The following is a 41,736-nucleotide window of genomic DNA, read 5'->3' as shown; positions in this document are numbered from 1 at the left end:
ATCATAATAAAATCTCCATAAACATAGTAAAATTAAGGTTTTTCCTAATATAATTATACCATAATTTATTACATTTATGGAGATTATTAACTCGAAAATTATTTACTCTTTATTACTGATGTTAAAAGTTTGTATAATTTTATTAATAAATGTTTATAATAAAAAAGTAGTGTAATTATTATTAGGATGCCTGATAATATTACTATAAGAGAAAGGGTAATGGTATAGATAAGAATGAATAAAATTGTAAATACTTGTGTTATAGATAGTATCTATGGTAATAAAACTATTAATTTAATAAAAGAAGATATTGTAGATAGTCATGAAGATATGATTATTTTTTCAATACATCAGAAAAATAAAAATGAGATAGAAGGTAGTGTGTTTAACTCTCTTAAGAAGAAGTTTAAGTTAAAAGCAAACAGCAAGAATAGTTGTGAAACTAATATAAATGGAATGAATGTTAAGTACTTCCAAGAGGAAATAAAAGATGAAAAATATAATTTCTTAATGGCAACTATGGAGTCTTATGAAGGAATAGATGATGTGCTTTCTTATCATGATAAGAATGTTCGAGCAATATTTGCTTTTATAAAGGCGCTTGAATTCAATGAAAAGAAATTTAGAACAATAGCTCTTCCTATGTTAGGTGGTAATAGGAATATAGATTATATGGAGAATATAAAAATATTACTTAATTATACTATAAAACTACTTAAACAAAGTAAAGAAGTTGAGATTGTTAATTTTTATATTTTAGATGATGAAGAAGAAGTGAAATGGAATCATGCATTTGAGAAAACATTAGGCAGAACTTATTATAAGCAAGGTAGTTTAGCACTTATAGAAACTCTTAAGAATAATTTAAAAGACACAATTGAAACAATATATAACAGTGGCAAGTATAGAGAAATAGAGTATGTTTTAAACCTTATATATAGAGAGCTAGAAGAAGTAGACTCTTTATCAATCAATAATATAGCTATAAACTCAAGAAAGATATCTGAGATAATTGCAAAGGAAATAGCATCAAGAAAACAAATAAATATTCACAAAATAAAATATGATTTAAGTGCAATAATAAATGTTATAGCTAGTAAGGATATAATAGCTCCATGGGCTATTCAATATCTTCATACAGCTAGAGTTTTTGGAAATAAATCAGCACATGTAGAAACAGTTATAAAATATCAACCTAATAGATTGTATACAGATGATTTTATATCAATTTTATCTACACTTTATAATATGTTATGGTTTTGGTATTATAATAAAGAAAAGATATGATAAAATGGTGATTTGATGAAGTATAGCGTTAAATATTCTAAAAGAAAAACTATCTCCATATCAATAGATGAAAAAGGTAATATTTTAGTTAAAGCACCTTATAACGTTACAATTGGAGAAATTGAGGAGGTAGTTTCAAAACATTCTAGATGGATAGATAATAAGATAAATCAAGTAAAGAATTATAAACAACTACCAAAAGATAAAATCTTATTTTTAGGAGAAGAGAAAAAAATTAATATAAATATACAACAAGATTTAAAGAAAGAATATGTTGTATTTACTAATGATGAGTTTAGTGTATACGTGACTAACAAAGAACATGTTAAGATAGTTTTAAAAAGATATTTAATTGAAGTAGCTAGAAATATAATAAAAAATAAAATAAATAAATATAGTTTGATGCTAGGGGTTTCACCTAATATGATAAGAATGAAAGATACAAAAACAAGATGGGGAAGCTGTAGCTATGTGAATAATTTGAATTTTAACTATAGGTTAGTAATGGCTAGAGAAGATGTTTTAGAGTATGTGGTTCTTCATGAAATGTGTCATATAATACATAAGAATCATTCGAAAGAATTTTATAATCTAGTAGGAAGTATAATGAAAGATTACAAAGAAAAAGAATTATATTTACGAGAAAATGGATACAAGATGAAGATATAAATACGTTAAGAGGAAATAAGGTGGTAGAGGTATGTATAAGCCATTGGCAGATAAAATAAGACCTGAAGAATTAAATGATGTATATGGGCAGAAACATATATTAGGAGAAAATAAGATATTAAATAGAATAGTTAAAAGTGGTGCTATAAGTAATATGATATTTTATGGACCACCTGGGGTAGGTAAAACTACAGTTGCAAATATTATTGCTAGAAAGGCTAATAAGAAGTTTTATAAGCTTAATGCAACTAATGCATCTCTTAAGGATATACAAAATATATGTGATGATTTAGATACGTTTATGGGAAGAGAAGGTATATTGTTATATTTAGATGAAATTCAGAATTTTAATAAAAAACAACAACAATCCTTATTAGAATATATAGAAGATGGAAGAATAACTCTTATAGCATCTACAACAGAAAATCCCTATCATTATGTATTTAAAGCATTACTAAGTCGAAGTACTATATTTGAATTTAAACCATTAGATAAAGAAGAAGTAAAAGAAGCACTATTAAGGGCTATACGTATTCAAAGCAGTGAATGTATAAATATTACATATAATGTAACAGAAAAAGCAATTGAGTATTTTGCGGCAGCAAGTAATGGTGATGTAAGAAAAGCAATTAATGGATTAGAGGTAGCTATGAATTCAACTAATCCTGATTCTAATTGTGTTATAAACATAGATGAAAATGTAGCTAAAGATAGTACTCAAGTAAAGGCTTTTAATTATGATAGAGATGGAGATGAGCACTATGATGTATTAAGTGCTTTTCAAAAGTCTATACGAGGTAGTGACCCTGATGCTGCAATTCATTATTTAGCAAGACTTATAAAGGGGGGAGATTTAATATCCATATGCAGAAGATTACAAGTTATATCAGCAGAAGATATAGGACTAGCTTACCCTCAAGCTGCGTCTATTGTTAAATCTCTTGTTGATTCTGCTAGAGAGTTAGGATTCCCAGAAGCTAGGATACCACTTGCAGAAGCAACAATATTATTAGCAACATCTCCTAAATCTAATTCAGCTATTGTTGCTATAGATTCAGCAATGCATGATATAGATACTATGGAAGTGGATGGTATACCAAGAGATATAAGAGATGCTCATTATAGTGGAGCAAAAAGTCTTAATAGAGGGGTTAATTATAAGTATCCTCATAATTATAAGAATCACTATGTCAAACAGCAGTATTTACCTGATAACATAAAAGATAAAGTTTATTATGAATTTGGAGATAATAAAATGGAAAGAACAAGCAAAGAGTATTGGGATAAGGTGAAAAAATGTTAATAAATAAGAGAAAAAATAGTGAAGAAAAGCAAAAAGCAATAAATAAAAAATTAATAGGAATAATAATATGTACAATTGCTATACATTTGATTTTTTTATGGGCTATTGCTAATAATGTGATTGTAGAAGAAGTGACATTAGCAAGTGTAAAAAGTAATCAAACAATTCAAATATGTAATGTATTAATGTCTATAGTAGCTGTTGCATTTTGTATACTCTACTATAATGAAAATAGGGAAGAAGATATGTTTTATATATTTCTTATATATTTAAACGTATCTTTAGAGATGATATTAAATATATATACTGTTTATAAGAGAGAATTCTTAAATGAAGAAATCCAATTTTATTTTCTATGTACATATACTTACAGAGTAGTATTGATGCTATGTTTAACAAGTTATAATAAAATTGCACAAAGTATTATAAATAATAAAAGAAAAAGTATAATATTTAATGTTGGACTTACAGTAATAGGATATATATTATCTGTACAATGTAATATTGTTTTTAGCAATAAGATAAAAGATATGATAGTAATAGTATCGATAATAATTGGGATAATGAGTTGTTTTGCTATTACTAGATTATTTATAAAGAGCTATAAAACTAAAAATATAATTTATGCGGTGATATCTTTAAGTATATCATTGCTTAATCTTAGATGTTTAGTAAAATGTATTTACTTCTTTAAATATAGCAAGTCAGTATTTGTATTTACGGCTATGCTTACATTTATTTGCTGTTTATTGCTTATTATTGGTTTTTTTGTGCTGTTTATGGATAAGATAGAAAGCATGAAAGAAACTAAAAAAGATTTATATATGTTTAAAGAAATAATTGAAAACAATGCTTACAATCAAACTCTAATATATGATAAAGATCATTATATAATATATGCAAATAAAACTATGAGAGAAAATGTATGCGGTAAAGGAAAAAATATAGAAGAAGAATATGAAATATTATCTAAATCACCTGTTTTTGAAAGATTAAAAGAAGATGAAACAGAGTATATTAGAAATATGGTTAATTCAGAAGGAAGATTTGTAGGCCAAGTAAAATCAGATAAGGGAGAAATATTTGAATTAAACCTTATAAAAGAAAATATATGTAATGATGAGTGTTACATAATGTTTGCTACAGAGATTACAGAAGAATTTTCAGCAAATGAAAAGCTTAGAATAAATAAAAAGAAGTTATCAGGAATTACGGATAATATAACAGAGCTTATTGCTACATTTGATTTAGATGGAAAAATTGAATATATAAATAGTGCAGGGCTTAAAATATTAAATACCACCCTTGATGATGTTAAGGGAGTTAGATATGAAGAGTTCATAGATAATAAGATAACTTTCCTTCGTGAATTCATAAAAGCAAAAAGTGAAGAAAGTGCCCTTATAGTACATAATGTTCATTATAAAGATAGCAAGCCTGTAGAAGTTGAATCAATAGTTAGAAAACTATTAGATGAAGATAAAAAAGTAAAAGGTTATATTATAGTATCAAGAAGTACTAAAATGAAGAAGGAATTTGAAAGAATAAGACTTAAGTATGAAGAGATAAAAGAATATGACAAGATAAGAACTGAATTTTTTGCTAATTTATCACATGAAGTAAGAACTCCTATTAATATAATATATTCTACAATACAGTTATTAAATAAAGAAAAAAATAATGGTATTGAGGCTGTAGCTAACTATTACATTAAATATGAGAAGACTATTTCTCAAAATTGTTTGAGAATTTTAAGATTAGTTAATAATATAATTGATTTATCAAGGTATGATGCAGGATTTTTTAAACCAAACTTTAAAAATTATGATATTGTAAGTGTAGTAGAAGATACTACTATGTCTACAATACCGTTTTGTAAAAATAAAGATATAAATTTAATGTTTGATACAGATGTTGAAGAATTATTTGTTAAATTAGATGCAACTCAGATGGAAAGAGTAGTACTTAACTTAGTTGCTAATGCTGTGAAGTTTACACCAAGAGGTGGAGATATTTTGGTGTTGCTATCTGTAAACAAGTATTTCGTAGATATTAGAATTAAAGATAGTGGTCCTGGAATAGAAAAAGATATGCAAGAATTTATATTTGAGAGATTTGTTCAAACAGATAAATCACTTAAAAGAAAACAAGAAGGTAGTGGAATAGGACTAGCAATTGTAAAATCTATTGTAAATCTTCATGAGGGTATAGTTAAAGTTGAAGAAAGTGATGAAAGAGGAACAACTATACTTGTAAGAATACCTAATATTACTATGGAAGGGGAATGTGAAGAAAATAATATGATAGAAGGAAGTAGTCTAAATGAAAAAGCAGAAATAGAATTCTCAGATATATATTAAAAAATAAGAGGCGTAGTGTTAATTTATGTTCGTTGACAAATTCATAGTATTTTGGTATGATATCTCCTAAAATAGTGAGTTATATAGAACGAAGGTGAAATATATGAAATTATCTACAAGAGGTAGATATGGCGTGAAAGCCATGGTTGAACTTGCTTTAGGATATGGGTCTAAACCATTGTCTATAAAAACAATAGCAGCAAGACAAAATTTATCAGAATATTATTTAGAACAATTATTTTCACCTCTTAGGAATGCTGGACTTATAAAAAGTATCAGAGGTGCACAAGGAGGATATGTACTTAATAAAGAGCCTAAAGATATTACAGTTGCTGATGTAATAAAGGTTTTAGAAGGACCTATAGAAATTGCAGACTGTATAGAAGGAGAAAATTGTGATAATGAGAGATATTGCGCAACTAGACTTCTATGGGAAAAGATTAGAGATAGTATTGAAAATGTTATGAATGGAATAACTCTTCAGGATATAGTAGACGATTATAATAAGATGAACAGTGTTAGATTAAAGTAATAAAAATTATTGAAGGTTTATTATAAATGACATATACTAGATTTGATAAAAGAGAATTAAGTTTGTTAATATATGGAGAATGATGAATTATGAAGAAAAAAGTTGTAGTTGGAATGAGTGGTGGAGTAGATAGTTCTGTAGCAGCATATTTACTAAAAGAACAAGGATATGATGTTATAGGTATAACAATGAGAATGGCTCCAAATGATCCAGATGAAATAGAGAATGAAGGCGGTTGCTGTGGGTTATCAGCAGTTGAAGATGCTAGAAGGGTTTGTGCTAGATTAGATATTCCTTTCTATGTTTTAAATTTTAAACAAAGCTTTAAGGAAAAGGTCATAGATAATTTTATAGATGAATACATGCAAGGTAGAACTCCTAATCCATGTGTTCAGTGTAATAAATATCTTAAATTTGATGAATTGCTTAATAAGGCAAGAGGAATAGGGGCTGAATATATAGCTACAGGGCATTATGCTAAAATTGAGCAAAATGCTAATGGTAGATACGAGTTAATAAGATCTGATGATGATAAGAAGGATCAAACATATATGTTATATAATTTTACTCAAGATCAATTGAGTCATACATTAATGCCATGTGGAAGTTATACTAAGGATAAGATAAGAGAAATAGCAAAAGAAATAGGGCTTGCAGTTCATAATAAAAAAGACAGTGAAGAAATATGTTTTGTACCAGATAATAATCATGGTGGTTTTATAGAAAAAAATTCAACAAGAAAAGTAAAACCAGGAAATTTTGTAGATGCAAATGGTAATGTATTAGGAAGACATAAAGGAATTGTTTATTATACAATAGGACAAAGAAAGGGCTTAGGTTTAGCATTAGGAAGACCTGTATTTGTTACTAAAATTGATGCAAAGAAAAATGAAGTTGTAATAGGTAGTGAAGAAGAAATATTCCAAGATGAACTAATAGCAAAAGATGTTAATTTTATTCCGTTTGATAAGCTAGAAGATAAGATTGAATGTACTGCAAAGGTTAGATATTCTGGAAAACCTGCAGAAGCAACTATTTATCCAATGGAATATGGAAAAGTTAGAGTGAAATTTAAAGAAAAACAAAGAGCCATTACAAAAGGCCAATCTGTTGTATTCTATGATGGAAATAGAGTGCTTGGTGGCGGTATTATACAAGCAATTTTATAAAAAAGTATTGAAAATTTATTGTTAGATAACTTATATTTTACAATAATTAATATCAAAATTATATGTTTAAGTAAATAATATAATATGTAAAAAATCCAATGTTATTTAGTTTAATTAATATTATGTTTGCTATTAGTATCAATATTATATGTTTTCATAAATAGCATAATTTCATTAAGTATTTCTAACTATAAAAAAATTAAGGTAGCTAAATGTTGTAAACTCACTAAAGTTCAAACAGTACAACATTTTAAACGCTATCTTAATTTTTTTATAATAAGAAATCCTAAATTCATTATGAAGATTTATTCAAAGCAATAATATTGATACTAATAAAGAAAATCATAATATTAACATTGTCAAATAACATTGGATTTTTCATTTACAGAAATCAATAATTTGACATTAAGTAAATGAAAAATAAGTAATCCTCCAAATATAGTTAATAATTTTTTAAAGTAAGAATTACTGAATACTTAAGATACTTGAAATAATACAGATATATTAAAAATCACCATAACGCTTAAATAATTAAAATATAATAAGCTTAGTGGAAGTAACCATTATTGTTAAGGTTAGAATTATAGGCAGATATAGAATGATATAACCATGAAGAATTACAGATTAGTATGAATAATATGGAACAATCGGTTACTGAAACTAATGCTATTATATTTTAATTATAATCATTCATTATGAAGATTTATTCAAAGCAATAATATTGATACTAATAAAGAAAATCATAATATTAACATTATCAAATAACATTGGATTTTTCATTATAATAATATTATTTTAATTAAATCAATAATTTGATATTAATTAACTTAAAAGATAAGTAATCAAAAAAATATATTCAATAATTTTTTAAAGTAAGAATTACTGAAGACTTAAGATACTTGCAATAATCCAGATACACTAAAAATCACCATAACGCTTAAATAATTAAAATATAATAAGCTTAGTGGAAGTAACCATTATTGTTAAGGTTAGAATTATTAGGTAGATATAGAATAATATAACCATGAAGAATTAGGGATTAGTATAAATAATATGGAACAATAGGTTACTGAAACTAATGCTATTATATTTTAATTATTAATTACGCTTGTCCTTCACAAAATATTACTTATATGTTTACATAATGTTTTGAACTAAAAAAATAAAAAATATTATAATTAAATTAAAGGAAAAGTGGGGTGAAAATTTATGAGAAAAAAAATTAATATAATTTCTTTAGTGATGTGTTTTTGTATTATTTTAAGTGTTTTTCCAAGTGGAGTAAGGTTTGCTGGTGAAAAGGTTGTATATGCAGCAGATGAGAGACCTAAGGTGTCAGATTTACAAACACCAGATATAGCAGATAGGGCGTATTATTCAAATGGAAAATCTAGTTATGAAGAAATTGCATCTTATGCTGTGAACAATATGAAAAATGGTAATGGAGTAATTGATTTATCAAGTTATGATATAAAGGTAGGTGAATTAGAAGATTTAGTAGAAGCTATATATAATAAAGATTTATGTCTTTATAATAGTATAAGTATACAAGGATATAGATATAGCTATTCAGAAAATAAAGTATATAGAATATTTTTCTATTTTAATGAGACAAAAAGTCAAATACAAGATAAGTATAATAAAATTCAAGCTGAAGTAAAGAATGTAAAAAAAGAATTAAATATTAATGCAGGATCTATGTCACAAATGGAAATTGCTTTAAAAATACATGACTATTTAGTATTAAATGCAGAATATGATTATGATACATTAAATACATATGGAAAAGTTTCTGATGAATCTCATAAAGCATATGGAATATTAGTAAATAAAATAGGCGTATGTGATGGATATGCTAATGCTTACAAATTACTTTTGCATGAGTATGGAATTGATTCTGTTGTTGTAATCAGTACAAGTATGAGTCATGCGTGGAATATGGTTAATATTGATGGAAAATATTATCAAGTAGATGTTACATGGGATGATCCAATTATTAATGGTAAAGATTTAAATGGATATGTAAGTCATACATATTTTATGAAAAATGATTCTGAATTTACAGCTTTAGAGCATTATGGTTGGGACTCTCTTGGACTATCAGCAACATCTACAAAATATTCTAATTGGTATGTATCAAAATTAGATAATGCACTATATTATAAGGATGGTTATTGGTATTATCCAAATGATAATAAAATAATGAAAGCTGATATTAATGGAAACAAAAGTAGTGTAGTTAAAAGTTTAAATGGCAATATTAGATTGGGTTATTATAATAACCGATTATATTATTCATTAAATAATTATTTATATTCTTGTGACACTAATGGTAGTAGTGAAAAATGTGAATATATTATAAGTAAAAAGTATAGTGGAATTACTGGAAATAAGATTTATTCTTTTTATATAGCTTCAAAAGCCAATTTTAAATTCGCATTAATATGGCAATCAACTATAAAAAATGATTCTACTTATTTAAGTTCTAATACAGGAATAACTACTCCGGATACTAGTGAAGAAGAAGATAATACAAATACAGATGGAGTAGACATAAAGTATAGAAGTTATATACAAAGTATTGGTTGGTTAAATTACGTAAAAAACGGAAATACAAGTGGAACAGTAGGACAAGGCAAGAGATTAGAAGCTATACAAATAAATGTTGATGGAGATGAAAATTTACAAGTGAGTTATAGTACTCATGTACAAGGCAAAGGTTGGACAAATTACGTTAATCAAGGAGAAGTAAGTGGATTTGCTGGTGAAAATAAAAGGTTAGAAGCAATCAAGATAAAATTAACAGGTAGTGACAAAGATAAATATGACGTATATTATAGAGTACATGCAGAAAGTTATGGATGGTTAGGTTGGGCAAAGAATGACGAACCAGCAGGAACATCTGGGTATGGTAAGAGATTAGAAGCTATAGAAATAGTTTTAATAGAAAAATCAAAGGAATTTAATGGCTCTACAGACAAGGCATATGTGGAAAAAGGTACAGGGGTTCAGTATAGGACTCATGTGCAGAATATAGGTTGGATGAATTATGTAAGTGACGGAGCTTTAAGTGGAACAACTGGAGAAGGAAAAAGATTAGAAGCAATAAACATTAACATTACTAATAATAACAATCTTGGAATAAGTTATAGGACTCATGTACAGGATATAGGTTGGATGAATTATGTAAATGATGGAGCTTTAAGTGGCACAAGTGGACAAGGCAAGAGACTAGAAGCTATCAAAATAAAGCTAACAGGTAGTGATAAAGATAAATATGATGTATATTATAGAGTACATGCAGAAAGTTATGGATGGTTAGGTTGGGCAAAAAATGATGAACCAGCAGGAACAGCCGGATATGGCAAGAGATTAGAAGCTATAGAGATTGTTATTGTAGATAAAAACAGTAATTTTACAGGAAGTACTTCAAGACATTTTATAGAAAAATAAATTTATAATTTCAAGATAAAAAATTAATGTGAAAACTCGGTTAATATTTGTACAAAACTCCAAAGGTTAGATTTTCTAATTTGACTTTTGAAGATGGTACATTGCATTAGCCGAGTTTTTATTTTAAATCATGTATAAAAGTTTTATTTGAGGGAAATAATAAATATAAATTTATAAAGGTGGTGGAAGAATGCTTACGACTAAAGAATTATGCGATGAAAGTTATTGGATTAAGGATGATAAGTTAGGTAAAATTGAAGACTTTATAGTAGACTTTTGCAAGGGTAGAATAAAAGGTGTTGTTATAAGAGATTGCTATGATAATTATATATACATAAATACTTTGGATATTTTAGATAACAATAGAGAGAATATTGGTGGTGGTATTGTAAAATATGTGGATGGAATGCATTTTTCAGATATATTGAATATGCAAGTGGTAGATAGGAAGGGGGATTTATTAGGAGTTGTAGAAGAAGCAATATTAGATGAATTTTATAATATAAAAGCAATAGTTATTAGTAATAAAGATAAAGAAAAAGAAATTATTTTATTTAAGGATTTAGTTTTAGGTGATAGCTTTATTATGCTATATTCTGATCATAACAAGTTAAAGGTTATAGAAGAGAGAAGAGAATTAACTAATGAAAACATTACTACATCATATTAACAAGAAAATAATATGTTTTACTATAATAACTATTATAATTATTATAACCTATATTTTTGCAGATAATGTTAGAGATATTATTAATGTGTTAGTGATTTCATTTATTATAGCTAATATACTTAATCCTATAAAAAATTTTTTTAATAAGAGATATAAGAATAAGAAAGTTATTTCTGCTAGTATAATAATTATTTTGATAATAATAATGATTTTGTGTGCATATCTTGTTATACCTGCAATGTATAGAGAACTTAGTAATATAAATGATATAGTGGAAATTCTAAAAAAATATCAGGATAAAATAGAAAATAGCAAGATATTAAAAGATAGTCCGATAGGAATATATATATATAACAAATTAAAAGAGAAGTTAAAAGCTTTTGCTTTGATTATAGGAGAAAAAACAATAAAATATTTAATGGTTTTTGGTGACAAAATTTTATCTTATGCTATAGTTCCTATTTTAGTGTATTATTTCTTAAGTGATAGGGATAATATAGCTAATTGGATACGAAAAATAATACCTAAAGATAATGAAGAAGTTTTTGTTAATATATATTGTGAGTGTAATAGAATGTTAGGAAGATACTTATTAGGTCAAATTATTTTGTCAGGAATTATTTTTTTATTAACGTTATTTCCATTATTTATTTTTAAAGTTAAATTACCTATTTTGCTGGCAGTGATAAATGGAATATTAAATATAATTCCTTATTTTGGACCAATAGTTGGAATTATAATTATTGTATTAGTTTCACTTATTAGTACAGGAAGCAATACATTGTTAGTTGGGGTAATACTTTTTCTAATTCAACAACTAGAAGGAAACTTGTTGTCACCTAAGGTTATTGGTGACAGTACAGAGATGCATCCTCTTTTAATAATTATTTTATTACTAATAGGCGAAAAGGTAGGAGGATTTGTAGGAATGATAGTAGTGGTTCCTATAGGAGTCATTATAAAGGTAATAATAAGGAATACTAGTGATTATAGAATGACTAAGAATGTAAGCTAAAAGTAAGATGATGTTGACTTTTATTTAAAACTAAAATATAATTTTATTTGATATGAATACTGAAGGTAATGATGAGGATGAGTAGAGTTAATAGTCTATTTCAGAGAAAAAGTGGTAGGTGTGAACTTTTATAGATCTAACTTGAAGCTACCTTTGAACCTTATTTTTAACTAAGAGATGCTAATAAGCATAATTAGGGTGGTACCGCGGAAACTATAACTTTCGTCCCTATTTTTTATAGGGGGGAAAGTTTTTTAACGTTTAAGAGGATATATAATTTCATGAGTATTAAGTATTAATTTTTTGAAAATTTAAGTTATATTAGCTTAGTAATGACGTTAAAAAATAATTATACTTTATTCCGTTTAGGGAGAGCAGATAATTTTTAGGAGGAATATTTATGAAAAGTATAGGAACTAATGAACTTAGAGAGATGTATCTAAGCTTTTTTGAAAAGAAGGGACATTTAAGACTTAACAGTTTTTCACTTGTACCTAAAAATGATAAGAGTTTATTATTAATAAATGCTGGTATGGCTCCATTAAAGCCATATTTTACAGGTGTTGAAGAACCACCTAGACATAGAATAACTACATGTCAAAAATGTATAAGAACAGGGGACATTGAGAATGTAGGAAAAACATCTAGACATGGTACTTTTTTTGAAATGTTAGGAAACTTTTCGTTTGGTGATTATTTTAAGAAAGAAGTAATTCCATGGGCTTGGGAATTCGTAACTGAAGTGTTAGAAATACCTAAAGACAGATTATATGTAACTATTTATTTAGATGATGATGAAGCTTATGATATATGGACTAGTAAGACTGATATAGATCCAAAAAGAATATTTAGATTAGGTAAAGAAGATAATTTCTGGGAACATGGTGCAGGACCTTGTGGACCATGTACAGAGATACATTATGATAGAGGAGAAGGTTTAGAACCAGTTAAAACAGCAGAGGAATTTGTAGAAGCAGGAGATGCAGATAGAGTAATAGAATTCTGGAATCTAGTGTTTACTCAATTTGATGGTGATGGAAAAGGTAATTATGAAAAACTAGAAAAAACTAATATAGATACTGGAATGGGCTTAGAGAGAATAGCAACTATCATGCAAGGTGTAGATAATATATTCGAAATAGATACAGTTAGAAATATTCTTAAGAAAGCTACCTCTTTATGTGGAGTGCATTATGGTGAAGATAAGGTTAAAGATATTTCACTTAGAATAATAACTGACCATGTTAAGAGTGTTACTATGATGCTTGCAGATGGAATAGCTCCAAGTAATGAAGGAAGAGGATATGTATTAAGAAGATTATTAAGAAGAGCTGCTAGACATGGTAGAAATCTTGGAATAAAGGGATTATTCTTAACAGAAATTGTTGATTCAGTAGTTGAAAACTATGGAAAAGCTTATCCTGAAATAGTTGAAAAACAAGATTACATTAAGAAAATGATAACAATTGAAGAGGAAAGCTTTAATAAAACTATAGATGCAGGTATGAGCATATTAAAAGAATATACAGATGAATTAGTTTCGAATAAACAAGATACATTAAGTGGAGAAAAAGCATTTAAATTATATGATACTTATGGTTTCCCATATGAATTAACAGAAGAAATATGTGAAGAACAAAACTTAAAAGTAGATAGAGCTGGATTCGATGAGAAGATGGAAGAACAGAGAGTTAAAGCAAGAACTTCTAGAAAGACAACATCTTATATGGGTAGTGAAGATACTCCAATAAATAAAATCGAAGGAACAATAGAAACAGAGTTCGTTGGATATGACACATTAGAAACAGCTTCTAAGGTTTTAGTATTAGCAACAGATACTGAATTTAAAGATGAACTATCAGCTGGAGAAAAAGGATATATAGTAACTGATAAGACACCTTTCTATGCAGAAATGGGTGGTCAAGTTGGAGATAAAGGTATAATAGAATCAAATGGACTTAAAATTTCTGTATTCGATACTAAGAAAAATGTAGGTGGAAAAGTTATTCATTATGTAAAAGTTCTAGAAGGAACAGTAAAGGTTAATGATGATATAACAATGAAGGTTGATGAATTAAGAAGAAAGGCTATATGTAAAAACCATACAGCAACACATATGCTACAAGAAGCATTGATTGAAGTTCTAGGAGAACATGTTCATCAAGCAGGTTCTTATGTTGACAATGAAAGATTGAGATTTGACTTTACTCATTTCCAAGGCTTAGAAGCTAGTGAAATAGAAAAAATAGAAAAGATAGTTAATGAAAAAATAATGGAAGTATACAATGTACAAACTAATCTTATGACTTTAGATGAAGCAAAAGAATCAGGTGCAAAAGCATTATTTGATGATAAGTATGGAGATAAGGTAAGAGTTGTATGCATAGGAGATTATTCAAAAGAATTATGTGGTGGTACACATGTTAAAAATTCTGGTGAAGTTGGGTTATTTAAGATAGTATCAGAACAAGGTGTAGCAGCTGGAGTTAGAAGAATGGAAGCAGTGACAGGTTTTGCAGCTATCGAGTATGTAGAAGAAAAACAAAAATTATTAAAAGATGCATGTAGTGCATTAAAATGTTCAGAAAAGGACATAATAAATAAGATAGAAGTTCAAGCTAATGATATTAAAGAAAAAGAAAAAGAAATAGCTGATTTAAAGGGTAAATTAGCAGGAAGTTCAATAGATGATATTATGAATTCAGCAAAAGTAATAGAAGGAGTAAATGTTATCTCTTACTCAGTTTCTGATGTTGATGCTAGTTCATTAAGAGATTTATGTGATAAGGTTAGAGATAAGATTGGAAGCGGTATTGTTGTCCTTGTTAGTGATTGCGCAGGCAAGGTTAATTTAGTTTCTATGGCAACAAAAGATGTTGTATCAAAGGGTATTCATTGTGGTAAAATTATAAAAGAAGTAGCTAGTATTCTAGGCGGTGGCGGTGGTGGAAGACCGGACATGGCTCAAGCTGGTGGAAAAGATGCCACAAAGATAAACGAAGCTGTAGAAAAAGTATATGAAATAGCTAAATCTTTAGTAATTTAGTGTACTTTTTTATCAAAGTAGGTTATAATTAAGGTATGATAGAATATAACCAATAGATAATATAGATTATCTAATCCTTATAAAAACAGTAAGGGGGTGAGCTGCTTATAGGTAGCAGCAGATTTATGAGTAACAATAATAACAACAATTTAGAACAAACAATGCAATTTGATTTGCTAAAGAATAAAGAGGTTTTAACCAAAGCTATTTTAACAGAGGTTTATGATTCTTTAGAGAAGAAAGGATATAATCCAATTAATCAATTAGTAGGGTATTTAATATCAGGAGATCCTACATACATTACTAATTACAACGGAGCTAGGGCTTTAGTTAGAAAACTAGAAAGAGATGAGATTCTAGAAGAAGTATTAAAATCTTATTTAGATATTAAGTAAGAGGTGCCCGTTTATAAGCGGGCACCTTTAATATATTTTATATATAGGTGAAGTTATGAGAATATTAGGATTAGACCTAGGACAGAAGACAATAGGAGTAGCTATATCAGATCCATTAGGATATACAGCACAGGGAATAACAACAATTCGTAGAAAAAACATAGATACAGATGTTGAAGAATTAAAAAAGATATGTAAAGAATATAATGTGGAAAAGATAGTTATTGGATTACCTAAAAATATGGATAATTCAATAGGTTTTGCTGGGGAAAAAGCATTAGCATTTGCAGAAATAGTTAAGCAAGAAGTATGTGAAGAGGTAGACATGTGGGATGAAAGATTAACAACAGTAGCAGCTCACAGAGCCATGTTAGAAGCAGATATGTCTAGAAGTAAAAGAAAAAAAATCGTAGATAAAATAGCAGCTACATATATATTGCAAGGTTATTTAGATAGATTGGCTAATTTGAGATAAATTATATAATACAAAAAAGGAGCGGTAGAATTTGAAGGATATAGAATTCATATATTTATTAAATGAAGAAGGAAAAGAAGAAAAAATGAAAGTTATTACTTTCTTTAAAATAGAAGATTTAAATCAAGAGTATTTGGTAGTAACACCTGCTGGTGTGGAAACAGATGAAGCATATGTGTTAAAATATATAAAAGATGAAGATGGTAATGAAACATACGCTACAATAGAAGATGAAAAAGAATTTGATCTTGTAGCAGAAACATATGAATTATTAATGCAAGAATATGATGAATAATTAAATTAAGTATATAATAAAAGTTTTATATAAATATATAGCGAAAGGAGGTATATTTTAAATGGCAAAGGCAATAGATATAGATTATGATGTATTAAAAGAAGAGCTAAAAAAGAGAGGGTGTAAATTGACACCTCAAAGAAGATCTATTGTAGATACAATAGTTGATAGCGAAGGTAAACATTTAACGGCAGAAGAAATATACGATGAAGTAAAGAAAAGATGTCCGGAGATAGGTTTGGCAACGGTATATAGAACTATTACGTTATTAGAAGAGATTGGGATAGTTAGTAGATTACAACTAAATGATGGATGTAGTAGATATGAAATTGTTCATAGAGATGAAAAACATCGACATCATCATTTGATATGCAATAACTGTAATGAAGTTTTTGAAGTTGAAGACGATTTGTTAGATGATTTAGAAGAGGATATTAAGACTAAATATGGATTCTTAATACTAGATCATTCTGTAAAATTCTATGGATATTGTAAGGCATGTCAAGAAAAAATGAAAGATATAAAAAAATAAAAGGTTTAATATAAAAATATAACCTTTGTTAATAAAGAAGGAGGCTTTTAATGAAGACGGAAAGAGCAAAGGTTAAGATAGTACCTCTTGGAGGCTTAAATGAGATCGGTAAAAATATTACTGCGATAGAATACAAAGACGATATAGTAGTAATAGATTGTGGACTTAAGTTTCCAGATGAGGATATGTTCGGTATAGATGTTGTTATACCAGATATTACTTATCTACTTAAAAATAAAGAAAAGATAAGAGGTATATTTTTAACTCATGGACATGAAGATCATATAGGTGCATTACCATATGTGTTAAAGCAACTTAATGTCCCTATATATGGTACAAAATTAACACTAGGAATAGTAGAAACAAAACTAAGAGAACATAATTTATTATCTAGTACACAATTGATTAGAGTGAAACCTAGAGATATCATAAAACTTAATACAGTATCTGTAGAATTTATAAAGACAAATCACTCTATAGCAGATTCGGTTGCAATAGCAATTCATACTCCACTAGGAGTTGTACTTCATACTGGAGATTTTAAGTTTGATTACACTCCAATTGATGGTGAACTAACTGATTTTGCAAGATTTGCTGAATTGGGTAAAAAAGGTGTTCTTGTAATGATGGCAGATTCAACTAATGTTGAACGTCCTGGATACACAATGTCAGAAAGAGTTGTTGGAGAAAGCTTTAGAAAAGTATTTAGTAAAGCAGAGGGAAGAATAATAGTTGCAACATTTGCATCAAATGTTCATAGAATCCAACAAATAGTTGAAGCAGCAGAATTAAATGGAAGAAAAGTATCTGTATCTGGAAGAAGTATGGAGAATGTAGTTCAAGTTGCTTTGGAACTTGGATATTTAGATGTTAAGGAAGATACGTTAATATCTATAGATCAGATTAATAAGTATCCTAATAATCAAGTGGTTTTAATAACTACAGGAAGTCAAGGAGAACCTATGTCAGCACTAGCAAGAATGGCGGCGTCGGAACATAGAAAGATTAACATAATGGAAGGAGATACAGTTATAATATCTGCTACTCCTATTCCAGGAAATGAAAAATTTGTTTCAAGAGTAATCAATCAATTGTTCCAAAAGGGAGCAGAGGTAGTTTATAGTGCGTTAGCACCAGTGCATGTTTCAGGACACGCATGTCAAGAAGAATTAAAACTTATGCAAACATTAGTAAGACCAAGATTCTTTATACCAGTACATGGAGAATATAGACATCTTAAACATCATGCAGAACTTGCATGTCAAGTAGGATTGCCAGCTAGAAACTTTATTATTCCTGAAAATGGAGATTGTATAGAAGTTACTAGAAATTACATTAAGAAGACTGGCTCAGTTACATCAGGTCAAATATTCGTTGATGGTTTAGGTGTCGGTGATGTTGGACATATTGTATTAAGAGATAGAAAACATTTATCACAAGATGGTATTCTTACAGTAGTTGTTACTATAGATAAGAGTATAGGTAGAGTAGTTGCAGGACCAGATATAATATCTAGAGGATTTGTCTATGTTAGAGAATCTGAAGGATTAATGGAAGGTGCAAAACAAATAGTTAGAGAAGTTTTAAGTGAATGTGAAGAAAATAATATTACAGAATGGTCATCACTTAAGACTAATATAAGAGATGAATTAAGAGAATTTTTATATGAAAAGACTAAGAGAAAGCCTATGATATTACCAATAATAATGGAAATATAATATTGTTATAAGTATAATAATATATTGACTTTTTTATTTAGTCATTATAAAATAAAAAGGACGTAAAATTGGGTACTGATGTATCCAATTTTATTTTGGAAAAAAATATTTATAGGTTTACATTTAATTTTTTTGTTATTAATACTTAAAAGTTATATTTAATAAAACTTTTTAAGATGAACAAAATATAGATAATAAGAGATAGGAAGTTGGAGGATAAAATGGAATTAACTAAAAGAGAAGATATAAGAAATATTGCCATTATAGCACACGTTGACCACGGTAAGACAACTTTAGTTGATGCACTACTTAGACAAAGTAATGTATTTAGATCAAATGAAAAAGTAGAAGAAAGAGTAATGGACTCTAATGATCTAGAAAAAGAAAGAGGAATAACTATTCTTTCTAAAAACACAGCAGTTATGTACAATGGTATAAAAATAAATATTGTTGATACTCCAGGACATGCTGATTTCGGTGGAGAAGTTGAACGTGTACTTAAGATGGTTGACTCGGTATTATTAGTAGTTGACTCTTATGAAGGTCCAATGCCACAAACAAAATTCGTTTTAAAGAAAGCATTAGAATTAGGATTAAAGCCAATAGTTGTAATTAATAAAATAGATAAGCCAGATGCAAGACCTGAAGAAGTAATTGATGAAGTATTTGAATTATTCATTGAATTAGGTGCAAATGATGAACAGTTAGATTTTCCTATTATATATGCATCAGCAAGATCTGGATATGCAAGATATAATGTAGAAGATACTAACGAAGATATGGAACCATTATTTAAGACAATAATAGAACATGTTGCTCCACCAGAAGGATATCTTGATGCACCATTCCAAATGCTTGTAACAACACTAGATTCAAATGCATTCGTAGGAAAAATTGCTATAGGTAAGATTCATAGAGGTAAGGTTAAGAAGAATCAAAATGTTGCATTAGTTAGTATGGATGGAAGTACTAAGAATTATAAAGTAACTAACTTATTTGTATATAATGGGCTTAAGAGAGAAGAAACAAATGAAGCAAGCTTTGGAGATATAGTTGCAATTAGTGGTGTTACAGATGCTAACATAGGAGAAACAATTGCTGATTCAGAAGCACCAGAAGCATTACCATTTGTTCATATAGACGAACCAACATTAAGCATGAATTTTATGGTTAATAATTCACCATTTGCAGGTCAAGAAGGAGAATTTATAACATCTAGACATTTAAGAGATAGATTATTCCAAGAACTAGAAACTAATGTTAGTTTAAGAGTTAGAGAAATTACTCCAGAATGTTTTGAAGTATCAGGAAGAGGAGAACTTCATTTATCAATCTTAATTGAAACAATGAGAAGAGAAGGATATGAATTCCAGGTATCTAAAGCAAATGTTATATTTAAAGAAGAAAATGGTAAGAAATTAGAACCAATGGAATATTTAACTATAGATGTTCCTGAAGAATTTATGGGACCTGTTATGGAGAAACTTGGACCTAGAAAAGGTGAAATGGTTAATATGACATCAGCTGTTAACGGATATTCAAGATTGGAATTTAGAATACCAGCTAGAGGTCTTATAGGATTTAGAAATGAATTCATGACTGACACAAAAGGTAATGGTATAATGAACCATGTATTTGATAGTTATGGACCATATAAGGGAGATATTCCAACAAGAAGTAGAGGATCTATTGTATCGTTTGAAACAGGCGAAGCAATTGCTTATGGTTTATTTAATGCCCAAGAAAGAGGATCACTATTTATTGGACCTGGTACTCCAGTATATCAAGGAATGATAGTTGGTGTATGTGGTAGAGCAGAAGATATAGATATAAATGTATGTAAAGGTAAGAAATTAACTAATACAAGAGCATCTGGTTCTGATGATGCTGTTAAGTTAGTTCCACCAGTTATTATGTCACTAGAAAATGCTCTAGAATTCATTGCTAATGATGAATTAGTGGAAGTTACTCCACAAAACATTAGAATGAGAAAGACTATTTTAGATAGTGGAGAAAGAAAGAAGATAATAAGTAGAAATAAGAAATAATTATTTATACTATTAAGAGTTTTGAGTAAATAGCCTTATATTTAGGCTATTTACTTTGCTATTATGGAGGATTTATGAAGAATAAAAAAATAAAGATAATATGTGCAAGTGTTATATTATGTATTGCTATTGTATGTATAATTTTTTTATGTTATTTCAAAAGTGTTGTAAATAAGCCCCTAAAGGATGATAAAAATGTAACTATAACTGTTAATGAGGGTGATGGTTTTAGTAACATAATAGAACAATTAGATAAAAAAAATAAACTTAGAAATAAGTATATAGTAAAACTAAAGATAAGAATGGATTACAAAAAGATAAGTCTTGTTCCGGGAAGTTATGAAATAAAAAGTAATGTGTCGTTAAGACAACTTATTAAAATATTAGAAACAGAGGATATAAACAAGAATTTGATAAAGGTAACTATTCCAGAAGGATATAATATTGAAGATATGGCTACAGTATTTGAAGATGCAAAGCTTTTTTCAAAAGATGAATTTTTAAAAGCAGTTAAGGAATATAAAGCACCTAGTTATGTGAAAAAAGATTCTAGAAAAAAATATATTCTAGAAGGGTATTTATATCCTAATACATATTATATCAATGAAAAAGAAACACCAGAAGAAGTAATAAAAACAATGATTGATGAGTTTGAGAAGGTAATACACGAAATAGAAAAAGAAGAAGATATAAATATAGATAATGAAAAAATAGAAGATGTAATAATAAAAGCTTCACTTATAGAAAAAGAAGTAAAAGAGACTTCTGAGAAAAGTATAGTATCTTCTGTTATAGATAATAGACTTAAGAAAAACATGAAACTTCAATTTTGCTCAACTGTGAATTATGTAATAGGATATAAAGGTCATGAAGTTTTGACTTATAAAGATATACAAGTAGATTCACCTTATAACACTTATAAATATTCAGGTTTACCTATAGGACCTATTGCAAGTCCTGGAAAGGATTCTATTATTGCAGCATTAAAACCTAAAGATACAGAATATTTGTATTTTGTATTAAGTGAAGATAATAAAACTCATTATTTTTCAAAAACTGAAGAAGAACATAATGCAGCAAAAGAAAAAGCTGAGAAAGCAAGACAATAATGTATATAGCATAGGAGGGTGAAAATAAATGAGTAATATTACTTATGATTATATGGAAGACTATATAAGGGGCCTTATTAATGAGAGGACTGGGACACTTAAGGAAATGGAGACTTTTGCAAGAGCAAATGGAGTTCCTATAGTACAACCGGAGACAGCAAAATTTTTGGAATTTATGGTTACAATGAAAAAACCTAAGAGAATATTAGAACTTGGAACAGCTATTGGATTTTCTGCTATACTTATGTATGAAGCAGCTGGAAATAATCCTGATATAGTTACTGTTGAACGAGATGAGAATATGATTAAACTTGCAAAAGAAAATTTAAAAAGATTTAATCTAACAGATAAAATTATTATAAAAGAAGGCGAATGTTTAGATGTTTTAGAAACATTAGATGAACCTTTTGATTTGATTTTTATGGATGCTGGAAAAGGTCATTATAATCATTTCCTACCTCATTGCTTGAGATTACTAAAAGAAGATGGTGTAATTGTTGCAGATAATGTTTTGTTTAGAGGAATGGTAGCTTCAAAAGAACTAGTTCAGAGAAGAAAAATAACTATAGTAAAGAGAATGAAAAAATATCTAGATATGGTATCTAATGATGATGATTTAGTGACTTCAGTAATTCCAATGGGAGATGGAATAGCTGTTACTACAAGGAGGAATAAATAGTGAATAAAAAAGTAGAAATATTAGCACCAGCTGGTAATTTAGAAAAATTAAAAACTGCAATAGATTTTGGAGCAGATGCTGTATATCTAGGTGGTAGCAAGTTAAATTTAAGAGCTTTTGCAGATAACTTTACTAATGATGAGATAAGACAAGGGGTAGAATATGCACATGCAAGAGGTAGAAAGGTATATGTTACCTTAAATGTTTTCCCACACAATTCTGATTTAGTTGGACTTGAGGATTATCTAAGAGAATTATATGAACTTAATGTAGATGCAATTTTAGCTTCAGATCCATCAGTTATAATAACTTCACTAGAGACAGTTCCTGAACTTGAAGTACATTTAAGTACTCAAGCAAACAATGTAAATTATAAAACAGCACAATACTGGTATAAACAAGGAGTTAAGAGAATAGTTTTAGCTAGAGAGTTATCTCTTAATGAAATAAAAGAAATTCATGATAGGGTACCAGAAGGTTGCGAATTAGAAGCATTTGTACATGGATCTATGTGTATGAGTTATTCTGGAAGATGTCTAATGTCTAACTATATGACAGGAAGAGATGCTAATAGAGGAGCTTGTTCTCAAGCATGTAGATATAAATATTATCTTATGGAAGAAAAAAGACCAGGTGAGTTTTTTGAAGTGATAGAAGATGATAGAGGCTCATATGTTATGAATTCTAAGGATTTATGTCTAATAGAATATATAGATAAAATGATTGAAGCAGGAGTATATTCACTTAAGATAGAAGGAAGAATGAAAAGTGCATATTATGTTGCTGCAGTAGTAAAAGCCTATAGACAGGCAGTAGATGCTTATTTGGAAGATCCAGAAAATTATAAGTTTAATCCAGAATGGATGGATAGCTTAATGAAAGTTAGTCATAGGGATTATCATACAGGATTTTTCTTTGGTAAGACTGGAGAACAAATATATGAGACAGCATCATATATAAGAACTGCAGATATAGTTGGTAGGGTAAAAGAATATGACAAAGATACACAAATTGCAGTTATAGAACAGAGAAATAAATTCTACGACAATGATATTGTAGAAATTCTTAGACCAGAAGGACCTGCATTTAATGTTCAAGTTACTGATATGAGAGAAATGAATGGAACAAAGATTGATGCAGCACCAAGAGCACAAATGTTGTTTACAGTTAAAGTAGACAAAGAATTAAAACCAAATGATTTCATTGTAAAAGCAAAAGAACAATAAGAATAGAATTCGCCTTTTATGTCTAAAATATATAGATATAGGAGGCGATTTTTATTTTAAAAGATAAAAGAAGAATTAAGATAATTTTATATATTTTTTATGGTGTATTGTTTATATTGGCTATTAGATTGTTTAAATTACAAGCATATCCTACAACTGTTGTAACAAGTGAATTTAATGACAATCAATTAGAATCAACAAGTGAATTTAGATATCTTATTTATGATACTAATTGTAATGAATTGTTACAATCAAGTACAGAATATGTAGTGGTATTTAATGTAAGACCCTTTAGTTTAAATAGTTATAAGAAGTCAATAGAGTCTCTAATTGCACTTAATTATATAATGAAAGAAGAAATAAAGGATTTTAATTTTCAATGTGTTATTGAAGGAAGCGGCAAGAGTTATTATAAGATATCAGAAGAAGCATATAATAAGATTAACAAATTAAAAAGTATAAAGGGCATATATACTTATAAGAAAACTACAAAAAAGAATTCTTATTATTGGAATATTGTCAATTACTTAGGAACAATAGAACTTGATAAAGAATATAAAAAAGGATCACTTCAAGAAGTTATAAAACAAACAATATTATATAATAAAATTCCTAAGAGAGAATTTGAGTTAAATAAAGATTCAATATATGAAGATAGAGACATTATAAATACAGATAATAATAAAAATATTAAATTAACATTAGATTATAGATTGCAAGATAGTATAGATAATGTAATTAATTCAGGTAAATTTAATTCGTTAGATAATATTGGAGTAATTCTTATGGAGAGTAAAACTGGCAAAATAAGAGCACTTACAGAAAAAAAAGAAAGCGAAGCTAATATATGTATTGGAGCTGGAGGAATAGGATATGAGCCGGGATCAATATTTAAACTAATAACACTTATTCCAGCATTAGAAGATGGGCTTATAACTATGAATGATGTTTATTATTGTAATGGAAGTGTGTGCAATGATAAAAATGTACATGGGTATATTAATGTTACAGAAGCACTTATTAAATCATGTAATGATACTTTTAGTAAAATAGGTCAGAAAGTAGGATATGATGAATTAATGAGATATTGTGGTGAATTGAATTTGTTTGATAAGGTGCTGAATCTAGAAGATGAAGTAGAAGGTGTTAAACCAAAGGAAGAAGTTGGTTTAAGTAATATTTCTATAGGACAATGCTTAACAGTTACTCCGGTTCAGATGTTAGGTGCAGTTAATTCTATTGTTAACAATGGTGAATATGTAAAACCTTATATAATAGATGGAATTTTAGATAATGAAGGTAATATAATTGAAGAATTTAATACTTATAAAAAACAAGTTTTTTCAAAAATTACTTCTCTTCAGATAAAAAGAGCTATGGAAGATGTTGTTGAAAAAGGAACAGGACAATATGCACAGGTAGAGGGAGTTACTATAGGGGGAAAAACAGGATCAGCAACAAGTGGTAAAGGAAATAGTACTCATGGTTGGTTTATAGGATACTTTGAATTAAATAATATAGAATATACTATGATAGTTTTTGTGCCAGATATGATAGATACTGATGAAGGAATAGAACTAGGTGGAGGTAATACTGCAGCACCTATATTTTCTCAAATAGTAAAAAGTCTAATAAACTAATAAAATTAAAGGAAATGTCATTAAAATGGATATAAAAATCAAGTAAGGTGAATAATATATATTAAGCACTCAAGGGAGGCAAAAAGTGTTATTATTGACTAATTTTCTTGAGATAATATCCAATACTGTCTTTTTAACAGGGTATATAAATGGAAACAATACATTTCCATTACCACTAGAAGAAGAAGAAGAAGAGATGTATCTAAAAAGATTAAAAGAAGGAGACAAGGATGCAAAAGGAATATTAATCGAAAGAAATCTAAGATTAGTTGCACATATAGTAAAAAAATATTCATTTTCATGCAAAGATGTGGATGAATTAATATCTATTGGAACAGTAGGACTTATTAAAGCAATAGATTCTTTTGATTATTCAAAAGGAACTAGACTTGCAACATATGCCTCAAGATGCATAGAAAATGAAATACTTATGCTATTTAGAAATAATAAGAAACAAAAAAGTGAGGTATACCTTCAAGATCCTATAGGAATCGATAGGGAGGGCAATGAAATATGTCTTATTGATATTCTAAGTAGTGATAAGGATTCTGTTATGGAAAAAGTAGAAAACAATATAGAGATAAAATCATTATATAACAAAATGAAAGAAATACTTTCTAGGAGAGAATATAATATTATAATAATGAGATATGGATTAGATAATGGTAGGTGTATGACTCAAAGGGAAATAGCAGGAATATTAAACATTTCTCGTTCTTATGTTTCTAGAATAGAGAAAAAGGCATTAAAAAAATTACAAAAAGCAATGCATTATTATGAATAATATAGTAAAATAAAAACAAGGCTAAGTTTTTCTGTAAAATTAGAGGGATTTAGCTTTGTTTATAGAATTAAACTATTAGGTAAACATATACATTGTGAATAGATGGGGGAAATATAGATGTACTTATTAAATGATTTATTACTTAAAACAATTGAACTTAAAGCATCTGATATTCATTTATCAGTAGGAATACCACCTAAAGTAAGGGTAAATGGTGTATTAACAGCAATAGGAAAAGAAAATTTAACACCACAGCAAACAAAAGATTTTGCTATGGAGATTTTAGGTAGAAGATTTGAGGAATTTAACAAAATAGGAGAATATGATTTATCATATGAAGTTCAAGGAGCAGGTAGATTCAGAGTTAATGTATTTAAACAAAAAGGAACTATAGCGATAGTTATGAGATATTTAACTATTCATATTCCTACTCTTGATGAATTGAAACATCCTAGAATATTTAAAGATTTCTGTAGAAAAAGAAGAGGACTTGTTTTAGTTACAGGACCTACAGGAAGTGGTAAGTCTACAACTCTTGCAGCTATGATTAACGAAATTAATATGTCTAAACCATGTCATATAGTAACATTAGAAGATCCTATAGAATATGTTCATACTCATAATAAAGCTATTGTAAACCAAAGAGAAATTGGAGAAGATACAGATAGTTATGCAAATGCATTAAGAGCAGTATTAAGAGAAGACCCTGATGTTATACTAGTAGGAGAAATGAGAGACTTCGAAACAATTTCTATAGCAATAACAGCAGCAGAAACAGGACACTTAGTTTTTTCTACGTTACACACAATTGGTGCAGATAAAACAATAGATAGAATTATTGACGTGTTCCCACCACATCAACAAGGACAGATTAGAACACAATTAGCAGCGGTTCTTCAAGGAGTTATATCTCAACAATTAGTTGAAACAATAGATGGGAAAGGAAGAGTTGCTGCACTTGAAATAATGGCAATTACACCTGCAATACAAAATCTTATAAGAGAAGGTAAAACATATCAAATAGAATCTTCTGTACAAACTGGTGTTAAGTATGGAATGAGAACTATGGATATGGCACTTGCTGAATTATATAAGAATATGGTTATTTCTCAAGAAAGTGCTATGAATTTTGCAGTTGATAAAGAAATGTTATTAAAACTAATGAATAGATAAAATGATTAATATAAGTTATTTTATGTTCTAAATAATATACTATTATTAAGCATTTTTTATAGAACAAAAAATAGTAAAGATGAATAAATGCTATAAAATCACTAAAGCTTATATAAAATAGCATGTTTTATGTCATCTTTACTATTTTTATTTTTGTACATCTTTAGGAAATTATATTTTGTTTGTAGTTGTGGATAGGTATCTTAGATATAGTATTTAAGTAATGTTAGAGCATACTATATAAAGAGTGAAAAAAGAAAATGGTGCTGTGACAGAACCAAAAAAACAAGTTTTAGAACTTGGCATAAGGTTTTAATAAAATTGATGTCTTCATAAAGTTGCTTTAGCGATTTTTTTATGTTTATAAAAAGTTTACAAGAACAAGTATAAAAATATAAAAAACTTTAATTATTATTATGATTTTTTAATAAAAAGTATGCTATAATATAATATAAAATTAACAAAGTTAATTATAAGGTATGTTGGTATATTGTCTTACTTTTAAGATGATTATGAGGAGGGACTAGAAGGGAAATGCAAGAAATCTTATTATCAACTGTGGATTTTGGTAGTAATAAAATTTCTGCTTCTTTAGGAAAAGGAAAAGAGGATGAATTTGATATCATTGGGACTACTTGTGTAAGTTCTCGTGGTATAAAAAAGGGCCTTATAGAAGACGAGGAATCGTGTCAAGAAGCATTTAAAGAAGTAGTTGAAAAGTTAGCAAAAAAGACGGCTGAAGACATTAAAAATATATATGTTGGAATATCATGTAATAATCTTCGTATAACAGAAGGTACTGGCAAGATTAAGCTAAGTTATGGGAAAATCCGAGGAAAAGACATAAAAAAAGCAATTGGAAGAGCTAAGTCTCAGGTAAATCTATTAGATGGTGAAGAAATAGTTGATGTTACAATAAATTATTACATAGTAGATGAAAAAATAGTTTATGATGATAATGTTGTAGGGTGGATAGGAGAAACTTTTGGCATTAATGTTTCGATTATAATAGGAAAAACTGAAGAACTTCAGAAGTTTAAAGATATTGTTGTGAATTCTGGATATGAATTTAAAGGATTTATTGTAAATGCTTTAGCTTGCAGAAATATCTTTTTACAAGGTAGAAGTTCTATGGGAGTAAAAGTTTTAGTAGATATAGGGGCAGAAACTTCTGACATTGCAATATTTAGAAATGGTGTATTAAAGTACATAGATTATGTTCCGTTAGGTGGAGATAATATTACAAGAGATTTATCAATATGTGCAAAACTTGGAATTAGTGAGGCTGAAAATATAAAGAAAATAATAAGTACTAATTATTATTCGTTGTCTGTAAATAAAGAAGACGAAGATATTATGAATGTTGGTACAAGCAGTATTTCGAAATCACTATTTTATGAAGTTGTAAAAGCTAGATTAGAAGAAATTTTGAGTTATGTTAATAAAACTATAAAAAATACTTCCTTTTGTGAGGGAATGTGTAGTATAATTATTTATGGTAGTGGTATAACTTATTATGAAAATATTTCCGAACTAGTAAAAGATAATATAGATTTTAAGGTGACTATTGCTGATAATAGTTATTTGCAGATGAAAGATTTATCTAATTTATCTTCATTAGCTATGCTTAAGGAAGTGTTTGATAGATTATCTTTAATAAATACAGAAGTGAGTGAAGTACACGCAAAAGATATAATAGATCAAGAAAAAGAGTGTATTGATGAAATAGATTTTGAGGAAGAGAGCAGTGGAGTAATTTCTAAGATTAAAAATTTTTTCCATAAGCTGTTCTAAAGGAGGAGTATAATTTGTTGGATTTTGAAGTTGATGTACAAGAATTAACGAATATAAAAGTAGTAGGTTGCGGTGGCGGAGGTAGTAACGCCGTTAATAGAATGATAGTTGAAGGGTTAAAGAATGTTGAATTTATCGCTATTAATACAGATAAACAAGCTTTAATGTTATCTCATGCTAATCAAAAAATCCAAATAGGAGAGAAGCTTACAAAGGGACTTGGAGCTGGGGCTAATCCTGAAATAGGACAGAAGGCAGCAGAAGAAAGTAGAGAAGAGATAACAGCTGCAATAAAAGGTGCTAATATGGTATTTATTACTGCTGGTATGGGTGGTGGAACTGGTACAGGAGCTGCACCAGTAGTAGCGGAAATAGCTAAATCATTAGATATTTTAACAGTAGGAGTTGTAACTAAGCCATTCCCATTCGAAGGAAAAAGAAGAATGAGACATGCTGAAATGGGTATTGCTAAATTAAAAGAAAAAGTTGATACACTTGTTATAATACCAAATGAAAAATTATTAAGTATGGCTGATAAAAAAACAACTTTATTAGATTCGTTTAAATTAGCAGATGATGTTTTAAGAAGAGGTGTTCAAGCAATATCAGACCTTATCACAATTCCTGGAGTTGTCAATGCGGATTTTGCTGATATAAAAGCAGTAATGTTAGATAAAGGTTTAGCACATATGGGAGTTGGATATGGTAAAGGAGAAAATAGAGCTTCTGATGCAGTAAAAGAAGCAATATCATCACCTTTATTAGAAACATCTATAGATGGAGCTACAGGTGTTATATTAAACTTTACAGGTGGAGCAGATTTAGGTGCTTTAGAGGTTTATGAAGCAGCAGATGTTGTTAGAGAATCAGCTGATCCAGATGCTAATATTATATTTGGTGCTGTTATTGATGAAACATTAAATGATGAAATAAGAATAACAGTTATTGCTACAGGTTTTGAAGCAGAAGGAGAACAAGGTGCTGAAAAAGTTGAAGAAGTTAAGAATACAATATCTACACAAATAAAAGAAGAAATAGCTTCAACTACTGCAAAGGCAGAAGAACCAGTAAAAGCAGAAGTACCAGTTGAAGAAACTAAATCATTTGATGACGAGGATGATGATTTAGATATTCCGGTATTTTTAAGAAGAAGAAAAAAATAATTAAGATATTTTAGTAGTTAGAGATAGAGCTAGGTGATTATCACCTAGCTCTATTTGCGTTTATATGAAATAAAGAGTCACTCTTCTTTTAAAGAATTATTATAAATTCTAAGATAAAAGATTTATTTAGCCAAATAAAATGTAAAAAATTAACAAAAAATAACTAATAAAAAATAGATATTCTTCTTATTAAATGACAAAAATTACCATTAAAATAAGGTATAATATTTCTGTGCTAAGGTACAAGGAGGATGTATGAAGATATATCTAGATGTAATTTTTTTGGAGAATTTCATTATTGATATTGTTTTGATAAATTTAACAAATAAAATAATGAAATTAAATGCAAATAACAAGAGGATTATTTGTTCAGCTGTTATAGGAGGGCTATATTCTATTATCTTTTATATTCCTAGATTAAAACTATTGGTAAAATTACCTTTTGTAATTTTAATGGCATGTTTTATTATAGCTATTTCTATTAATTTTATATCAATAAAAATAGTTATAAAGGCAACTAGTATATTTATTGGATTGTCTATTATGTTAACTGGAATATGTTTGTTTATTATCATTATTAGTAATAGAAGTGAAAATGTTTTATTGCTTGGCAGTAATACTGCTAAGAATATAGCAACATCTCTTTTGGGGTTATTTTGTATAAGTGTAAGAGTGTGTGACTATATAAAAGAAAGAGCATTAGTGAGTAATTTTATATTTCAAATTAAACTATATATTGATAATAAACAGTATTTAATCAAGGCGTTTTTAGATACAGGTAATGAATTGAGAGAGCCAATAACTAATCTTCCTTGTATCTTGGTAGAGAAGGAATTAATAGGTGATATAGAAGTAGGAAAAGATGAAGTTTATTTTATTCCTTATAGTGCAGTTGGTATTAAGGGTAAATTAGAAGGTATTAAAGTTCAGAAGGTTATGATCAGACAAGGAAATGATAAATGGAGAGAAATAAAAGCAATTATCTGTTTATGTGATGAGAAGTTTAGTGAAAATGGAGACTTTAATGCATTATTATCTAGGGGAATAATTTAGGAGGCAGAAATATGAATGTAGATATGTATCTAAATAGAATATTAGCAAGGATAAGGGTGACTCCTGCTAAAAGAATTCATTATGTTGGAGGGAGTGAAGCACTTCCTGCACCATTAAGTAAGGAAGAAGAAGAAGAGCTTGTATTAAAGTTAATGAACGGCGATGAAAGTATAAGAAATACACTAATAGAAAGAAATTTAAGGTTAGTAGTTTATATAGCAAGAAAGTTTGAAAATACAGGTGTTAATATAGAAGATCTAATATCAGTAGGTACTATTGGATTAATCAAAGCAGTGAATACATTTAATCCTGAGAAAAAAATAAAATTAGCTACTTATGCATCAAGATGCATAGAAAATGAAATATTAATGTATTTAAGGAGAAATAGTAAAGTAAAAGCTGAAATTTCTTTTTATGAGCCACTAAATATTGATTGGGATGGTAATGAATTATTGTTATCAGATATATTGGGAACTGAAAATGATATAGTTTATAATCTTATTGAAGATGAAGTGGACAAGGAGTTGTTATTTACTGCTTTAAAAAATTTAAATGATAGGGAAAAAGAAATAGTACAATTAAGATTTGGATTAAATGGCAAGAATGAAAAAACTCAAAAAGAAGTTGCTGATATGTTAGGAATATCTCAATCATATATTTCTAGGTTAGAAAAAAAGATAATATGTAGATTGAAAAAAGAAATAAGCCGTATGATATAAGGGAAATGCAATAAAAAACAGGTAAAGATCCCTAAATGCTATAAATTTGTTAAGGTTCACAACTATAGCGTTTATAAAGGGAGCTTTACCGTTTTTTACAATGCTATTTTTTTTAATCTATTTTTGCGTATAAATTTTAATACTATCGGGAATAATTATAAATACATGATGTGTAATAGCTTTTGAAAGGATTGATGTTCTTGATAGTTAATAAAGTAGAAATATGCGGAGTTAATACAGCTAAATTATCAGTTTTAAAGGAGAAGGAAAAGAAAGAATTATTACTAAAGATAAGAAGTGGTGATAATGAGGCTAGAGAAACATTTATAAAAGGCAACTTAAAGTTAGTACTTAGCGTGATTCAGAGATTTAATAATAGAGGCGAGAATGTTGATGATTTATTTCAAGTAGGATGTATAGGCCTTATGAAAGCTATAGACAATTTTGATTTGTCTCAGAATGTTAAGTTTTCTACATATGCAGTACCTATGATTATAGGAGAAATTAGACGATATCTAAGAGATAATAATTCTATTAGAGTTAGTAGATCGTTAAGGGATATAGCTTATAAGGCACTTTTAGTGAGGGATAAATATTTAAAAGATTCTAATAAAGAACCTACTATATCTCAGATATCTAGAGAATTAAATATTCCAAGAGAAGATGTAGTATTTGCTTTAGATGCTATTCAAGATCCAGTTTCGTTATATGAACCTATATATCATGATGGTGGAGATGCTATATTTGTTATGGATCAAGTAAGTGATAATAAGAATACGGATGAGAATTGGCTTCAAAACATATCAGTTAAAGAAGCTATTAAGAAACTTTCTGATAGAGAAAAAGTAATATTGAATCTTAGATTCTTTAATGGAAGAACTCAGATGGAAGTGGCTCAAGAAATAGGTATATCACAAGCTCAAGTTTCTAGATTAGAGAAAACAGCATTAAAGCATATGAAAAAGTATGTTTGACTATGCATATATTGCATAGTCTTTTTTTAACGTCTAGGAAAGTATATATTTTTTTTAATATCATATAGTATATTAAAATATAAAAAAGGAGAATTGATATGGAAGAATTATTATATTCAATAAATTCTATGAGGACAATGGATGTAATAGATATTAATAATGGAGCAAGACTTGGAAATATAAAAGATATAAGAATAGATTATGAAAATAGTAAAATAATATCATTGTTAGTTGAGGAATTAGGGGAAGGGTGGTTTTCAAAAAAAGAAGAAATTGAAATAAAATGGAGAGACATAGTTAAGATAGGTGTAGATGTTATTTTAGTTAATTTAATTAATGAAGTTAAAGAGAATGGAGAAATAACCTAGTAAAAAAATAATAATATATGTATAATAATAATAGAAAAGTATGAAGATGAAAGGTAGGGTATATATTATGAAATGTCCCTTTTGCTCATATGCAGAAAGTAAAGTGGTTGATTCAAGATCAACAGATGAAAATACTACTATAAGAAGGCGAAGAGAATGTGGTAAGTGTGGTAAAAGATATACTACATATGAGAAGATAGAAGATATTCCTATTCTAGTAGTTAAAAAAGATAATACTAGAGAAAACTTTAATAAGGAAAAGATAATAAATGGTTTAATTATTGCATGTCAAAAAAGACCTGTATCAAGAAAACAAATTGAAGATCTGGCTTTAGAAGTTGAAAAACATATATCTAATAAAATGCTAACAGAAGTACAATCGGAATATATAGGAGAGATTGTTATGGAAAAACTTAAGGATTTAGATGAAATTTCTTATGTTAGATTTGCATCTGTATATAGACAATTTAAAGATATAAATACATTTCTAGAAGAAATAAAATCATTAATGACTAATAAACATGGAGAAGAAAAATGATAAGAATAAATGCTGAAAATATAAAATTAAGTGATGGTTATGTAAACTTAAAAAACAATGATTATAATATTATTTTTTCTACAGCTGAAAATAATAAAAATTTTAATAGACATACTGAAGAGGGAACTAAAACATTAAATAGTCTTACTGATGAGTTTGATTTAGAAAATGTTATTTATGTAAGACAAGTTCATGGAGATAGGATAGTTAAATATAGTAATCAAAACAAAGATGATTTTATAGAAGAAGAAGCAGACGCAATTATAACAAATGTAAAAGATATTGCTATAGGGGTATTTACTGCAGATTGTGTGCCAATAATAATTATAGATAAAAAAAGAAAAGCTATGGCTGCAATTCATAGTGGTTGGAAAGGAACTTTTCTATCAATAACTAAAAAAACAATAAAAAAATTAGAAAGTGAATATGGCAGTAAACCTGAAGATTTAGTGGCTTATATAGGACCACATATAAGACAATGTTGTTATGAAGTTTCTAATGAATTAAAAGAAAAATTTATAAATGAAAAGAAAATTGACATGGAAAAATTATTTAGAGGACGAAATTTATCTATGGAAGAGTGCATATTAAAAGATTTAAGAGAATGTGGAGTAGGTGAAGATAATATATATTCTGTTAATTTGTGTACTTATTGCTGTGAGGATATAAAACTACATTCATATAGAAAAAGCAATGGAGATTACAGCAGAATGTTTTCGTTTGTAATATTAAAGTAGGGGTGTAATGTAATGCAAAAGCAAAAGATATTAATTGTAGATGATGAAGAACATATAAGAGAATTACTGAAATTTAATTTGAATAATTCGGGGTATGATACAATACTTGCAAGTAATGGAGTTGAAGCATTAAAATATGCAAAAGATGAAAAACCCGATCTAGTATTATTAGATATAATGATACCAGAAATGGATGGTATTGAGGTGTGTAAAAATATAAGAGCAGAGAAGACATTAGTTAATACATCAATAATAATGCTAACTGCAAAAAGTGAAGAGTTAGATAAGATATTAGGTTTAGAATTAGGTGCAGATGATTACATTACCAAACCATTTTCTATAAGAGAATTACTTGCTCGAGTAAAAGCAGTTCTTCGTAGGAATAATATTTCTGTTTCAAATAGAGATGAAAGTAATGTAGAGGAATTTGGAGAACTTAAGATAGACTTTGAAAGACATGAAGTAATGGTGGATGATAAACTTGTTAATATGACACTTAAGGAGTTTGAATTACTAGAAATACTAGTAAGGAATAAAGGTAAAATACTTAAAAGAGAAACTTTATTAGATAAGGTTTGGGGATATGAATATATAGGTGAAACTAGAACTGTTGATGTACATATTAGATATATTAGAAAGAAAATAGAGAAAGATGATAAAAATCCAAGATATATAGAAACTGTAAGAGGAGTAGGATATAGGTTTAATCCTAATGTATAAGCAATGAAGAAAAAAATAGTATTAATTGTTTTAGTTATAGTATCTTTTGCAGTTGTAGTTATATCATCTTTCTTTGCAATATTCTCTAGTTTAAGGGAATATGAAAGTCAACAGAACAATTTAAAAAATTATTTAAATATAATAGAAACAGAAGGAATAAATAATAACATTAATAATCTCAATATAAAGATAGAAGAAGAAAAAATAATATGCACTTATATGAATTATGATGGAGATATTATATACGAAAACACAAATTTTAGTAAAACTAACCAAGGCAATAAGGAAGAAATAAAAGATGCAAAATCTAAGAAGGAAGCTTTTGCAGTAAGATATAGTAAAAGAAATCATAAAAAATATATATATTATGCTAAGATTATGGATGATAATAATATTTTAAGGGTTGCAGTTCCTTATAAAGAAACATCAATAATTAATTCGCAAAATATATACATATATATATTACTAATATTATTAGTAATTGCTGGATCAACAGGTATATCTATGAGAATAATTCATTCAGTGGTAGAACCTCTTAATCAATTAGAAGCAGCAGCGAAGAGAATATCTAATGGAGATTTAAATATAAGAGTTAATATAAAATCTAAAGATGAGATAGGTATTTTAAGTGAAAATTATAATAACATGGCAGATCAACTTGAAAGTAAAATAAATGAAGTTATAGATAAACAAAATAGGTTAGAATCTATAATAAGTAGTATGCAAAGTGGTGTTATAGCAGTAACAGAAGACAATAAAATAATAACCATAAATCCATATGCAAAAGTAATATTTGGAATCAAGCAAGTTCAAGTAGGAGATGAACTTAGTTCTTATATAAATGATAAGGATATATATAACTTTTTAAATGATGAAGAAGAACTTCAAAGAGAAATGAAGATAAGTATGCCTATGGAAAGAGAGCTTAAGATAAAGAAAACATTTTTACATGGAGCTAATGGTATTGGAAAAGTAATTGCTATAACAGACATATCAGATATAAGGAGACTTGAAAATATAAGAAGTCAGTTTGTTGCAAATGTTACTCATGAGTTAAAAACTCCATTAACTTCTATAAAAGGATTTACAGAAACACTAAAATATGTAGATGATTCTGAAACTAGAGAAAAGTTTTTAGATATAATAGATAAAGAAACTGAGAGATTAACTAGATTAATAAATGACATATTAGTGTTATCTAAGTTAGAAAGTAGTGCAATGGGAGATATGGAGGAATTCCAACCAGGACCTGTTATAGAAGAAGTGAAGCATATGGTTGAAAGTGAAGCAAATAAAAAAGACATATCAGTAAATATACATAATGATTATATAGAAGATATAACATTAAATAGAGATAAATTCTTGCAACTAGTTCTTAATTTGGTAGAAAATGCAGTGAAATATTCTGAGGAGAATGCTTCTATTACTATTAATAGTTACAAAAACAATAATAAATATGTATTGGAAGTTGAAGATACAGGAATAGGTATTCCAGAAGAAGATATTCCTAGAATATTTGAAAGGTTTTATAGAGTTGATAAATCTAGAAAAGGAAGTAGTACAGGACTAGGACTTGCAATAGTGAAACATATAGTCAAGTCATACAATGGAAATATATTTGTGGAAAGTAAATTGGGAAAGGGAACCAAATTTACTGTAGAGTTTAACATTTAATATATTTTTAACAAGTTAACATTGAAAATATACTTAATTCAAGTTATTATTAAAAGAGAATGTTTACAAATTGAAATGATAAAGGTGGGATTGCTATAATGAAAAAATATTCAATAGGTGTAGATATCGGTGGAACAACAGTAAAATTAGGAGTATTTACAGTAGAAGGTACTTTACTAGATAAATGGGAAATAGAAACTAGAAAACAAGAAGACGGAAGATATATATTAGGAGATATAACTGAAGCTATAAATAATAAGCTTAAGGATATGAATATATCAAAAGAAGAAGTTACTGGAGTAGGGGTAGGAGTGCCTGGCCCAGTAAAAGATGATGGAACAGTAGTAAAATGTGTTAATTTAGGTTGGGGAATTTTTAATGTTGAAAATGAACTAGGAAAACTTTTAGGATTAAAAGTACAAGCAGCTAATGATGCTAATATTGCTGCATTAGGAGAAATGTGGCAAGGTGGTGGTAAAGGTCACCAAGATATAGTTATGGTTACACTAGGAACAGGTGTAGGCGGTGGAGTTATAGTTAATGGAAAGATATTAAGTGGTAACTTCGGCGCAGGTGGAGAAATAGGCCATATAAAAGTTAAAGATGATGAAGTTAATACTTGTGGATGTGGTAAAAAAGGATGCCTTGAACAATATTGTTCTGCTACAGGAATTGTTTCAGAAGCAAAGAGACATCTTGAAGCTTCTAATAAAACATCTTCATTAAGAGTTATAGGAGTTATAACTGCAAAAGATGTATTTGATGCAGCTAGAAATGGAGATGAACTAGCTTTAGAAATAGTTGAAGAATTCGGACAAAGATTAGGTAATGCTCTTGCAATTATTTCTTGTGTATGTGATCCAGAAGCATATGTAATAGGTGGAGGAGTTTCTAGAGCAGGGGATATTTTATTAGATGTAGTTAAGAAATATTATGTTCAAAATGCTTTCCATGCATCAAGAGGAACTGAGTTTACACTTGCTAAGTTAGGTAATGATGCAGGTATATATGGAGGAGCAAAATTAGCTCAAGAAATATAATTTTGCATATTACTCTAATTTGTAAACAAAATTGATGACTTCGCATAAGGAATTTAACGATTTTGTTTTAATAATAAAAAGATGGCAGATAGATATGCCATCTTTTTAACGTTCATAAAAATATAGGTAAAAGTATTATAATATTTAGATAAACATTATTAAGTTGATTTTGTAAAAAAATTTATGTATAAAAGAAGGGGTTTTATGTTAAGACTAATAAGTAAAGATGATGTAGTGCAATTTCAATGTGATGATTGTTATTCATGTAATAGTAAGTTTGGGAGAAGCTTGTGTAAAGTTAAAAATAGAGGGTGCTGTCATTATTATCCAAAGTATAATTTGTTTGATATTCAGAGACTTCTTAGAACTAAAGAAGGAGAAGAAGTATTAGATAGAATAATTAATCTTCCTAATGTAAAAATATATAACTACTATATACATGCTATAGGATATTTTGAAGAAGAGTCATATAAGGATTATATATTGTCAGAAGAAGGTAGATTAGATACAGAAGAAGATAAAACTATATATTTTAGAGCATGTCCCTTTGTTATATCAGGTAAAGGATGTTCTATAAAACCTCAATTTAGAAGTTATGTATGCAATTTCTTTATATGTAATGAAATAAAGGAAAGATTTAAAAATAAAAATGAATATAACGAGCTATTAAAAAAACGAGATGAATATATAAGATGGCTAGATTATGAAAATACATCTCTAGAATATTTTTTGATTGAAAAAAAATTGGATTTAGTTAATAATTATAAAGAGGTAATTAATGAATTGAAAAAAATACCTGTAGATGATTATGTTATTGAAGATAATGATTTGGTAATAGAATAATAATTTGAGTTGACTAAGAATTATTAATAATGTAAGATAGCATAAGATGGATAATATATAAATGCACATAACAAGGAGGGAAAGATAAATGGCAAAACCAATAGTTGCTATGGTTGGAAGACCTAACGTAGGTAAGTCAACATTGTTTAATAAAATAGCTGGAAAAAGGATATCTATAGTTGAAGACACACCAGGTGTTACTAGAGATAGAGTATATGCTGAAGCAGAATGGCTTAACTATAATTTTACTATGATAGATACAGGTGGTATAGAACCTGAGAGAGAGGATATTATAGTAAAACAAATGAGAAGACAGGCTAATATTGCAATTGAAACAGCAGATGTTATTGTATTTATAGTTGATGGAAAAGAAGGAATTACTTCAGCGGATGAAGAAGTAGCAAATATGTTAAGAAAATCTAAAAAGCCAATAGTATTAGCTGTTAATAAAATAGATAATTTAAAAGATGAAGATAATATATATGAATTCTATAATCTTGGAATAGGTGACCCTGTTTCTATATCTGCTAGTCAAGGAAAAGGACTTGGAGATATGCTAGATATGGTTGTAGCGCATTTTGATCCAGTAGATCCAGATGCTGAAGATGATGAATTCATTAGAATAGCAGTTTTAGGTAAACCTAATGTAGGTAAGTCATCTTTGATTAATAGACTTTTAGGTGAAGAGAGAGTAATTGTTTCAGATGTTGCAGGAACAACTAGAGATGCTATAGATAGTACTCTAGAAACAGAACAAGGTAAATTTATACTTATAGATACAGCTGGACTTAGAAGAAAGAGTAAAGTAAAAGAAGAAATCGAGAGATATAGTGTTGTTAGAACTCTTGCAGCAATTGAAAGAGCAGATGTATGCATCCTTATGATTGATGCAACAGAAGGTATAACAGAGCAAGATGAGAAAATAGTTGGTTATGCTCATGAGAAGAAAAAGGCAATAATAGTCATTGTGAATAAGTGGGATTTAATAGAGAAAGAAACTAAAACAATGGATAACTTTAAGAAAGATCTACAAGCACAACTTAAATTCTTATCTTATGCAGAGTATTTGTTTATATCTGCAAAAACAGGACAGAGAACTCATAAAGTGCTAGAACTTGCAAAGAAATGCTATGACAATTACAATAAGAGAATTGCAACTGGTGTGCTTAATGAAGTAATAGATAAAGCGATTCTTATGAAGGAACCACCAATAGTAGGAATAAAGAGATTAAAGATTTATTATGCTACTCAAGTTGCTACTAAGCCACCTAAGTTTATTTTCTTTGTTAATGATATGACCGCAAGACATTTTTCTTATGAAAGATATTTAGAGAATCAAATAAGAGAAAGCTTTGATTTTAAGGGAACTGGTATTGAAATTGAATATAGAGAGAGGAAGGATGATTAATGAGCAAGATTGCTTTTGTTGGAGGAGGTAGTTTTGGAACTTCTTTGGCTGTACTTTTATCAAAAAAAGGTGAAGAGGTAGCTATTTTTGATAAAGATAAAAACGTTGTTAATGATATAAAGAATAATCATAAAAACAGTAAGTATTTGCCGGATTTAGATATTCCAAGTGATATAAGTGCTACAGATAAAATATCTGATGCAATAATAGGTGCTGATTATATAGTAATTGCAGTTCCTTCTCATGTTGTTAGAACTGTTGCTAAGCAGATAAAGGAAGTTATAGAAGATGATAGCGTAACTGTTATTTGTATTGCAAAAGGAATTGAAGAAGGTTCAGATGAGAGATTATCTGTAGTTTTAGGAGAAGAGTTAAAGAATCCTATAGTTATGTTATCAGGACCAAGCCATGCAGAAGAAATTGCACAAAACATACCTACAACAATAGTATCAACTTCATTAAACATGGATAAAGCAAGAGAAGTTCAAGATTTATTTATGACAGAAACTTTTAGAGTATACACTAATGATGACATTATTGGTGTAGAAATAGGAGGAGCTGTTAAGAATATTATTGCATTGGCAGCTGGAATCGTAGATGGTGTAGGCTATGGAGATAATACTAAAGCAGCATTAATGACTAGAGGAATGAAAGAAATAGCTACAATAGGAACTGCTTTAGGAGGCAAGAAAGAAACTTTTTATGGTTTAACTGGTATGGGAGATTTAATAGTTACATGTACATCTATGCATTCTAGAAATAGAAGAGCTGGTATTCTTATAGGAAAAGGTGAGAGTGCCGATGAAGCTATGAAAGAAGTAGGAATGGTTGTTGAAGGGATAAAAGCATGTAAAGCCTTTTATGAATTAAGTAAAAAAATGAATATAGAAATGCCTATAACTGAAGCTATATATAGAGCTGTTTTTGAAGGAAAAGATGCAATAAAATCCATAGGAGAGTTAATGTCAAGAGATAAAAAAGCTGAAGATTAAAATATATCTTATTAGAAAGGGGCTGTGAAAAAATGAGAAATCATTTTTTCACAACCCCTTTTCAATTATATTTTATAAATAATTTTCACAAAGATAATAAAAAATGAGATAATTGCCCCTTTCCCCAAAAAGTAT

36 protein-coding genes and 1 other annotated feature are annotated in these 41,736 nt (G+C 28.2%); all 36 genes read left to right on the top strand.

Features of this window, described 5'->3' with window-relative positions; all coding sequences use genetic code 11:
* Positions 1 to 234 precede the first annotated feature (234 nt).
* The 36 genes from KQI77_RS06485 to KQI77_RS06310 all read left to right on the top strand — a co-directional run bounded on the left by KQI77_RS06485 (position 235) and on the right by KQI77_RS06310 (position 41,601).
* Positions 235 to 1,287 carry a hypothetical protein gene (locus KQI77_RS06485; protein ID WP_216389550.1) on the top strand — a complete coding sequence of 351 codons (1,053 nt, stop codon included), beginning with the start codon at positions 235 to 237 and terminating at the stop codon, positions 1,285 to 1,287.
* A gap of 15 nt (positions 1,288 to 1,302) precedes the next feature.
* Positions 1,303 to 1,956: a M48 family metallopeptidase gene (locus KQI77_RS06480; protein ID WP_216389549.1), complete on the top strand. Its 654-nt coding sequence runs from the start codon at positions 1,303 to 1,305 to the stop codon at positions 1,954 to 1,956.
* A 31-nt stretch (positions 1,957 to 1,987) separates the two neighbouring features.
* The gene (locus KQI77_RS06475) at positions 1,988 to 3,259 is read left to right on the top strand and encodes a replication-associated recombination protein A (RefSeq protein WP_216389548.1); all 1,272 of its coding nucleotides are present in this window, start codon (positions 1,988 to 1,990) and stop codon (positions 3,257 to 3,259) included.
* The gene (locus tag KQI77_RS06470) at positions 3,253 to 5,619 is read left to right on the top strand and encodes an ATP-binding protein (protein WP_216389547.1); all 2,367 of its coding nucleotides are present in this window, start codon (positions 3,253 to 3,255) and stop codon (positions 5,617 to 5,619) included. The genes KQI77_RS06475 and KQI77_RS06470 overlap by 7 nt, the downstream gene beginning before the upstream one ends.
* A gap of 103 nt (positions 5,620 to 5,722) precedes the next feature.
* Complete coding sequence (locus KQI77_RS06465) at positions 5,723 to 6,151, top strand: Rrf2 family transcriptional regulator (protein ID WP_216389546.1); 429 nt, start codon at positions 5,723 to 5,725, stop codon at positions 6,149 to 6,151.
* A gap of 89 nt (positions 6,152 to 6,240) precedes the next feature.
* Positions 6,241 to 7,320, top strand: coding sequence for a tRNA 2-thiouridine(34) synthase MnmA (gene mnmA / locus KQI77_RS06460; protein ID WP_216389545.1), 1,080 nt, complete (start codon positions 6,241 to 6,243; stop codon positions 7,318 to 7,320).
* Between the two features lie 1,209 nt (positions 7,321 to 8,529).
* Positions 8,530 to 10,773, top strand: a complete 2,244-nt coding sequence (locus KQI77_RS06455; protein ID WP_216389544.1) for a transglutaminase-like domain-containing protein — start codon at positions 8,530 to 8,532, stop codon at positions 10,771 to 10,773.
* A gap of 190 nt (positions 10,774 to 10,963) precedes the next feature.
* A complete protein-coding gene (locus KQI77_RS06450; RefSeq protein WP_216389543.1) occupies positions 10,964 to 11,443 on the top strand; it encodes a PRC-barrel domain-containing protein in 480 nt (159 codons plus the stop codon).
* On the top strand, positions 11,418 to 12,458 hold the full coding sequence (locus KQI77_RS06445) for an AI-2E family transporter (RefSeq protein ID WP_216389542.1): 1,041 nt from the start codon (positions 11,418 to 11,420) through the stop codon (positions 12,456 to 12,458). Before KQI77_RS06450 ends, KQI77_RS06445 begins: the two co-directional genes overlap by 26 nt.
* 59 nt (positions 12,459 to 12,517) lie before the next feature.
* Positions 12,518 to 12,691, top strand: a binding site (T-box leader).
* A gap of 167 nt (positions 12,692 to 12,858) precedes the next feature.
* The gene (gene alaS / locus KQI77_RS06440) at positions 12,859 to 15,504 is read left to right on the top strand and encodes an alanine--tRNA ligase (protein WP_216389541.1); all 2,646 of its coding nucleotides are present in this window, start codon (positions 12,859 to 12,861) and stop codon (positions 15,502 to 15,504) included.
* 125 nt (positions 15,505 to 15,629) lie between these two features.
* A complete protein-coding gene (locus KQI77_RS06435) occupies positions 15,630 to 15,899 on the top strand; it encodes an IreB family regulatory phosphoprotein (RefSeq protein ID WP_216389540.1) in 270 nt (89 codons plus the stop codon).
* A gap of 55 nt (positions 15,900 to 15,954) precedes the next feature.
* Positions 15,955 to 16,374, top strand: coding sequence for a Holliday junction resolvase RuvX (gene ruvX / locus KQI77_RS06430; RefSeq protein WP_216389539.1), 420 nt, complete (start codon positions 15,955 to 15,957; stop codon positions 16,372 to 16,374).
* A gap of 31 nt (positions 16,375 to 16,405) precedes the next feature.
* Positions 16,406 to 16,669: a DUF1292 domain-containing protein gene (locus KQI77_RS06425; protein WP_253289369.1), complete on the top strand. Its 264-nt coding sequence runs from the start codon at positions 16,406 to 16,408 to the stop codon at positions 16,667 to 16,669.
* A 61-nt stretch (positions 16,670 to 16,730) separates the two neighbouring features.
* Positions 16,731 to 17,201: a Fur family transcriptional regulator gene (locus KQI77_RS06420; RefSeq protein WP_216389538.1), complete on the top strand. Its 471-nt coding sequence runs from the start codon at positions 16,731 to 16,733 to the stop codon at positions 17,199 to 17,201.
* 50 nt (positions 17,202 to 17,251) lie between these two features.
* Positions 17,252 to 18,919: a ribonuclease J gene (locus tag KQI77_RS06415; RefSeq protein WP_216389531.1), complete on the top strand. Its 1,668-nt coding sequence runs from the start codon at positions 17,252 to 17,254 to the stop codon at positions 18,917 to 18,919.
* A gap of 221 nt (positions 18,920 to 19,140) precedes the next feature.
* The gene (gene typA / locus KQI77_RS06410; protein WP_216389529.1) at positions 19,141 to 20,967 is read left to right on the top strand and encodes a translational GTPase TypA; all 1,827 of its coding nucleotides are present in this window, start codon (positions 19,141 to 19,143) and stop codon (positions 20,965 to 20,967) included.
* A 74-nt stretch (positions 20,968 to 21,041) separates the two neighbouring features.
* Complete coding sequence (gene mltG / locus KQI77_RS06405) at positions 21,042 to 22,076, top strand: endolytic transglycosylase MltG (protein WP_216389522.1); 1,035 nt, start codon at positions 21,042 to 21,044, stop codon at positions 22,074 to 22,076.
* Between the two features lie 28 nt (positions 22,077 to 22,104).
* The gene (locus KQI77_RS06400) at positions 22,105 to 22,755 is read left to right on the top strand and encodes an O-methyltransferase (protein ID WP_216389516.1); all 651 of its coding nucleotides are present in this window, start codon (positions 22,105 to 22,107) and stop codon (positions 22,753 to 22,755) included.
* Positions 22,752 to 23,981 (top strand): U32 family peptidase, encoded by a 1,230-nt coding sequence (locus tag KQI77_RS06395; RefSeq protein WP_216389552.1) that lies wholly within the window; start codon positions 22,752 to 22,754, stop codon positions 23,979 to 23,981. Before KQI77_RS06400 ends, KQI77_RS06395 begins: the two co-directional genes overlap by 4 nt.
* Before the next feature lie 116 nt (positions 23,982 to 24,097).
* Positions 24,098 to 25,621: a penicillin-binding protein 2 gene (locus tag KQI77_RS06390; protein ID WP_253289368.1), complete on the top strand. Its 1,524-nt coding sequence runs from the start codon at positions 24,098 to 24,100 to the stop codon at positions 25,619 to 25,621.
* Positions 25,622 to 25,706: 85 nt separating this feature from the next.
* Positions 25,707 to 26,405, top strand: a complete 699-nt coding sequence (gene sigK, locus KQI77_RS06385) for an RNA polymerase sporulation sigma factor SigK (protein ID WP_216389514.1) — start codon at positions 25,707 to 25,709, stop codon at positions 26,403 to 26,405.
* A gap of 117 nt (positions 26,406 to 26,522) precedes the next feature.
* On the top strand, positions 26,523 to 27,578 hold the full coding sequence (locus tag KQI77_RS06380) for a type IV pilus twitching motility protein PilT (RefSeq protein ID WP_216389512.1): 1,056 nt from the start codon (positions 26,523 to 26,525) through the stop codon (positions 27,576 to 27,578).
* 534 nt (positions 27,579 to 28,112) lie between these two features.
* Positions 28,113 to 29,372, top strand: coding sequence for a cell division FtsA domain-containing protein (locus KQI77_RS06375; RefSeq protein WP_216389510.1), 1,260 nt, complete (start codon positions 28,113 to 28,115; stop codon positions 29,370 to 29,372).
* A gap of 14 nt (positions 29,373 to 29,386) precedes the next feature.
* Positions 29,387 to 30,535: a cell division protein FtsZ gene (gene ftsZ / locus KQI77_RS06370; protein ID WP_216389505.1), complete on the top strand. Its 1,149-nt coding sequence runs from the start codon at positions 29,387 to 29,389 to the stop codon at positions 30,533 to 30,535.
* A 255-nt stretch (positions 30,536 to 30,790) separates the two neighbouring features.
* Positions 30,791 to 31,588 carry a sigma-E processing peptidase SpoIIGA gene (locus KQI77_RS06365; RefSeq protein WP_216389500.1) on the top strand — a complete coding sequence of 266 codons (798 nt, stop codon included), beginning with the start codon at positions 30,791 to 30,793 and terminating at the stop codon, positions 31,586 to 31,588.
* An 11-nt stretch (positions 31,589 to 31,599) separates the two neighbouring features.
* Positions 31,600 to 32,307 (top strand): RNA polymerase sporulation sigma factor SigE, encoded by a 708-nt coding sequence (gene sigE / locus KQI77_RS06360; protein ID WP_216389497.1) that lies wholly within the window; start codon positions 31,600 to 31,602, stop codon positions 32,305 to 32,307.
* A 200-nt stretch (positions 32,308 to 32,507) separates the two neighbouring features.
* The gene (sigG, locus tag KQI77_RS06355) at positions 32,508 to 33,281 is read left to right on the top strand and encodes an RNA polymerase sporulation sigma factor SigG (protein WP_216389495.1); all 774 of its coding nucleotides are present in this window, start codon (positions 32,508 to 32,510) and stop codon (positions 33,279 to 33,281) included.
* 98 nt (positions 33,282 to 33,379) lie between these two features.
* Complete coding sequence (locus tag KQI77_RS06350; RefSeq protein WP_216389493.1) at positions 33,380 to 33,649, top strand: YlmC/YmxH family sporulation protein; 270 nt, start codon at positions 33,380 to 33,382, stop codon at positions 33,647 to 33,649.
* Positions 33,650 to 33,716: 67 nt separating this feature from the next.
* Positions 33,717 to 34,187, top strand: coding sequence for a transcriptional regulator NrdR (gene nrdR / locus KQI77_RS06345; protein ID WP_216389491.1), 471 nt, complete (start codon positions 33,717 to 33,719; stop codon positions 34,185 to 34,187).
* Positions 34,184 to 34,924, top strand: a complete 741-nt coding sequence (gene pgeF, locus KQI77_RS06340; RefSeq protein ID WP_216389466.1) for a peptidoglycan editing factor PgeF — start codon at positions 34,184 to 34,186, stop codon at positions 34,922 to 34,924. The genes nrdR and pgeF overlap by 4 nt, the downstream gene beginning before the upstream one ends.
* Before the next feature lie 12 nt (positions 34,925 to 34,936).
* Positions 34,937 to 35,644 carry a response regulator transcription factor gene (locus KQI77_RS06335; protein WP_216389455.1) on the top strand — a complete coding sequence of 236 codons (708 nt, stop codon included), beginning with the start codon at positions 34,937 to 34,939 and terminating at the stop codon, positions 35,642 to 35,644.
* A 3-nt stretch (positions 35,645 to 35,647) separates the two neighbouring features.
* Positions 35,648 to 37,318, top strand: a complete 1,671-nt coding sequence (locus KQI77_RS06330; protein ID WP_216389453.1) for a PAS domain-containing sensor histidine kinase — start codon at positions 35,648 to 35,650, stop codon at positions 37,316 to 37,318.
* A gap of 98 nt (positions 37,319 to 37,416) precedes the next feature.
* Positions 37,417 to 38,358: an ROK family glucokinase gene (locus KQI77_RS06325; protein ID WP_216389452.1), complete on the top strand. Its 942-nt coding sequence runs from the start codon at positions 37,417 to 37,419 to the stop codon at positions 38,356 to 38,358.
* Positions 38,359 to 38,562: 204 nt separating this feature from the next.
* Positions 38,563 to 39,201: a hypothetical protein gene (locus KQI77_RS06320; protein WP_216389451.1), complete on the top strand. Its 639-nt coding sequence runs from the start codon at positions 38,563 to 38,565 to the stop codon at positions 39,199 to 39,201.
* An 88-nt stretch (positions 39,202 to 39,289) separates the two neighbouring features.
* Complete coding sequence (gene der, locus KQI77_RS06315; protein ID WP_216389449.1) at positions 39,290 to 40,609, top strand: ribosome biogenesis GTPase Der; 1,320 nt, start codon at positions 39,290 to 39,292, stop codon at positions 40,607 to 40,609.
* Entirely contained in the window at positions 40,609 to 41,601 is a 993-nt protein-coding gene (locus KQI77_RS06310; protein ID WP_216389441.1) for an NAD(P)H-dependent glycerol-3-phosphate dehydrogenase, read from the top strand. Before der ends, KQI77_RS06310 begins: the two co-directional genes overlap by 1 nt.
* Positions 41,602 to 41,736: the final 135 nt, after the last annotated feature.

This window comes from Clostridium sp. MSJ-8 (genome assembly GCF_018918325.1).
Classification (GTDB): Bacteria; Bacillota; Clostridia; order Clostridiales; family Clostridiaceae; genus Clostridium.
This window is presented reverse-complemented; position numbering and strand designations above follow the sequence as displayed.

What these genes read in the sequence shown, in the direction of transcription:
- KQI77_RS06485 (WP_216389550.1), top strand. Translation starts at nt 235, where the DNA reads ATGAATAAAATTGTAAATACTTGTGTTATAGATAGTATCTATGGTAAT.
- KQI77_RS06480 (WP_216389549.1), top strand. Translation starts at nt 1,303, where the DNA reads ATGAAGTATAGCGTTAAATATTCTAAAAGAAAAACTATCTCCATATCA.
- KQI77_RS06475 (WP_216389548.1), top strand. Translation starts at nt 1,988, where the DNA reads ATGTATAAGCCATTGGCAGATAAAATAAGACCTGAAGAATTAAATGAT.
- KQI77_RS06470 (WP_216389547.1), top strand. Translation starts at nt 3,253, where the DNA reads ATGTTAATAAATAAGAGAAAAAATAGTGAAGAAAAGCAAAAAGCAATA.
- KQI77_RS06465 (WP_216389546.1), top strand. Translation starts at nt 5,723, where the DNA reads ATGAAATTATCTACAAGAGGTAGATATGGCGTGAAAGCCATGGTTGAA.
- mnmA (WP_216389545.1), top strand. Translation starts at nt 6,241, where the DNA reads ATGAAGAAAAAAGTTGTAGTTGGAATGAGTGGTGGAGTAGATAGTTCT.
- KQI77_RS06455 (WP_216389544.1), top strand. Translation starts at nt 8,530, where the DNA reads ATGAGAAAAAAAATTAATATAATTTCTTTAGTGATGTGTTTTTGTATT.
- KQI77_RS06450 (WP_216389543.1), top strand. Translation starts at nt 10,964, where the DNA reads ATGCTTACGACTAAAGAATTATGCGATGAAAGTTATTGGATTAAGGAT.
- KQI77_RS06445 (WP_216389542.1), top strand. Translation starts at nt 11,418, where the DNA reads ATGAAAACATTACTACATCATATTAACAAGAAAATAATATGTTTTACT.
- alaS (WP_216389541.1), top strand. Translation starts at nt 12,859, where the DNA reads ATGAAAAGTATAGGAACTAATGAACTTAGAGAGATGTATCTAAGCTTT.
- KQI77_RS06435 (WP_216389540.1), top strand. Translation starts at nt 15,630, where the DNA reads ATGAGTAACAATAATAACAACAATTTAGAACAAACAATGCAATTTGAT.
- ruvX (WP_216389539.1), top strand. Translation starts at nt 15,955, where the DNA reads ATGAGAATATTAGGATTAGACCTAGGACAGAAGACAATAGGAGTAGCT.
- KQI77_RS06420 (WP_216389538.1), top strand. Translation starts at nt 16,731, where the DNA reads ATGGCAAAGGCAATAGATATAGATTATGATGTATTAAAAGAAGAGCTA.
- KQI77_RS06415 (WP_216389531.1), top strand. Translation starts at nt 17,252, where the DNA reads ATGAAGACGGAAAGAGCAAAGGTTAAGATAGTACCTCTTGGAGGCTTA.
- typA (WP_216389529.1), top strand. Translation starts at nt 19,141, where the DNA reads ATGGAATTAACTAAAAGAGAAGATATAAGAAATATTGCCATTATAGCA.
- mltG (WP_216389522.1), top strand. Translation starts at nt 21,042, where the DNA reads ATGAAGAATAAAAAAATAAAGATAATATGTGCAAGTGTTATATTATGT.
- KQI77_RS06400 (WP_216389516.1), top strand. Translation starts at nt 22,105, where the DNA reads ATGAGTAATATTACTTATGATTATATGGAAGACTATATAAGGGGCCTT.
- KQI77_RS06380 (WP_216389512.1), top strand. Translation starts at nt 26,523, where the DNA reads ATGTACTTATTAAATGATTTATTACTTAAAACAATTGAACTTAAAGCA.
- KQI77_RS06375 (WP_216389510.1), top strand. Translation starts at nt 28,113, where the DNA reads ATGCAAGAAATCTTATTATCAACTGTGGATTTTGGTAGTAATAAAATT.
- KQI77_RS06365 (WP_216389500.1), top strand. Translation starts at nt 30,791, where the DNA reads ATGAAGATATATCTAGATGTAATTTTTTTGGAGAATTTCATTATTGAT.
- sigE (WP_216389497.1), top strand. Translation starts at nt 31,600, where the DNA reads ATGAATGTAGATATGTATCTAAATAGAATATTAGCAAGGATAAGGGTG.
- KQI77_RS06350 (WP_216389493.1), top strand. Translation starts at nt 33,380, where the DNA reads ATGGAAGAATTATTATATTCAATAAATTCTATGAGGACAATGGATGTA.
- nrdR (WP_216389491.1), top strand. Translation starts at nt 33,717, where the DNA reads ATGAAATGTCCCTTTTGCTCATATGCAGAAAGTAAAGTGGTTGATTCA.
- pgeF (WP_216389466.1), top strand. Translation starts at nt 34,184, where the DNA reads ATGATAAGAATAAATGCTGAAAATATAAAATTAAGTGATGGTTATGTA.
- KQI77_RS06335 (WP_216389455.1), top strand. Translation starts at nt 34,937, where the DNA reads ATGCAAAAGCAAAAGATATTAATTGTAGATGATGAAGAACATATAAGA.
- KQI77_RS06330 (WP_216389453.1), top strand. Translation starts at nt 35,648, where the DNA reads ATGAAGAAAAAAATAGTATTAATTGTTTTAGTTATAGTATCTTTTGCA.
- KQI77_RS06325 (WP_216389452.1), top strand. Translation starts at nt 37,417, where the DNA reads ATGAAAAAATATTCAATAGGTGTAGATATCGGTGGAACAACAGTAAAA.
- KQI77_RS06320 (WP_216389451.1), top strand. Translation starts at nt 38,563, where the DNA reads ATGTTAAGACTAATAAGTAAAGATGATGTAGTGCAATTTCAATGTGAT.
- der (WP_216389449.1), top strand. Translation starts at nt 39,290, where the DNA reads ATGGCAAAACCAATAGTTGCTATGGTTGGAAGACCTAACGTAGGTAAG.
- KQI77_RS06310 (WP_216389441.1), top strand. Translation starts at nt 40,609, where the DNA reads ATGAGCAAGATTGCTTTTGTTGGAGGAGGTAGTTTTGGAACTTCTTTG.